Here is a 56,471-nt window from a genome sequence, read left to right as displayed (position 1 = left end):
CAAGCGCGCACACGTGCTCGACTGTGGTGAGATTGACACACCTTTCCCACAATACGGGCGCCATACCGCATGGCGGAACGAGGATTGGTATTAGGGGTAAATTAGTGTCGTACGACTAAAAGTTGCTGGTTCACAAACGTTTAACGCGCTGCTTTCCGTGTTAGATTCTAGTCAGTTTATCAATTAGCGGAGGCATCATGAGGATAGGCATACCGGCCGAAACACGGCCTGGTGAAACGCGGGTGGCAGCCACGCCCGAGACAGTCAAGAAGCTGGCAGCCAAGCATCAGATCGTCGTGCAGTCGGGAGCGGGCCTGCAAGCCTCGATTCCTGACGACGCGTATGCCGCCGCCGGCGCGCAGATCGGCACCGCCCAGGAAGCCTATGGCTGCGCCATCGTGCTCAAGGTGCGCGCGCCCGATGCCGGTGAACGGGCCCTGATGGCCAGCGGCACGGTGCTGATCGGCATGTTGAACCCGTTTGATGCGGACAATATCGCCGCCATGGCCACGGCCGGCCTGTCCGCCTTCGCGCTGGAAGCCGTGCCGCGCATCACGCGCGCGCAGTCGATGGACGTGCTGTCCTCGCAGGCGAACATCGCCGGCTACAAGGCCGTGCTGGTGGCGGCTAACACTTACCAGCGCTTCATGCCGATGCTGATGACGGCGGCCGGCACCGTCAAGGCGGCCCGCGTGCTGATCATGGGCGTGGGCGTGGCAGGGCTGCAGGCGATCGCCACGGCCAAGCGCCTGGGCGCCGTCATCGAGGCGTCCGACGTGCGCCCGCCCGTCAAGGAACAGGTGGAGTCGCTGGGCGCCAAGTTCCTCGACGTGCCTTTCCTCACGGATGAAGAAAAAGAGATTGCCAAGGGTGCGGGCGGCTATGCGCGCGCCATGCCGGCCGACTGGATGCGCCGCCAGGCCGAACTGGTGCATGAACGGGCGAAACTGGCCGACATCATCATCACCACCGCGCTGATCCCCGGCCGCGCCGCGCCCGTGCTCATTTCCGAAGAAACGGTGAAAGCCATGAAACCCGGCTCCGTCATCGTCGATCTGGCCGTGGAGCAGGGCGGCAACTGCCCGCTCTCGGAACTGGGCAAGACGGTGCTGAAGCACGGCGTCTACATCGTGGGCGAACCGAATCTGGCGACCCTGGTGGCGGCCGATGCGTCGGCCCTGTATGCGCGCAACGTGCTGGACTTTTTAAAGCTCATCATCGACAAGGACGACCAATTGCTGATCGATCGCGAGGATGAAATCATCAAGGCCAGCCTGGTTTGCGCGGGCAATGACATCCTCAGAAAATAACGCGGCGCCCGGAGAGAACAACATCATGGAAATCAGTCACACCATCATTAACCTGATCATCTTCGTGCTGGCCATTTATGTCGGCTACCACGTCGTCTGGACCGTCACACCGGCGCTGCATACGCCGCTGATGGCCGTCACCAATGCCATTTCCGCCATCATCATCGTCGGCGCCATGCTGGCGGCCGGCCTGACGCAAGGCCCGCTGGCGCAGGCGGCCGGCACCCTGGCCGTGGCGCTGGCCGCCGTCAACGTGTTTGGCGGCTTCCTCGTCACGCAGCGCATGCTCGAGATGTTCCGTAAAAAAGAACCGAAAGCCAAGCAAGGAGCAAAAGAATGAGTCACGCCATGAGCTTCGTCACCATGAACCTGGTGACGATGATGTACCTGATCGCCTCGGTGTGCTTCATCCAGGCCTTGAAAGGCCTGTCGTCGCCCTCGACGGCGCGCCGCGGCAATGCCTTCGGCATGAGCGGCATGGCCATTGCCGCCGTCACCACCGTGGCGCTGATCCTGAAACTGAAGGAACAGCAGACGGGCGGCATGGGCCTGACCCTCGTCATCATCGGCATCGTCACGGGCGGCGCCATCGGCGCCTACCTGGCGAAAACCGTGGAAATGACGAAGATGCCGGAACTGGTGGCGGCCATGCATTCGCTGATCGGTCTGGCGGCCGTGTGCATCGCCGTGGCGGCCGTGTCGGAACCGTGGGCCTTCAATATTGCCAAGAACGGCGAGGCGCTGCCCATCGGTAATCGCTTCGAGCTGTTCATCGGCACCTTTGTCGGCGCCATCACGTTCTCCGGTTCCGTGATCGCCTTCGGCAAGCTGTCGGGCAAATACAAGTTCCGCCTGTTCCAGGGCGCACCCGTCAGCTTCAAGGGCCAGCACATGCTCAACCTGGTGCTGGCGCTGGTGATGATCGCGCTGGGCCTGGTGTTCTGCTTCGCCGACGGCGTCGAACCGGCGTGGACGCCGTTCATCGTCATGGCCGTCATCGCCTTTGCGCTGGGCGTGCTGATCATCATTCCCATCGGCGGCGCCGACATGCCGGTGGTGGTGTCGATGCTCAACAGCTACTCGGGTTGGGCCGCGGCCGGCATCGGTTTTTCGCTGAATAATTCGATGCTGATCATCGCCGGTTCGCTCGTTGGTTCGTCCGGCGCGATCCTGTCGTACATCATGTGCAAGGCCATGAACCGTTCGTTCTTCAACGTCATCCTGGGCGGCTTCGGCGGCGATGCGCCGGCCGCAGGCGCGGCGGGCGCGCAGGAACAGCGTCCCGTGAAATCGGGTTCGGCCGACGACGCCGCCTTCATCATGGGCAATGCGGAAACCGTCATCATCGTGCCCGGCTACGGCCTGGCCGTGGCGCGCGCGCAGCATTCGTTGAAAGAACTGGTGGAAAAGCTCACGCACAAGGGCATCACCGTCAAGTATGCGATCCATCCGGTGGCAGGGCGCATGCCGGGCCACATGAACGTGCTGCTGGCCGAGGCGGAAGTGCCGTACGACCAGGTCTTCGAGATGGAAGACATCAACGGCGAATTCGGCCAGACGGACGTGGTGCTGGTGCTGGGTGCGAACGACGTGGTCAACCCGGCGGCGAAAGACCCGAAATCGCCGATCGCCGGCATGCCGATCCTGGAAGCGTATAAAGCCAAGAGTATCATCGTCAACAAGCGTTCGATGGCGTCCGGCTATGCGGGCCTGGACAACGACCTGTTCTACCAGCCGAACACGATGATGGTGTTTGGCGACGCCAAGAAGGTGATCGAGGATATGGTCAAGGCAATCGAGTAAAGTCTCTCGGTGCAAGACGAGCGGCCCGCCTTGCGCGGGCCGTTTTTATTGGCCGGCCGCTGCCGCGACGACCTGGTTGCGTCCCTGGTGCTTGGCGACATACAGCGCCTTGTCGGCGTCCGAGATGGCCGCGTCCAGGCTGGCGCCTTGTACCAGCGGCGCCACGCCGATGCTGATGGTGACGTGCAGCGGGCCGCCGTCGGGCAGCACGGTGACCGCCGCTGCCACGGCCGCGCGGATGCGCTCGGCCACCTGGTGTGCCTGCTGCAGGCTGGCGTCGGGGAAGAGCAGGCCGAACTCCTCGCCACCGAGGCGCGCCGCCACGTCGGTGATGCGCCCCGTGTCGCGCAGCGCCTGCGCCACCGTGCGCAGCACGGCGTCGCCCACGGCATGACCATAGCGGTCGTTGATTTTTTTGAAATGGTCGAGATCGGCCACGCCCACGCTCAGGGCGGCGCCGCTGCGCGCCGCGCGCGCCATCGCCTGCTCGGCCTGCGCTTCATAGGCGCGCCGGTTGGGCAGCGACGTCAGCGCATCGTGCAGCGCCTGCTGTTCCAACTGCGCCAGCAGGCTGGCGTTTTTTGCCGCCAGTTCGCGCCGTTCGCGCACGTCGAGCAAGAAGGCGCCGAAATAGCGCATGCCGTCGACCACGCCCAGGTCCAGCGCCTTCATTTCGATGGGGATCATTTGCGTGTCGCGGTGGCGGATGGCGAATTCGCGTATCTTGCCCAGCACGCTGGAGGTGCGCGAGCTGCGGATGTAGTTGATCACGTGGTTGTCGTGCTGGGCGCCGACGGCGTCGGGCAGCAGGCCGTTCAGGGTCTGCCCCAGCAATTCTCCGCTGGCATAGCCCGACAGCGCCTGCATGGCGCCATTGATATAGCGGATGCGGCACCGCTCGTCGATGATGATGACGGCGTCGAGGGCGTCTTCCAGCAGGCGGGAAAAGAGGACTTCGGGAAGGGCGGCAGGCGGTGCTGCGGGCAATGCATCTGTCATGGAACGGTCGCCAAAAGCCAGGTGACAGCCATTGTCGCATCCGCGGGCCGTTTACTCCATGCCGGATCGCCCGCCTGTTTCTTTTTCGCCCCAGCTATTTCCTTATTGTCAAGATTCAGCGGCGACCGTACATCATCAATCCGGCCAGTGCCTTGCGTGCCGGCGGGAATGCGTCCAGCAAGCCCAGCGACAGGCCCAGCAAGCCTTGCGTGGGCGCGCTGCCCGTGAAGATGCGCGCCATGGTGTCGGTCACGCGCACGGTCAGCCCCCGGTCTGCCTGGCGCAGGCTGGCGTAGCGTTCCAGCCCGGCCGGGCTGCTGTCCTGCGCCAGCACGCGGGCCAGCACGGCGGCGTCGCGCAAGCCCAGGTTCAGGCCCTGTCCCGCCACCGGATGCAGGGTTTGCGCCGCATTGCCGATGGCGACCGTGCGCGCCGTGCCACCCGTCTGCGCGTTCAGGCCCAGCGGATAGGCCAGGCGCGCCGTCGTGTGGCTAAAGCGTCCCAGGCGGCTGCCGAAGGCGGCGCCCAGGCGCGCCAGGAAGGCCGCGTCGTCGAGGGCCAGCAATTGTTCGGCGCGCGTGGGCGGCACGCACCACACCAGCGCGTAGCCGTCGTCCTGCGGCAGCAGGGCCAGCGGGCCTTCATCGGTGAAGCGCTCGTACGCGCGGTGGGCGGCGGGATCGCTGGTGCGCACATGGGCAATGATGGCGCTTTGGCCATAATCGCGGCTGACGGCGCGTTCCTGCTGCTGGCCGAACAGGCCTCCCTCGGCTTGCACCAGCAGGCTGGCGCGCAAGCTCGACGCGGCGCCATCCTGTTCCAGCTGCACGCAGACGCCGTCGGCGTCTTCCACGCTGCCCGTCACCAGGGCCGGGCGCAGGCTGGCCACGCCCAGGCGTTCGCACACGTCGGCCAGCGCGCTGACGACGGCGCCGTAACGGGCTACATAGCCGAGGGCCTCGACGCCATGCTCGCTGCGGTCCATCAGGCTGCGCCCGAACTGGCCGCGGCGCGAGACGTGAATCTGGTGGATAGGTGTCGCCTCCACGGGCCAGGCGCCCGCTTCCTCGAGAATCTGGCGGCTGCCGTGCGACAGGGCGATGGTGCGCGGGTCGCGCCTGGCTTGCTCGAGCGATTTGGCGTCGAGCAGGGCGATGCCGGCGGCGCGGCTGCCCCGCTGCACCAGCAGGGCGGCCAGCGCCATGCCGACGGGGCCGGCGCCGCAGACGGCGAGATCGAAAGGGGACGGTGTATGCATGCGACGGCGTTAATCCTGTGACATCAGTTGTTCGATTTCAGCGACGCTTTTGGGCGCCGTGCTGAAGACTTCATGGCCTTGCGGCGTGACCAGCACGTCGTCTTCGATGCGGATGCCGGTATGCCAGAACTGCTCCGGCACGCCCGCGCCGGGGCGCACATAGATGCCCGGTTCCACCGTCAGCACCATGCCAGCTTCCAGCGCGCGCCACGGCTTGCCTGGCGCACCCGTGTCTCGGTAGGCGCCCACGTCGTGCACGTCCATGCCCAGCCAGTGGCTGGTGCCGTGCATGTAGAAGGGCATATAGGCCTTGTCGGCGATGACGTCCTGCACGCCGCCGCTTTTTTGCCGGTCCAGCAAACCCAGGTCCAGCATGCCCTGCGCCAGCACCTGCACGGCCGCCTCGTGGATGGCGCTGTGCGGCAAGCCGGGGCGCAGCATGTCCAGCGCTGCCTGTTGCGCGGCCAGCACCAGCTCATACAGCGCCCGCTGCGGGCCGCTGAAGCGGCCGTTGACGGGCCAGGTGCGCGTGATGTCGGAGGCGTAGCCATCGAGTTCGCAGCCGGCGTCGATCAGCACCAGCTCGCCGTCCTGCAGCACGGCGTTGTTGGCGCTGTAATGCAGGATGCAGGCGTTGCCGCCGCCGGCCACGATGGAGGAATACGCGGGGAATTGCGCGCCGCTGCGGCGAAATTCGTACAGCAGCTCCGCTTCCAGCGCGTATTCGTGCATGCCGGGCCGCGTGGCGCGCATGGCGCGCACGTGGGCGGCGCTGGAAATGGCGGCCGCGCGGCGCATCAGGCCCTGTTCTTCCGTATCTTTCAGCAGGCGCATGGCGTCGAGCATGCCGTTGATGTCATGCGCGATGGCGGGCGCCGTGACGCCGCTGCGGGCCTTTTGCCGCACGTTGTGCAGCCAGACCTTGACCTGCGCATCGAGGCTGCCGCCCAGCGCATAGTAAATGGCGGGGGCGTCGGCCAGCAGGCGCGTCATTTCCACGTCGAGTTCCTCGATGGGGAAGGCGCCGTCGAAGCCGAACGTCGTGCGCGCCGCCTCGGGGCCGTGGCGGAAACCGTCCCAGATTTCGCGCTCCGTGTTCTTGGCGCGGCAAAACAGGATGGCGCGCGCGGGCGCCGTGGCGCTGGCGGCCACGAGGGCCACGGCGCTGTCGGGTTCCGTAAAGCCGCTCAGGTAATAGAAATAGCTGTCGTGGCGGTATGGATAATCGCAATCGCTGTTGCGCGGCACTTCGGGCGCCGTGGCGAGGATGGCCACGCTGCCCGGCAGCATCTGCGCCAGCAGCGCCGCGCGCCGGGCCGCGTAGTTGGCCATCATGTTGCGCTGGCCTTGGCCGTGACGCCGTTGAGTACGTCGAGCTGCGCTGGCGTGCCGACATTCGTCCACTCGCCGGGATAGACTTCGCCGCCCACGCGGCCCTGGTCCGCGTACCGGCGCAGCAAATCGCCCAGCTTGGCGTGGCTGCCTGGCGTAATGCCGTCGAACATCTCGGGACGGTACACGCCGATGTTGGCGAAGGTCCACTTGGTATCGTCCGTATTGTTGATCGCGAACAAGGTCAGGCCGAAGTCGCCCTGTGGGTGGAAGTCGGGATTGGGCACCAGGTAAGTCCAGGCGATGTCGCGCTGGTCGGCCGGATACGGCGTGCCCAGCACGTCCTTGTCGGCCAGCACGTCGAGTACCTGCTTGAAGTCGAAATACGGGCAATAGATGTCGCCGGAAATGGCGAGAAAGGGTTCATCGCCCAGCAGGTGGCGCGCCTGGGCGATGCCGCCTGCCGTTTCCAGCGGCGTGGTCTCGGGCGAATACGCGATGCGCGCGCCGTACGCGCTGCCATCGCCCAGGGTTGCCTCGATCTGGTGGCCCAGGTGCGAATGGTTGATGACAATGTCCGTGATGCCGGCGCGCACCAGGTTCAGCACGTGCCAGACGATCAGCGGACGGCCGCGCACTTTCAGCAGCGGTTTGGGACAGGTATCGGTAAGCGGACGCATCCGTTCACCGCGGCCTGCGGCAAAGATCATGGCTTTCATGGAATACTCGTTTTCTGATTCATTGTAAATTGCTCTGAAGTGATCAGAAGGTGTAGCCAACTTGCGGCGTTTTATTCTCCAGGGCATCGAGCAAACGCACCAGCGGCTTGAGTTCCGTGTAGCGGTTGGCCGTCTTGCGCACGTAGTCGAGCACGGTTGGCAGGTCGCCCATGTACAGATCCTTGCCGTCGCGGTAATTCAGGCGCGCGAACAGGCCGAGAATTTTCAAATGGCGTTGCAGGGCCGTGAATTCGAAATCGCGGTAGAAGGCGTCGATGTCGGGATTGACTGGCAAGCCCAGCTGCTTGGCGCGCTGCCAGTAGCGGATCACCCAGTCGAGCACCAGTTCTTCATCCCACTGGATATACGCGTCGCGCAGCAGCGAGGCGATGTCGTAGGTGACGGGGCCGAAGACGGCGTCCTGGAAGTCGAGGATGCCGGGATTGGGGAGTGAACCATCGTTGATGTGCATCAAATTGCGAGAATGGTAGTCGCGGTGCATGAAAACTTGCTGCTGCGACAAGATATTCGCCGTGATGGCTTCGAAGACCTTGTCCAGCTGGGTTTGTTGCACATCCGTCAAGGTGGCGCCCAGGTGCTTGCCGATAAACCATTCCGGGAACAGATTCATTTCGCGCAGGATGAAGGCGCGGTCGAATTCGGGCAAGACGTCCGGCTGGCTGGCCAGCTGGATTTTCATCAGCGACTCGAGCGCTTCGGCGTACAGCACGCTGGCGTTGTCGTGGTTCAGGGCATCGAGGTAGGTGGTCGTGCCCAGGTCGGAGAGCAGCAGGAAGCCCTGCTCCAGGTCTTGCGCGATGATCTCGGGCACGGACACGCCGGCGCCTTTCAGCAAGCCGGCCACCTTGACAAAGGCGGGCACGTTTTCGCGCTCGGGCGGCGCATCCATGGCGATCAGTGTCTTTCCTGGCAAGGTTGTATTGCCGGGCAAGACATCGAGGCGGTAGTAGCGGCGGAAGCTCGCATCGCTGGAAGCGGGGCGGGCGGAATCGGGCGCGACGAGGTTCAGGGGGGCCAACCAGGCTTTCAACAGGGTCAGGCGAGCGTCGGCGGAGGCCGGCGCGGCAGGGGAATTGGGGGAGAATGACATTAAGCGGCCTGTGGAATCGGGTTGATGGTGCAGATTCCCATATAATAAGGGATTCAAATCAAAAAATCGCCTGTCAATGGTGCTTGCCCCTTCCAATTCATGAGCTGGTTTTCGGCCTCCCCCCCTTCGCAGCGCTGGGCTTTCGCCATCAGCGCGCTCGTCGCCGCCACGACGGTGCCTGTCCACGCCCAGAAAGCGCCGCGTCCGGTTCATGTGGAAGATCCCGACGCGCCCACCGTCATGACGGCAAACAGCATGAAGGGACGCCCCGAAAGGGAGCTCAATCTCGATCAAAATGTCGTGATCGAGCGCGGAAAAACCACAAAAATGACGGCCGATACAGCTTGTTACAAACAAGTTGAAGATGAGTTCGACGCCGAGGGCCATATCAAGATGTGGCGTTTCGGCGATTACTACACGGGCGACGTCCTGAAGCTGAACATGGAGACCGGCAAGGGTTTCCTGCTCAACCCGACGTACCGCTTCGAAGTGGGCGGCGGCCAGGGCAAGGCCGAGCGCGTCGACTTCATCAACCCCGATGAAGCCAATGTCATCGATGGTACTTACAGTACCTGCGAAGGGCCGAATCCGGACTGGTACCTGAAATCGAGCACCTTGAACCTCGATACGGGCCGCGACGTGGGTACCGGCAGCAAGACCATCATCTATTTCAAGGACGTGCCGATCCTGGGCACGCCGGGCATCTCGTTTTCGCTGTCCGGTGCGCGCCGCTCGGGCTGGCTGGCGCCCACGCCGGGCTTTGCCTCGAAGAACGGTTTCGAGCTGCTGATGCCGTATTACCTGAACATCGCGCCGAACCGCGACCTCACCCTGTACCCGCGTTACATCCAGCGGCGCGGCATCCAGCTCGGTGCGACGGGCCGCTACATGGGCGAGACGGATGCCGGCCTGTACCAGGGCGAGACGTCGTTCGAGTTCTTGCCTAACGACAAGCAGACCAAGACCAACCGCTACATGATCAAGTCCAAGCATGAGCAGGCGCTGGCCAAGGGCTGGAGCTACAGCTGGGATTTGCGCGAGGCGTCCGACAATAATTACCCGAACGATTTCTCGAAAACCGTTGCCACCGCCACCGAGCGCCAGTTGCTGCGCGAATTGCGCACCGATTACCGCACCGAGGACTGGAGCCTGACGGCGCGCGTGCAGAATTACCAGGTGCTGCAGGATCCCGATCCCACGGTGACCGTGCCGCGCCCGTATGACCGCTTGCCGGCGGTGAACTTCCACGCTGGCAAATATGACGTCTGGGGCGGTTTCGACTGGACCTTCGACGCGGAAGCGACGCGCTTTGCGCACCCGACCCTGGTGCAAGGGTCGCGCCTGGTGGCCGTGCCGCAAGTGAGTTTCCCCATCATGCGCCCTGGCTACTTCATCACGCCCAAGCTGATGCTCAATGCCAGTGCGTATCAGCTCGACAATGACGCCAGGACCAAGGCGCTGTTTCCGGATACCTCGTTTACGCGCGCCGTGCCGACTTTCTCGGTCGACAGCGGCCTGGTGTTTGAGCGCGACACGAATCTGTTTGGCGCCAAGGGCGGCACGCAAACGCTGGAGCCGCGCCTGTTCTATGTCTACACGCCGTACCGCGACCAGTCGCAGTTTCCGAAATTCGATACGGCCGACGGCACCTTCAACCTGACGCAGATATTCACGGAAAACCGTTTTGTCGGTAGCGACCGCATCGGCGATGCCAACCAGGTCACGGCCGCCGTCGTCTCGCGCTTCCTGCAGACGGACGGCACGGAGCGCATGCGCCTGACCTTCGGCCAGCGTTTCTATTTTGCCGACCAGCGCGTGCAGCTCAATTCGACCACGCCCGTCAACCAGTCGCGTTCGGATATCCTGCTGGCGGCAACGGGCCGCGTGTCCGAGACTTGGACCGTCGACAGCCTGGTACAGTACAATCCCAGCGATCGCCAGTTGATGAGCTACAACTACACCTTGCAATATCAGCCCGGTGTCAAGAAAGTATTGAATTTCAGTAATCGTTTCCAGCGTGGCAGTTTGCGCAATGCGGAAGTGTCGACGCAATGGCCGTTGACGGACCGCCTGTATGGCGTGGGACGCATCAGTTACTCCCTGAAGGATCGCAGCATGCTGGAAAGCCTGGTCGGCCTGGAATACAAGGGCGATTGCTGGGTGTTCCGCATGGGAGCGCAGCGTTTCGTGACGACGGCCAATACTGTTTCGACGCCGATCTTCTTCCAGTTGGAATTGACGGGCTTGTCGAATGGCCTGGGCCTGGGCGCGAATGGCCTGGAAACTTTTACAAAAACCATCCCTGGTTACCAGACACTGAGCCAGCCACTCCGTTAAGATAGGCACCGTTGCCGCCGCCGGTGTTCCCGGCGCTGGCACAAACCGGTTTTTTTATTCACCTGAACTCATGAGCGCTCTACACATTATGCGTAATGCCAGTATGCACCAACTCAAAATTGCAACGGTTTTGTTGTGCGCCATTTCCGGCGCCACGACCAGTAGTGTCTGGGCGCAACAGGCTGCGCCAGCGCCTGTCGCCACGCCCGCTGCCGCGGCACCGGCCAAGGGGTTCACGCCACCTGCCTCGAGCAGTGGCCAGACCATCGACTCCATCGCCGTCGTCGTCAATGACGAGGTGATTACGCGCAATGAAGTGGCGGCCCGCATCAAGAGCGTGGAGCAGCGCATGAAGTCGCAGAACGTGCCCTTGCCCGATCCTGCCGACCTGCGTCGTCAATTGCTGGAGCGCATGATTGTTGAACGCGCCCAAATGCAGCTGGCCAAGGAAATGGGCGTGCGCGTGGACGACCTGACCCTGGACCGCGCGATTGGCCGTATTGCTGAACAGCAAAAAATGACGGTGCAGGAACTGCGCAACCAGATGGAAAAGGAAGGCACGCCGTTTGCGACTTTCCGCGAAGAAATCCGTGATGAAATCATCATGCAGCGCCTGCGCGAGCATGAAGTCGACGCCAAGATCCAGATTTCCGATTCCGAAGTGGATAACTTCCTGGAAGCGGAAAAAGCGGCCGCCAGCGAACAGGTGGAACTGAACCTGGCGCAGATTCTCGTGCGCATTCCGGAAAACTCCAGCCCTGAACAGATCGCCGCGCGCCGCGCGCGCGCCGAAGAAGTCAGCCGCCAGCTGCGCACGGGCGCCGATTTCGCCAAGATGGCCGCCACCTATTCCGACGCCAGCGATGCGCTGAGCGGCGGCGATATCGGCTGGCGCCATAGCGACCGCGTGCCGCCCCTGTTCACGGAGCAACTGCTGAAACTGAAGCCTGGGCAGATCACGCCTATCATCAAGAGCAACACGGGTTTCCACATCCTCAAGCTGGTGGACCGCCGCAGCGCTGCCGAGGCGCAAGCCGTTGCTGCCGTGCAGCAGACGCATGCCCGCCATATCTTGCTGAAAATAACGCCGACCTTGTCGGCTGCCGAAGCCAAGCGCAAATTGCTGGAATTGAAAGAGCGCCTCGATAACAAGGCTGCCAAATTCGAAGACCTGGCCCGCTTGTTCTCGAACGACGGTTCCGCTGCCAAGGGCGGCGACCTGGGCTGGCTGTATCCAGGCGACACCGTGCCGGAATTTGAAACGGCGATGAATGCGCTGAAACCGGGCGAAGTGAGCGAGCCGATCGAATCGAGCTTCGGCTTCCACCTGATCGAAGTGCTGGAACGCAAGAGCGACGACGTCTCGAAAGAGAAACAGCGCGCCGCTGCACGCAATGCCTTGCGCGAACGCAAGCTGGAAGAAGCGACGGAAAACTGGGCGCGCGAAGTGCGCGACCGTGCCTACGTCGAATTCCGCGCGGACGACCAATAATGCCGTTGATTCATTGCGCATGAGTAACTTGCCCCCTGCACGGCGCCCGGCCATCGCCATCACTTGTGGCGAACCGGCCGGTGTCGGCCCGGAAATCTCCATACGCGCGGCTTGGGCCATGCGCAATGACGTCAACTGCATCCTGCTGGGCGACGCCGCCTTCCTGGCGCTGACGGCCAGCCTGATCGATCCGGATATCCGCCTGGCGGCGCTGTCGCTGCAAGCCGTGCGCAACAGTGGCCTGCCCCAGTTCGGACTGGGCCGCCTGGCCGTGATCGATATTCCCACCGTGAACAATGTCATTCCTGGCGTGCTCGACAAGGAAAACGGGCGTTCCGTGCTCGCGACCCTGGACGCGGCCGTGGAAGGTATAGCAGCCGGCTGGTTTGGTGCCATGGTCACGGCGCCCTTGCAAAAGAGCACGATCAACGACGCCGGCGTGGCCTTTTCCGGCCATACGGAATACCTGGCAGAAAAAACCGGCACGCCGCAAGTGGTGATGATGCTGGCCGGCGAACCCGGCCATGGCGAACCGACCCTGCGCGTGGCGCTGGCCACCACGCATCTGCCATTGAAGGACGTGTCCGCTGCCATCACCATGGACAGTCTTGCCATCACCCTGGATATCCTCCAGACGGACTTGCAACAGAAATTCGGCATCGCCGCGCCGCGCATCCTGATTACCGGCCTGAATCCGCACGCGGGCGAGGGGGGATATCTGGGACGCGAGGAAATCGACGTCATCGCCCCGGCGATTGCCGCGGCGCAAGCGCGCGGCATCGATGCGCGCGGACCGTATCCGGCCGACACCTTGTTCCAGCACAAATACCTGGCCGATGCCGATTGCGTGCTGGCCATGTACCACGACCAGGGCTTGCCCGTGCTGAAATACGCGACCTTCGGGCGCGGCATCAATATCACCCTGGGCTTGCCGCTGATCCGCACCTCGGTCGACCACGGTACGGCGCTGGACCTGGCCGCGCAGGGCCTCGGCCTGGCCGATTGCCACAGCATGGAGCAAGCCCTGCAAACGGCGCTCGACATGCTGCGCGCCAGCACCCCGACCAGAGCATAGAGCGTAGGTCGGGTTAGCCGGCACGGCGTAACCCGACGCTGACTGCTCAACCGATTCCGCCGGCCTGTGCCGGCTTTACCGCATTAATAGAAAACACATTATGAAACACGTTGCCCGCAAACGCTTTGGCCAGAATTTCCTGCATGATCGCTTCGTCCTCGACGACATCACGGCCGCCATCGCACCGCAGCCGGACGATGCCATGGTCGAGATCGGCCCCGGCCTGGGTGCCATGACGGAGCAGTTGCTGCGCCATTTGAAACAGATGCATGTGGTCGAACTGGACCGCGACCTGATCGTGCGCCTGGAAAAGACCTTCAATCCGGCCAAGCTGACGATCCATTCGGGCGACGCGCTGAAGTTTGATTTCGCGAAAATCCCCGTGCCGGCCGGCCAGAAGCTGCGCATTGTGGGCAACTTGCCGTACAACATTTCCAGCCCGTTGCTGTTCCACCTGGCGGATTTCGCGCCGCTGGTGCTGGACCAGCATTTCATGCTGCAAAAGGAAGTCGTCGAACGCATGGTAGCCGAGCCGGGCAGCAAGGCGTATGGCCGCCTGTCCGTGATGCTGCAATGGCGCTATGACATGTCCTTGCTGTTCATCGTGCCGCCGACAGCGTTTGACCCACCGCCGAAAGTGGAATCGGCCATCGTGCGCATGATCCCCGTGGCCGAGCGCCTGGCGTGCGACCAGGCCACCCTGGAAGCGGTGGTCATGAAGGCCTTCTCGCAACGCCGCAAGGTGATCCGCAACTGCCTGGCCGGCATGTTTACGGAAGAGCAGATCAAGGCGGCCGGCATCGATCCGACCCTGCGTCCGGAGACTGTCGGGCTGGAGCAGTATGTTGCTTTGGCGAATCTGCTCAAAGCACCGCAGTAATGGCAAGGGCTGGGGTCAGACCCTCTCCACCATCGGCGTCTGAGCAGACGCCGACGTGAGCGGGGGTCTGACCCCGGTAGTGCTGGCTTAACTTAAAACCATTGGTCGACTTGCTGCAAATCTTGCCGCAGGGCGGAAAAACAGTCGTCCACATGGTGGTTGCGGCTGATTTCATTGCGCCGCATCAAGGCGATCTTGCGCTTGCAGGTGGGCTGGCGCAGCGGCGCCACATGCAAGTCCTCGTCGTTGAGGAAGGTCGTGTACAGGCTGGGCATGATGCCCACGGCGATGCCGGCGCGCACCACGCCGTACAGCGATTCGCTGTGGATCATCTGGTACAGGCTCGACGGGCTCAAGCCATGCTGGCGCAGCGCGCTCGAGGCGAACTCCCAGATGCTGCCCTTGGTGAACACGACGATTTCCTGGCCCGCCAATTGCTCCCAGCGCACTTCCTTGAGCGGCGCCAGCGCATGGCGTCCCGCTGTCACCAGCACCAGCTCGTCTTCGAACAGGCCCACGCTTTCCAGCGACACGGAGCCGGGCACCTCGATGCCCACGCAAAAGTCCAGCTGGCCCGAATGCAGCGCGTGCAGCAAGCCGTCGTTGGGCATGTCCGACAGGACGATTTCCACCTCATCGCCATGCTGCTCGCAGTAGCGCGCCACCACCACGGCCGTCATCGCCATGGCGGACGGTATCGCGCCGATACGGATGCGGTGGCGGCCGCTGCCGATGGCACGCTGGATATCGGCAAACGTGTTGCTCGCCGTATTCAATAAATGCGTGGCGTAATCGAGCGCCAGCTTGCCTTCGCGCGTCAGTTCCAGCTGGTGGGTTGTGCGGTTAAACAACTTTTTTCCCAGTTGATTTTCCAGCAGCTTGATCGACGCGCTGAGGGCCGGCTGGGTCACGCACAATTCCTGTGCAGCCTTGCTGAAGCTGTTTACCCGGGCTAGGGTGGCAAACGCTTGCAAATGTCGTAAGGAAATCTTCTTGCTCAACTCATGCATGGGTTTGCTTATTAGAAAAAGTAATGGATTTATAAAAATAAACAAATTTTCTTATCCCGCAATTTACCATATTCTGGACTGGTCTTTACTTGTCTTGAAGGCAACAATCTTCAGAGAAGCGCTTGCCAGGCGGCACCGGTACTCGCGGTGGCACGCCATGCAAGGGACGCATCAATACAATAATTCCAAAAAAACTCAGGGTTTATTCTTTTTAGGGTGGCGGCGATGAACAAATGGATGACGGGAACGATGGTAGTGGGTGGCTTGCTGGCGGCGCAGGGCGCGGCGCAGGCGCAAAGCAGCGTGCAAGTGTATGGCTTGCTGTCGGCCGGTATCGGCTATGTGTCGGATGAGGGTAACGGCAGCCGCACGCATGCGCTGAGCGGTACGAATCAGAATCCCCGCATCGGTTTCCGCGGCCAGGAAGACCTGGGAAACGGCACCAAGGCTCTCTTCGTGCTGGAAAACGGTTTTAACGTGATGACGGGCACGGCCTCGCAAAGCGGTCGCCTGTTCGGCCGCCAGTCGTATGTGGGTTTGTCCAGCAATGACAAGGGTACCCTGACTCTGGGCCGTCAGTACGAAGCCGTCAAGGATCTGCTGGGCCCGGTGGTCATCGCCAGTAACGGCGTGCATATCGGAGACAACGACAATGGCTACAACAACTTGCGCGTGCAAAACGCCGTCAAGTACGTCAGCCCGAACATCAGCAACCTGTCGTTTACGGGCTTGTACGGTTTCAGCGAGAACCCGGAAGACTCCAACCGCAACCGCGTCTACAGCATGGGCGCCGGTTACAAGGTCGATGCCTTCAGCTGGGCCGTCGCCTATACCAAGATGGATCGCCCGAACAGCCCGGATGCGCCGAATGGCGCCATCGGCAATGACTATGGCAGCTCCCTGTTGATTTTCAACAAGAGCGCCGTCAAGGGTGCGGGCGTGGACAGCCAGGCCATCGCCGGCACGGGGGGCTTTTATAATGTGGGCAAGACCAAGTTTGGTGCGCTGTACACCAACGTGCGCTACCACTACCTGGACCAAAGCAACCTGACCCTGCAAAACGTGGACTTGAACGTGAACCACAAGCTGACGGAAGCGTTGAACCTGGGCGCGTCGTATTTCTTTACCACGGGTAAATATGACGTGATCAACAAGACGCCGAAATGGCATCAGGTCAACTTCCAGGCCGATTACTTCCTGTCCAAGCGCACCGATGTCGCCATCACCTGGAGCTACCAGAAAGCGGCCGGCGATGCGACATTCGCGCGCGTGTTCGGCTTTGGCGCCTCGGGCGGCAAGACGCAAAGCGTCCTGATCGTCGGCATGCGACATTATTTCTGACACTGATTCATCTTTACAGGCGCTGTCCCGCAGCGCCGTCCCCTGAAAGGAAGCATCTTGAAAAAGCACCTCATGTTGGCGTTGAGCCTAGGCTTGCTGGCTAACGCCGCCCACGCGGAAAAACGCGAGCTGGTCATTTCGGCCTATCCGATTGCCCAGCCCTTGTTCATGAAGTATGTGTACGAGCCGTTCAAGGCCAAATGCGGGTGCGATATCAAGGTGGAAACGGGGAATAACGCGGACCGCATCGCCAAGCTGGTGGTGCACGCCAAGAATCCGGTGATCGATCTGGTGCTGCTGTCCGATTCCGGCATGCTGGAAGCGGCGCAAAAGGGCGTCATCCAGCCCATGGATTACTCCAAGCTGAGCAATTACAAAGCCCTGTACGACGTGGCGAAAAACCCCATCGGCGGCAATTTCGCCGTCGGCTACACCTTGTACTCGGTCGGCCTGGTGTACCGCAGCGACAAGATCGCCCCGCTGACGTCCTGGAAAGACCTGTGGCGCCCTGAACTGAAGGGCCGCGTGGCCTTCCCTGACGTGAGCACCACGCAGGGCCCCTTGATGCTGCGCATGGCCGATGCAGCCTGGGGCGGCAAGACGGACGACTACGCCACCGGTTTTGCGAAGATCGTCGGCATGAAGGGCAACGTCGTCACGTTCTCGAAGAACAGCGCGCAGCTGGCCGCCCTGTTTGCGCAAGATGAAATCTGGGCCGCGCCAGTGGCGCGCTTTACCTGGTCGCAAATGCTCAAGACGGGCCTGCCCCTGAAGTGGAGCATCCCGGCAGAAGGCCAGGCGGCCGGCATGAACGTGATGGGCATCGTTGCCGGCTCGAAGAATGCGGACCTGGCGTACCAGTTGATGGATTTCTGGCTGTCCAAGGAAGTGCAGACGCAGCTGGCGACCAACCTGGTCGACTCGCCCGTCAACAAGGACGTGCGCCTGTCCGTGGCGGCCGCGCAATTCAATACCTATGGCGCCGACCAGATCAGCTCGCTGAAATTCGTCAAGCCGGAAACCATCCTCAAGCAGCGCAGCAACTGGATGACGCAGTGGAACAAGGCCATGAGCAAATAGTGGTGACGAGGAGAAAACACCATGTTTGCTGATCCAAAAAAGCGCCTGGGACTGCTGCTGGTCCTGCCGGCGCTGATCTTTATCGTTGTCTGCTTCCTGCTGCCCGTGCTGGCTTTGCTGGTCGACGCCTTCCGCGTCGGCGACGGCATGCAGTGGGGCGTCGACCGCTTCATTGAATTCTTCTCGCAGGAATTCAACCGCACCATCTTCTGGCGCACCCTGCGCATTGCCGCGCTGGTGACCCTGGCGTCCATCATCCTCGGCTACCCGGCCGCGCAAGCCGTGGCGCGCGTGTCGCCGAAGTGGCGCGGCCTGGTGGTGGGCATGATGATCCTGCCGCTGATGGTCTCGCCGATCGCGCGGACCTACGCCTGGATCGTGTTGCTGGGCCGCAATGGCGCCGTCAACGCGGCGCTCGTCAACATGGGCTTGACGGAAGAGCCGCTGCGTTTGCTGTTCAGCGAGTTCGCCGTGTTTGTCGGCCTGCTGCAACTGCTGCTGCCGCTGATGCTGATGTCGCTGGCGGGCGCGCTGGAAAACCTGCCGCGCGACGTGGAACCGGCCGCCGCCACCCTGGGCGCCAATCCATGGCAAGTGTTTTGCAAGGTCACCCTGCCGCTGACGCAGGAAGGCCTGGTGGTCGGCGGCACCCTGGTGTTTACCGGCTGCGTGACGGCCTATGTGACGCCGGCCCTGCTGGGCGGCACCAAGGTGCTGATGCTGGAAACCCTGCTGTACCAGAAGGTCAGCGTGGAGAGCGACTTCGGCGCGGCGAATGTCATCGCCGTCATCCTCGTCTGCATGACCCTGCTGGTGAATGCCGGCCTTAAACGTATTTCATCGAGCCGGAGTTCCGTATGAAAGAAAGCTTGTTTTCGCGCGCCGTCCTTTGGCTGGTGTTTTTGTTCCTGCTGGGGCCTTTCGCCATCGTCGTGCTGGCAGGTTTTTCCGGCGGCGAAACCCTGGCGTTCCCGCCCGAGTCGTATTCGCTGCGCTGGATCCTCGAAGTGTGGTCGGCGCCCGAGTTCCGCCGCGCCTTCCAGACCAGCCTGGAAATCGGCTTGATCGCCACCGTTATCGCGCTGTTGCTGGGCATACCCGTCGCGTATGCGTTTTCGCGCATGCCGCCGCCCGGCATCGGCGCCATCCGCCAGATCCTGACGTCGCCGCTGATCATTCCCGCCATCCTCGTCGGCCTGGGCTTGCTGCACCACCTGGTCCTGACCATCAACGCGCCCGTGTATGTGGGCCTGTTGATCGGCCATATCGCGCTGCTGATTCCGTATTCGGTGCGCGTGGTGTATGCCAGCCTGGTGAATTTGCGCGTGGATATCGAGGATGCCGCCATCACCCTGGGCGCATCGCGTTTGCGCGCGTTCTTCATGATCGTGCTGCCGAATATCCGCAACGCCGTGATCGCCGCCTTCTTCCTCGCCTTCGTCACCTCGTTCAACCAGGTGCCCGTCTCGCTGTTCCTGACAGGACCCGGCATCAGCACCTTGCCGATCGAGATGCTGGGGCATATGGAAAACAGCTTCGACCCGTCGATCGCTGCCCTGTCGACCTTGCTGGTCTTGTTCACCATGGCCTTCGTGATGGTGACCGAGAAGGTGCTGGGCATTTCTAAATACATGTAAGAGGCAACACACCATGAGTTATCTGGAACTGCACAAGCTGAACCTCGGCTACGCCAAGAACACGACGTCCGTGAAAGACCTGGACCTGCACGTCGAGCAGGGCGAATTGATTTCCCTGCTGGGCCCCAGCGGCTGCGGCAAGACCACCACCATGCGCGCCATCGCCGGCCTGATGCCGCTGCAGTCGGGCCGCATCATTTTGGATGGCCGCGAAATCGGCAAGCTGGCGCCGAACAAACGCAATATCGGCATGGTGTTCCAGTCGTATGCGCTGTTCCCGCACTTGAATGTATACGACAACATCGCTTTTGGTTTGCGTCTGCGCAAGGTCGCGCCAGCTTTGCTGAAAACCAAAGTGGAAGCCGTGATCGCGGCCGTCGGCCTGACGGGTTTTGAAACGCGCCTGCCGGCGCAAATGTCCGGCGGCCAGCAGCAGCGCGTGGCGCTGGCGCGCGCCATCGTCGTCGAGCCGGCCCTGCTGCTGCTCGATGAACCGCTGTCGAACCTGGACGCCAAGCTGCGCGTGCAGATGCGCGCGGAACTGCGCCGCATCCAGCGCGAGCTGGGCATCACCATGCTGTACGTGACGCATGACCAGGAAGAAGCGCTGGCCCTGTCCGATCGCATCGTCGTCATGAACGGCGGGCGCATCGAGCAGCTGGCCGCGCCGGAAGCCGTCTTCAATACGCCGTCGACGCGTTTTGTCGCCAACTTCATGGGTTTTGAAAACCTGTTCGACTACCGCGACGGCGCGCTGCACCACGCGGGCGCCAGCCTGCCGTACACGTCGCCCGTCGCTGCCGGCACCACGGTGCTGGGCTGGCGTCCGGACAAGGTGCGCGTGTGCGCGGCCGACGACGCGGCGGGGCAATATCCAGGCACCGTGCTGGCGCGTGGCTTCCTGGGAGACACCGTCGAATACCTGCTGCAAACGCCGCTGGGCCAGGTCAAGGGCATTTGCGCAGCCGGCGGCGCCACCTGGCGCGAAGGCACGGCCGTGTCGTTCGTGCTGCCGTCCGACAGCGCCCTGTGGCTGAGCGCGTAATTTCTTAATGGAAAGCATCATGACCCAAGCCTTGAAAAAGATCTGGCTCGACACCGATCCCGGTTTCGACGACTGGCTGACGATGTTGCTGTTGGGCAGTAATCCCGACATCGAGTGGCTGGGCGTGAGCGTGGTGGCGGGCAATGCGCCCGTCGACATCACCTACGACAATGCCTTGCGCATCAAGGCCCATGATGGCTTGACGGTGCCGATCTACCGGGGCTGCGAAGAACCGCTGTCCGGCGTCATCGAAACGGCGCAGCGCATCCTCGGCGACAGCGGCATGCCGACCACGGGCGAGATCCTGCCGCCGGGCGCCGCCACGGATGCTCCCGGCCACGCCGTCGACGCGCTGATCGCCGCCGTGCGCAAGTATCCTGGCCAGATCACCATCATGGCGATTGCGCCGATGACCAATATCGCAACCGCGCTGGCCAAGGCGCCCGATATCGCGGAAAAAATCGTCGAAATCATTTTGATGGGCGGCTCGACCGACCAGGGCAACCATACGGCGGCGGCTGAATTCAATATCTATGCGGACCCGGAAGCGGCCTCCCAGGTCTTCCAGGCCGGCATCCCGCTGCGCATGTTCGGCTTGAACCTGTGCCGTCAGCTGCTGGTCACTAAACTGGAAGTGGAACGCCTGCGCGCCATCGGCACGCCGCGCGCGCAGCGTCTGGCCGGCTACCTGGAAGCGTATGTGCGCATCCGCAGCAGTGACGGTTCCGTGCCGATGCCCATGTACGACCCCGTGGTGGCCTTGTACCTGGAAGCGCCGCAGCTGTTCCAGTTCCAGCCGGCTCACGTGGCCATCGAATTGACGGGCGAACTGACGCGCGGCATGACGGTGTGCGAATTCCGCGTGCCGCGCCGCGCCGCCATCAACACGCAAGTGGCGATGCTGGCCGACGGCCCGGCCGCCATCGAGCGCCTGATGCGCCGCCTGGCCGCCATTCTCGTCTGACCCACTTCACTACGAAACGAGCTTCATGTCTAATTCACCCCTGAGCATCGAACAGTTTTTACGCGCCATGCCGAAAGTGGAGCTGCATTGCCACCTGTTTGGCACGGTGCGCCAGGCGACTTTCCGCGCGCTGGCCGCCAAGACGGGCAATGTCGTCACCCCAGAGGAAATCGACGCGTTTTACACGCGCGGCGACAAGCCCGTCGGCGTGCTGCGCGTGCTGCGCGCGCTCGACGCGCACCTGATCGTCTCGCCGACGGACCTGTACTGCCTCGCCTACGAATACCTGGAAGACGTGCATGGCCACGGCGTGCGCTACGCGGAGTTCTTCTGGAACCCCACCGGCACCGTGCGCGTGTCGGGCATCCGCTATGACGCAGCGCAAGACGCCATTGTGGCCGCCATCCGCGACGCGCAGCGCGACTTTGGCGTGATCGGCCGCTTGATCCCCAGCATTGACCGCGAAGCGGCTCCCGCCGAAGCCGTGCAGATGGTGGAATGGATGAAGGCGCACCGCGCGCCGGAAGTCATCGGCATCGGCATCGACTACCGTGAAAACGACCGTCCGCCCGAACTGTTCATCGAAGCCTACCGCGCCGCGCGCGCAGCCGGATTCAAATGCACGGCGCATGCGGGCGAATTCGGCATGCCGTGGATGAACGTGGAGACGGCCATCGAGCAACTGCAGGTGGACCGGGTCGACCATGGCTACACGATTGTCGACAACCCGGAGCTGGCGCAGCGCTGTGTGGAGCGCGGCCTCGTGTTTACCGTGGTGCCGACCAATTCGTATTACCTGCGCACGCTGGCGCCCGAGCGCTGGGCCCTCGACCACCCGATCCGCGCCATGGCCAAGCTGGGCCTGAAACTGCATCCGAACACGGACGATCCGACCCTGCACCATGTGACGCCGACGGGCGCCTGGATGATGATGCGCGAATTCGGCTTCGGCCTCGATGACATGCGCGGCTTCATGTTGAATGGCCTTGATGCAGCCTGGATAGACGAGAGCACGCGGCGCGACTGGCGCGCGGAATTTACGCGTGAATTCGACGCGCTGCGTGCCAGGGTCGTCGAAGCGTCTTAAGCCGATACGGGCGGCGGTGCCAGCAGCAGCGACGGAAACGCCCGCTGCGGGCAGCTTTGGCGCTCGCATACCTTGCAGCCCGTGCCGATCGGCGTGGCGCTGCTCGGGTCGTGCAAATCGAGTCCCTTCGAATAGATCAGCCGGTGCGCCTGCGAGATATCGCAGCCCAGCGCCACGGCAAAGGTTTTACCTGGCGCGCGGAAGCCCGGCGAGGCCGTGCTGACCTGGCGCGCGATCCATAAATATGTGCAGCCGTCCGGCATGCTGGCCACCTGCGTGAGCACCTGGCCCGGATGGCTGAAGGCGTCGTACACGATCCACAGCGGACACGTGCCGCCCACTCTTGAAAAGTGAAAGTCCGTGGCCGACTGGCGCTTCGAGACGTTGCCCGCGCGGTCGACGCGCACGAAGAAGAAGGGCAGTCCCGCCGCCTCGGGGCGCTGCATGGTGCTCAAACGGTGGCACACGGCTTCGAACCCCACGCCGAACTGGTGCGCCAGGCGCTCGATATCGTAGGCGCGCGTTTCCGCCGCCTGCAGGAAGCGCTGGTACGGCATCAAGAGGGCGCCAGCAAAATAATTGGAAAATGCCAGGCGCGCGCTCGTTTGCGCGGCCGCGCCGGACAATCCCGCCGCCAGCACGAGGGCGTCGATCAGGTCGCTATGTTCGAGCAGGCTGATTTGCGCCGCCATCTGGAAGGCGCGCTGGCCGCCCGTCAGGGTGTCGGGCAACCACAATATCTGTTGCTGGGCATCGTAGCGGTGCTTGCGCACCATGCCCGCGTCGCCATCGGACAGTTGCACCTGGATGCTGTGGCGCTCCAGCAAGCGGCTTTGCAGCGCGTCGAGCGTGCGCAGGGATGGGTCAAGTTCACCCGCCACCAGTTCCGCCGCCCGGTCCAGCTCATCGATGTAGTTTTGCCGCCGGTTCAGGTATTCGCGCACTTCCTCATCCGTGGACGGGGCCGCCGAGCTGGCGCCGCGGCTGCCATCGTCGAGGCGCGCGGCCAACGTGTCGGCCCGCTCCGCCATCACCCGGTAGCGCCGCTGCAGCAGCAAAATCGAGCGTGCCAGTTCCGGCATGTTTTCCACCAGCATTTTCAATTCCGCCATCGAGGTGGGCGGCGCGTCCGGCAATTCGCCGAACACGTCGCGCACGTCGGCCACGAGGCTGGCGCTGTCGTGCTCGGAAAAGATTTGCGGATCGACCCCCAGCACGGTGCCGATGCGCAACAAGATCGGCACCGTCAGCGGGCGCTGGTTGCGCTCCATCTGGTTCAAATAGCTGGGTGAAATGCCCAGGGCCTTGGCCAGCGCCACCTGCGTCATGCGCCGTTCCTCGCGCAGGCGCTGCAGGCGTACGCCCATGAAAACCTTTGCCATCGCGCTCTCCTTTCCCGGTTTGTGGAATCTGCAAATTTACAACATTTGCAGATTAACAGATTCAGCTTTGCATTATCTCGCATTTTCACGCCTTGTTTGCGGCCCGTATTATGCGAATAATGCAAACAGACCACTACCCATACAAGGAGACACCGAGTGACCACGCAGACTACAATTCCGACCGTTCCTTTATTGATTAATGGCGAATGGGTTGAATCCCGCACCACCGTCTGGCGCGACGTCGTCAACCCGGCCACGCAGGAAGTATTGGCCAAGGTACCGTTCGCCACGCCGGATGAAGTCAACGCGGCCATCGCCTCGGCCCAGCGCGCCTTCAAGACATGGCGCAAGACGCCGATCGGCGCGCGCGCCCGCATCTTCCTCAAACTCCAGCAGCTGATCCGCGAAAACATGGCCGACCTGGCCGCCACCCTGACGATGGAACAGGGCAAGACCCTGCTCGACGCGGAAGGCGACGTCTTCCGCGGTCTGGAAGTGGTCGAACATGCCGCCAACATCGGCACCCTGCAAATGGGCGAATACGCGCAAAACGTGGCCGGCGGCGTCGATACCTACAGCGTGATGCAGCCGCTGGGTGTGTGCGCCGGCATTACCCCGTTCAATTTCCCCGCCATGATCCCGTTGTGGATGTTCCCGATGGCGATAGCCTGCGGCAACACTTTCGTGCTGAAACCATCGGAGCAAGACCCGCTGGTGACGGAAAAACTCGTGCGCCTGGCCTTGCAGGCGGGCATCCCGGCCGGCGTGCTGAACGTCATTCACGGCGGCGAAGACGTCGTCAATGCCCTGTGCGACCACCCGGACATCAAGGCGATCTCGTTTGTGGGATCGAGCAAGGTGGGCACGCATGTGTACCAGCGCGCCAGCCTGAACGGCAAGCGCGCGCAATGCATGATGGGTGCCAAGAACCACGCCGTCGTGCTGCCGGATGCCAATAAAGAACAGACCTTGAACCAGTTGCTGGGCGCAGGCTTCGGCGCCGCCGGCCAGCGCTGCATGGCCGCCTCCGTCGCCGTGCTGGTGGGCGAAGCGCGCGACTGGCTGCCGGAATTGTCCGCCAAGGCGCAAACCTTGACGGTCGGCGCGGGCAAGGACAATCCCGACCTGGGCCCCGTGATTTCCTGCGCGGCGAAAGAGCGCGTGCACAGCCTGGTCGCCAAGGGCATCGAACAGGGCGCCGTGCTGACCCTCGATGGCCGCGACGTGAAGGTCGATGGCTATCCGAACGGCAACTTTGTCGGACCGACGATTCTGTCTGGCGTGAAACCCGGCATGGTCGTGTATGACCAGGAAATCTTTGGCCCCGTGCTGATCGTCGTCGAAGTCGATACCCTCGATGAAGCGATTGCACTGGTCAACGCGAATCCGAATGGCAATGGCACGGCCCTGTTCACGCAAAGCGGCGCGGCCGCGCGCTATTTCCAGGAAGAAATCGACGTGGGACAAGTCGGCATCAACGTGCCCATTCCCGTGCCCGTTCCCCTGTTCAGCTTTACGGGTTCGCGCGGCTCCAAGCTGGGCGATTTGGGTCCGTTCGGCAAGCAAGTCGTGCTGTTCTACACGCAGACGCAGACGATTACCCAGCGCTGGTTCACGGACGCGGCCTCGGTGGGCAAGGTCAACACCACCATCAGCCTCAAGTAAGGAGCCGGACCATGGACTTTGAACTGAGCGACGAGCAGCGCGAGTTCCAGCAGGCGGCGCGCGCGTTTGCCGAAGGCGAACTGGCGCCGCACGCGGCGCATTGGGATGCGGAATCGATTTTCCCAGTGGAAACGATTGCCAAGGCGGGTGAGATGGGCTTTTGCGGCCTCTACACGCCGCAACGCTGGGGCGGCCTGGGCTTGAGCCGCCAGGACGCGGCCATCGTCTTCGAGGAGCTGGCCGGCGGCTGCACCTCGACCACGGCCTACATCACTATCCACAACATGGCCACCTGGATGCTGTCGCGCTGGGGGCAGGAAGCCCTGTGCGACGAATGGGTGCCGGCCCTGGCCGCCGGCCAGAAGCTGGCCAGTTATTGCCTGACGGAACCGCAATCGGGTTCCGACGCGGCATCGCTGCGCACCAAGGCCGTCAGGGATGGCGACTTTTATGTTCTCGACGGTACGAAAGCCTTCATTTCCGGCGCGGGCCAGACGGACATGCTGATCGTCATGGCCAGGACCGGCGGCGAAGGCGCGGCCGGTATTTCCGCGTTTGCCGTACCGGCCAACTTGCCTGGCATCGTGTATGGCAAGAAAGAAGAAAAGATGGGCTGGAACAGCCAGCCCACGCGCATCATCAGCTTTGACCAGGTGAAAGTGCCGGTTGGCAACTTGCTGGGCGCGGAAGGCGAAGGTTTTGCCATTGCCATGAAGGGCATCGATGGCGGGCGCATCAATATCGCCGTGTGCTCGGTGGGCACGGCGCAGGCTGCCCTCACGCGGGCACAGGTGTACATGAAGGAGCGCACGCAGTTCGGCCGCGAACTGGCGCAGTTCCAGGCCCTGCAATTCAAGCTGGCCGACATGCTGACGGAACTGGTGGCGGCGCGCCAGATGGTGCGCCTGGCCGCCTGGAAACTGGACCAGGAAAGCCCGGACGCCACGGCGTATTGCGCCATGGCAAAACGTTTCGCCACGGATGTGGGTTTCAATGTCGCCAACGATGCGCTGCAATTGCACGGCGGCTATGGCTACATCCGCGAGTATCCGCTCGAGCGCCACGTGCGCGATACGCGGGTGCACCAGATCCTGGAAGGGACGAATGAAATCATGCGCCTGATCGTCGCGCGAGCGATTTTGAAAGATGGCGCCACGGAGAACTTGCGATGACCAAAGTGTATACAAATTTACTGCTGGAACGCCATGGCCACACGGCCCTGGTGACGCTCGACAACCCGCCCGCCCACACGTGGACCCTGGCCAGCCTGAACGCGCTGACGCAGCTGGTGGCCGACCTGAATGCCGACCCGGACGTGTACGCACTGGTGATCACGGGCGGCGGCGCCAAGTTCTTCTCGGCTGGCGCTGATCTGAAAGTGTTTGCCGATGGAGACAAGGACATGGCTTTCAATATGGCCGCCGCCTTTGGCGAAGCGTTCGAGGCGCTGTCCGCGTTTCGCGGCGTCAGCATCGCCGCCATCAATGGCTATGCCATGGGGGGCGGGCTCGAATGCGCACTGGCTTGCGATATCCGTATTGCCGAGGAACATGCGCAGATGGCCTTGCCGGAAGCGTCCGTCGGCTTGCTGCCGTGCGCGGGCGGCACGCAGCACCTGCCATGGCTGGTGGGCGAAGGCTGGGCCAAGCGCATGATTTTATGTGGCGAACGCGTCGATGCGGCCAAGGCCCTGGCCATCGGCCTCGTCGAGGAAGTCGTGCCAACCGGCAAGGCTGCCGCCACGGCCCTGGCCCTGGCCGCCAAGGTGGCCCGTCAAAGCCCCAGCAGCGTGACGGCGTGCAAGACCCTGATCCAGGGCGCGCGCAGCCATCCGCTGGTCAATTCCTTGCCCGATGAGCGCACCTTGTTCCTCGGCCTGTTCGATACGCAAGACCAGAAAGAGGGCGTGCAAGCGTTCCTGGAAAAACGTCCGGCGGAGTGGAAGAATGGTTGAGACTTTGCTTGAAACCGTGAAGATCGAGGAACGCGACTGTCCTGGCGGCATGAAGCTGGGCGTCATCACCCTGGACGCGCCAAAGTCCTTGCATGCCCTGACCCTGGAGATGATACGCGCCATCGATGGCGCCCTCGTGCGCTGGGCCAGTGACTCTGCCATCGCCTGCGTCGTGTTGCAATCGTCAACCGACAAGGCCTTTTGCGCCGGTGGCGACGTGCGCAGCCTGCGCACGGCCGTCGTCGAGCAGCCGGGTGTCGTGCCGAACCCGCAGGCGCTGGCTTTCTTTGCCGAGGAATACAGGCTCGACCACCGCATCCATACGTACGTGAAACCGCTGCTGGTGTGGGGCGGCGGTATCGTCATGGGCGGCGGCCTGGGCCTGATGGCCGGGGCCAGCCACCGTGTCGTGACGGAAAGCACACGCATCGCCATGCCGGAAATCACGATTGGCCTGTTCCCGGACGTGGGCGGCAGCTGGTTCCTGGGCCGCATGCCGGGGCGCAGCGGCCTGTTCCTGGGGCTGACGGGGGCGCCGATGAACGCGGCCGACGCCCTGTTCACCGGTCTGGGCGACTATTTCCTGCGCCAGGAAGAGCGTGCCATGGTGCTCGACGCGCTGGCGCTGGCGCAATGGCAAGCCAGCCCGCAGGCGAACAGCGAGCAGCTGGACCGCCTGCTGCGCGGCTTCTCGGCCCCGGTGTCCATGCTGCCCGTCTCCGAAGTGCGCGCCAACTTCGACGCCATCGCCGTGCTGACGCAAGCGCCCACCTTGCCTGAAGTGGTGGCCGCCATTGCCGCGTATGACGGTGATTCGGCGTGGCTGCAAAAGGCGGCCCACTCGCTCGACAAGGGTGCGCCCACTTCGGCCGCCTTGGTGTGGGCCATGCGCGTACGCACACGCCACATGAGTCTGGCGCAAGTGTTCCAGCTGGAATTGATCGTGGCCGTGCAATGCTGCGCCCATGCCGATTTCCGGGAAGGCGTGCGCGCCTTGCTGATCGACAAGGACAACGCGCCGCAATGGCAGCCGGCCAGCCTGGCCGAGGTCAGCGAGACGTATCTCAATGAATATTTCGCGGCGCCATGGGATAGCCATCCTTTGCGCGACCTGCATTAAAAGAACAACAGGAGATTTTTACCATGCAACATATCGCTTTCATCGGCTTGGGCAACATGGGTGCGCCGATGGCCCGCAACCTGGTGGCCGCAGGCTTCCACGTGTCCGTGTTCGACCTGGCGCCGGCGGCAGTGGCGTCCCTGGTCGAGGCGGGCGCCACGGCGGCTGCGTCCGCCAGCGCGGCCGTGCAGACGGCCGACGCCGTCATCACCATGTTGCCAGCCAACAAGCACGTGCAGGAACTGTACCTGGCGGCCGGTGGCGTGCTCGATTCGGCCAAGCCCGGTGCCTTGTTCATCGATTGCAGCACCATCGCCGCCGATGTGGCGCGGCAAGTGGCGCAGGCGGCCAGCGAGCGCGGCTTTGCCATGATCGATGCGCCCGTCTCGGGCGGCACGGCGGGCGCGGCGGCCGGCACCCTGACTTTCATCGTTGGCGGTAGTGTAGCGGCCTTGCAGCAGGCGCGGCCTTTGCTGGAAAAGATGGGCAAGAACATCTTCCATGCGGGCGAGGCGGGCGCGGGCCAGGTGGCGAAGATTTGCAACAACATGCTGCTGGGGATCTTGATGGCGGGGACGGCCGAGGCGCTGAACCTGGGCGTGGCGCATGGCCTGGATCCGAAAGTGCTGTCCGACATTATGGCCAAGAGTTCGGGCCGCAACTGGACCCTGGAAGTGTACAACCCGTGGCCCGGTGTCATGGACGGCACGCCCGCGTCGCGCAATTACACGGGCGGCTTCGGCACGGCGCTGATGCTGAAGGATCTGGGCCTGGCACAGCAGTCGGCCTTGTCGGCGAACGCGCCCACGCCCTTGGGCGGCCTGGTGCGCCAGTTGTACCAGATGCATGCGCAAGCCGGTTATGCGCAGCAGGATTTCTCCAGCATCGTGCAGATGCTGCAGCCGGGCTTGAATAAGCCCGCGTGAGGAATTTTGGGCAAAAAAAAGCCCGCTGGTAAAAGCGGGCTAAATCCAATTCTTGGAAGAGTTGGAGGAGACAGATGCATTATGCTGCATCGCCACATATAACTCCAATTTATCTTTTGAATATCAACTATAGATTTCCATGATATCTCTTCCTGGTAGCCGCGCAGCGGCTACCGTTCCTGCAGCTTAGGCCGGATTGCAGGCGATCTTCACCGTCGTCACGTTCGCTTCGCCCATGGTGCCTTTTTCGGTCCCTGGCTGTACGACGCACTGCAGACCCTTAGGCTGAACGGAGACGCTGACGCCATAGGTGTCGCCATAGGCGACAGAGCCCATGGTAAAGGTCGTGGCGTCCTTGGCCACCGTTGTTGTTGCACTACCGTTAATCAGTACCAGGCCGTCCACCGTCAGGCCGGAAACCGTGCCGCCCAAGGTATAAGTGTTTTGAAAACAAGAAACAGCGGCGCTGATGTTGATGTAATGGCCTGCCGAACCGGAACCACCGCTGATGCTGCAAGTCATGTGGGCAGGCTGGGTTTGCACAGTGATGTTGTAGTCGGTGCCATAGTCGATGCGCTTGGCAAAGGTAAACCCTGTTTTCCCCGCAGGAACCGGCAGGGGATCGCCGCCATTGACCAGGATCAGCCCTTCATTGTTCAAGCCTGAGATCGTGCCGCTGACCTCATACGAGGCCTTGCCGCCGCAAGCGGCCAGTCCCAAGGTCAGCAGCAGTGCGGCGAGTGGGCGCAAGCAGGATAACTTCATGTATTTCTCCAAAAATAGGTGACGGATCGCAAGGATTACTGCGGCTTGCAGTCGAGTGTGGCTGCGGTCGTGGCGGCAGATCCCATCGTGCCGACCGTATCGCTGCCGTCGGCGCTGCTGGAACCCTGGAAGCGGCACTTCTGGCCCGTTGGCTGCGTCAGTATGGAAATGCCGTACGCGGCGCCGTCAGCAACGCTGAATTCGTAGCCGGTTGCGCCAAGCAGCAGGGAGGTGTTGATGGAGCCCATCACCAGGCGCAAGCCATCCGCGGCCAGGCCCGTGACCGTGCCGCTCAGCGGATAGGTGTTGGTCTTGCAGGTCACGGATGCCATGTTCACGGAGTAGCTCGATGCCTTGCCGACACCATTGGTCAGCGTGCAAACGGCGCCCTTGGGCTGTTGCGCAATGGTGATGTCGTAGCGGTCATCGGTCTTGACCAGCTTGGTGAAAACAACGTTGGTCTGGCCCACCGTAACGGGCAAGCGTTCCCCGTCATTCAAGAGAATCAGGCCATCCTTGGCCAGGCCGCCGACTTGGACTTGCAGATACAGGTTGCCGCCGCTGCCGCCGCAGGCTGCCAGTGTGGCGGCGCAAGCCGCCGCCAGCATCGAGCGCAGGTACAAATTTTTCATACAGTCTCCAAAACGAATTAGGTTGGGTAGCGCAACGCGGACGCTGGCGCCGCATTGGAATGGCGCCTATTTTAGTCTATCTGGCAAGCTGGATGATCTTGCCTTGTATCACCCTGTAACAATTTTTCGCCGGGGAGCGCTGGCCCGGCCCCATTTCACGGGGGCGCAGCTATGCCGGCGGCGGCGATCGGTGCGACAATAGCTATACCCTGCGCACTGTGACGCAGCATCTCATTGTGAGTCCCATGTCCCTTGCTCCTGTAAAACCCGCCGTGCCGCCCAAGGCCATCCTCTTCGACCTCGACGATACCTTGTGGCCTATCGCGCCCGTGATTGCTGCCGCCGAAACCCTGCTGCACGACTGGCTGGCCACGCATGCACCCAAGGTGGCGCAGCAGTTTTCCATCGAGGTGCTGCGCCAGCATCGCCTGGCCATGCTCAATGCGCAGCCGCATTTCCATGGCAACCTGATCGAGTTGCGCCGCGCAGGCCTGCTGGCCGCCTTCGAGGCTGCCGGCGAGGATCCCGCCCTGGTCGACGGGGCTATCCTGCAATTCCTGGCCGCGCGCAACCGCGTCCAGCCGTATGACGATGTCTTGCCTGGCCTGGTCTGGATGCGCCAGCGCATGCTGGTCGGCTCAATCTCGAACGGCAATGCGGACCTTGACATTATCGGCCTGGCGCAGCATTTCAAGGTATCGATCGCCGCCAGCGACTTTGGCGTGGCCAAGCCCGACGCCAGCATCTTCCTGGCCGCTTGCGCCGCGCTGGACGTGGCGCCTCATGAAGCCGTGTATGTCGGCGACGATCTGTATTTCGACGTGACGGGAGCGCAGGGGGCGGGCATGCGTGCCGTGTGGATGAACCGCAAGGGCAGCGATGCCCATCTGGCCGCCGGCGTGCAGCCCGATGCCATCTGCGCCAACTTTGACGAGTTGCTGCGATGGCTGCAGCAGCAATTGGAAGATTGATCGCCGCGGGCCGGGCGAACGTGCATAATAGGCGCTGTTGCTGCACGTTCGGCCGCTTTCGTTGCCGCTTGCTTAACAAAATACTTGCCTAAATAAGACACCATGCAACTCGATACACGTGCCCAAACACTGCTGAAAGCCCTGGTCGAGCGATATATCGCCGACGGCCTGCCGGTCGGTTCGCGCGCCTTGTCGAAAATTTCCGGCCTCGACCTGTCGCCGGCCACGATCCGCAATATCATGGCCGACCTGGAAGAGCTCGGTTATGTGTCCAGTCCGCACACCTCGGCCGGACGCATCCCCACGCCGCGGGGCTACCGCATCTTTGTCGACACCTTGCTGACGGTCCGGCACCTGGACGAGCATGTGGTGGAATCGCGCATGCGCCTGCAGACGCCGCAACCGCAAAAAACCATCGCCAACGCGGCGCAGATGCTGTCGTCGCTGTCGCAGTTTGCCGGCGTCGTGCTCAGTCCGCGCCGCGAATCCGTATTCCAGCAAATCGAATTCCTGCGCCTGTCCGAAAAGCGCATCCTGCTCGTCATCGTCGCCCCGGGCGGCGACGTGCAGAACCGTTTATTGCTGACGGAAGCCGACTATACGCCGGCGCAACTTGTGCAATCGGCCAATTACATCAACCAGAATTATGGCGGCCTGTCCTTCGATGCCGTGCGCGTGCGCCTGCAGGGCGAATTGCGCCAGTTGCGCGACGACATGGGCAGCCTGATGCAGGCGGCCGTGGAGGCGGGCAGTGAAGCGATGGCCGACCATAGCGACGACATGGTGATTTCCGGCGAGCGTAACTTGCTCAGCGTGAGCGATCTGTCATCGAATATGCATTCGCTGCGTCAGATGTTCGACATGTTCGAGCAAAAGACGGGCTTGATGCAGCTGCTTGACGTATCGAGCAAGGCGACGGGTGTGCAGATTTTTATCGGCGGCGAATCGAACCTGGTGCCGATGGATGAGATGAGCGTGGTGACGGCGCCGTATGAAGTCAACGGCAAGATCGTGGGAACGTTGGGAGTGATCGGACCGACGCGCATGGCTTACGAGCGCGTCATCCCGATCGTCGATATTACGGCCAAATTACTGTCCAGTGCGCTCAGCCATCACTGATCGTTAGCCGTACAGCGCCGGCCGCCCCCTTGCGGGAACGGCCGGCAGACGTCAGGCTGTTTTGTGCGGGCAGGCTACCTTGATGCAGTTGCCGTAGATGGCCAAAGCGTGTTCGGCGATCTTGAAGCCGCGCTCTTCGGCCACTTTTTGCTGGCGGATTTCGATGTCTTCGTCGAAGAATTCTTCGACCCGGCCACAGTCGAGGCACACCAGGTGGTCGTGGTGGGAGCCTTCGTTGAGCTCGAAAATTGCCTTGCCGGTTTCAAAATGGTTGCGATTGAGCAAGCCGGCCTGTTCGAATTGCGTCAGGACGCGGTAGACAGTTGCTAAACCGACATCCATATTGTCGGCCAGCAGAATCTTGTAGACGTCTTCCGCGGTCAGGTGGCGTACCGGGCTACTCTGGAAGATATCGAGTATCTTCAGCCGTGGCAGGGTGGCTTTCAGGCCGCTTGCCTTGAGATCACTAGGATTGTTACTCATGTTTGTTGCTCGTATGTGGGTCAGGTGCTTTATCATATAGCGTTTTAGCGGGGAGTGCCAAAATATGCATTTTTTTGGCAGGCCGGCCACTCCTGGCGTTTTGTTCATCAAATTGAGGTCATTTATGCGCGTAACACCGGCTGTATTGCCATCTCTCTGGCACCGTATTTCATTTCGAGCACCAGTCGTGGCAGGCATGGTCTGTGTCGCGTTGACGCTGTCTGGCTGTGCCAGCCGCGGCATCCTGGGTGAAAAGCCGGCCATCACGTTGAAAGAAGGCAAGGAAGTCGTGCCCGAGCAGGGCGCGCAGACGACGACCGTCACGCCGCTGCAAAAATTCATGTGGTTTTTCTCGCCGTATCGTCCTGACATTCAGCAAGGCAACTTTGTCTCCGAAGAGATGCTGGCCCAGTTGAAAGTGGGCATGACGCGCGACCAGGTGCGTTTCGTCCTCGGCACCTCGTTGCTGACCGACATCTTCCATGCCGACCGCTGGGATTATCCATTCCGCCTGGCCCGGGGCAGTGGCGAAACCACCACCAGCCGCGTGGTTGTGTATTTCGGCAAGGATGGCAAGGTTGAACGTTTCGAAGGCGGCAACTTGCCGACGGAGAAAGAATACATCGACCGCATCGCCGGCCCGTCGCCATTCGCCAAGGTCGCCAAGGCCGACGTGCCTGCCGCCGCCGTGCCATCGCCCGTGGCGCCAAGCGCCGTGCCGGTACCAGCCGATGCCGCTCCTGCCATTCCTGTGAGCAAGCCTGACGTTGCGCCAGCACCTGCAACGGTGCCTGCCGCTGAGCCTGCACCTGCACCTGCTGCCGAACCCACCAAATAAGTTGTTGTAAGAGAATAAAATGACTGAACTGAAAATTGCCATCGCTGGCGCCAGCGGCCGCATGGGCCATATCCTGATCGAAGCGGTCAGCAATGCACCCGACGCCGTGCTGGCCGGCGCGCTCGACCGCGCTGGTTCGCCTTCCGTCGGCCAGGATGCCGCCGCCTTTCTCGGCAAGCCTGCCGGCGTGCTGATCGAATCCGACTTGGCCAGCGGCCTGGCTGGCGCCGATTACCTGATCGACTTCACGCGTCCAGAAGGCACTTTGCAGCACCTCGCGTATTGCGCCGAGCACGGCATCAAGATGATCATCGGCACCACCGGTTTCGATGACGCGGGCAAGGCTGCGATTGCCGCCGCCGCCGAAAAGACGGCCATCATGTTCGCACCGAACATGAGCGTGGGCGTGAATGTCACCATGAAGCTGCTGGAACTGGCCGCGAAAAGCCTGTCCGAAGGCTACGATATCGAGATCATCGAAGCCCATCACCGCCACAAGGTCGATGCGCCATCGGGCACGGCCCTGCAAATGGGTGAAGTGGTGGCCGGCGCCCTGGGCCGCGACTTGAAGGAATGCGCCGTGTACGGCCGCGAAGGCGTGACGGGCGAACGCGACCCGTCGACCATCGGCTTTGCCACCATCCGCGGTGGCGATATCGTCGGCGACCATACGGTGTTGTTTGCCGGTATCGGCGAGCGTATCGAGATCAGCCACAAGTCGAGCAGCCGCATCACCTACGCCCACGGCGCCCTGCGCGCCGCGCGTTTCCTGGCCGACAAGCCTACCGGCCTGTTCGACATGCAGGATGTGCTGTCGCTGAAGAACTGAGGAAGATCATGGCCACTGCCATCCTGAATGGAAAAGATATCACCGACGCAGCGAGCTTCCACGCGCAATGCGTGCAAGCCTTCGGTTTCCCCGAGTTCTACGGCAACAGCATGGATGCCTGGGTCGATTGCCTCAGCTATCTGCGCGACGAGGACGGCATGAGCAAGTTCCGTCTGAAGCCGAATGAACTGCTGGACATCGTCGTGCAAGACGCGGAGGCAATGAAAGCGCAAGTGCCTGATTTACTGGAAGAAATCACGTTCTGTATCGCCGGCATCAATGAACGCTATGAAGATTATGGCGAAAAACCGGCGCTGAAATTGACGCTGAAGTAACGCTGAAGATAAAAAAACGCCGGACAGTTTTACAACTGGCCGGCGTTTTTCTTTAGACGATCTTGCGCTCGCGCAAGCCGTCAATCTCTCCACTGTCCAACCCCAGCCATTGCTGCAGCACTTCCTGCGTATGCTGGCCCAGCAGCGGCGGCGGCAGCCGGTATTGCACTGGCGAGCTTGAGAGGCGCACGGGATTGGCCACCAGCGCCACCGTGCCCGCCGTCGGATGCGGCATTTCCACTTTCAAGCCACGCGCCACCACTTGCGGGTCGGCAAAGACCTGGTCGATGCGGTTGACGGGACCGCACGGCACGGCTTGCGCCTCGAAGGCGCTGATCCACTCGGCCGTCGTGCGCATGACCGTGGTCTGGCGCATCAAGGGGATCAAGATCGCCCGGTGCGCCACGCGCTGCGGATTGGTGGCGAAGCGTTCATCCTGCGCCCATTCCGGATGGCCGGCGACGGCGCAAAAGCGGGAGAACTGCCCATCGTTGCCGATCGCCAGAATCATGTCGCCATCGGCCGTGGGAAAGTCTTGATATGGGACAATGTTCGGATGCGCATTGCCCATGCGCTGCGGCACTTTTCCCCCGCACAGGTAGTTGGCTGCCTGGTTGCCCAGCGCCGCTACTTGCACGTCGAGCAAGGCCAGGTCGATGTGCTGGCCCAGTCCCGAGCGTTCCCGTTCGGCCAGCGCAGCCTGCACGGCGATGGTGGCGTACAGGCCCGTCAGGATATCCGTCTGCGCCACGCCCACTTTTTGCGGCCCGGCGCCCGGCTGGCCATCGGGCACGCCCGTGATGCTCATCAGGCCGCCCATGCCCTGGATCAAAAAGTCATAGCCGGCGCGCGCCGCGTACGGTCCATCCTGGCCAAAGCCGGTGATCGAGCAATACACGAGGCGCGGGTTGAGTGCCAGCAAGCTGGCCGCATCGAGGCCGTATTGCTTCAAGCCATCGAGCTTGAAATTTTCCAGCAAGACATCTGATTCGGCCGCCAGCTGGCGCACCAACGCTTGGCCTTCGGGAGCAGCCAGATCGATGCATAGCGAGCGCTTGTTGCGGTTGGCGCACTGGAAATAGGCAGCCTCGGCAGTATCACGGCCGTCCTCGTTTTTCAGGTAGGGCGGGCCCCAGGAGCGCGTGTCGTCGCCGCGGCCCGGCTGTTCAACCTTGACGACGTCGGCGCCCAGGTCGGCCAGCATTTGCCCGGCCCAGGGGCCAGCCAGCACGCGCGACAGGTCGAGCACGCGCAAGCCGACCAGCGGCGCGGGCCGCAGGGTGGAAGCCAAGGCATCCATTAGTTGAAGGCGGCGATGCCGGTGATGGCGCGGCCGATGATCAGCGCGTGCACATCGTGCGTGCCTTCATAGGTGTTGACCACTTCCAGGTTGACCAGGTGGCGGATGACGCCGAACTCGTCGGAAATGCCGTTGCCGCCCATCATGTCGCGCGCCACGCGGGCAATATCGAGGGCCTTGCCGCAGCTGTTGCGTTTCATGATCGAGGTGATTTCCACGGCGGGCGAACCTTCATCCTTCATGCGGCCCAGGCGCAAGCAGCCTTGCAAGCCCATGGTGATTTCCGTCAGCATGTCGGCCAGTTTCTTTTGCACCAGCTGGTTCGCGGCCAATGGGCGGCCGAATTGCTGGCGGTCCATCGTGTACTGGCGAGCCTTCAGGTAGCAGTCTTCGGCCGCGCCCAGCGCGCCCCAGGCGATGCCGTAACGGGCGCTGTTCAGGCAAGTGAACGGGCCTTTCAGGCCGCGCACGTCGGGGAAGGCGTTTTCTTCCGGGCAAAATACTTCATCCATGACGATTTCACCGGTGATGCTGGTGCGCAAGCCGACCTTGCCGTGGATTTCCGGCGCCGACAGGCCTTTCCAGCCTTTTTCCAGCACGAAGCCGCGGATCGCGCCTTCATCGTCCTTGGCCCAGACGACGAACACGTCGGCAATCGGGCTGTTGGTGATCCACATCTTCGCGCCGGACAAGCTGTAGCCGCCCGGCACCTTGCGCGCGCGCGTGACCATGCTGCCCGGGTCGGAGCCGTGGTTCGGTTCCGTCAGGCCGAAGCAGCCGATGAATTCGCCCGTCGCCAGTTTCGGCAGGTATTTTTGCTTGGTTTCTTCGTTGCCGAAAGCGTTGATCGGCACCATCACCAAGGAGGATTGCACGCTCATCATCGAGCGGTAGCCCGAATCGACGCGCTCGACTTCGCGTGCGGCCAGGCCGTAGCAAACATAGTTCAGCCCGGCGCCGCCGTATTCTTCGGGTATGGTGGTGCCCAGCAAGCCCAGCTCGCCCATTTCGCGGAAGATGGCCGCGTCCGTGCGGCCATGGCGGAACGATTCGAGTACGCGCGGTACCAGGCTGCCCTGGCAATAGTCGCGGGCCGCTTCCAGCACGGCGCGTTCGTCGCCCGTCAGTTGTTCTTCCAGCAGCAGGGGGGAATTCCAGTCGAATACGGTTTTGCTCATCACAGGCCTCGCAGGTGAGCGCCGGTGATCGGCGCAAGATTGAATATGGCTCATGGTAGGTTTTTGCCTAGCCTTGCGCAAACGATTTTTTCGCACCCAGACATGCGTGCTACGCATATCTTGCGGCATACTAGGGGTCTTTCACCGGCCGGATACCTCCATGTCACGCAAAATTCCCATGCTGCAAGCCCTGAACTGCTTCGAGGCGGCTGCGCGGCACCAGAGCTACACACATGCGGCGCGCGAATTGTCGCTGACGCAAAGCGCCGTGTCGCGCCAGATTTCATCTCTGGAAAGCTTTCTTGGCGTGCAACTGTTCCAGCGCACGCGCCATGGCGTGCTGCTGACCAGCGCCGGCGCCGCGTATGCGCGGCAGATCGCCGCCCGCCTCGATGGCCTGGAGCGCGACACGCTCGACACCATGGCGCGCCAGGGCGGCGGCGGCGCCTTGCAGCTCGCTTCCGTTCCCACGTTTGCCACGCGCTGGCTGATGCCGCGGCTGTCGTCGCTGGCGGGCTTGCACCCGGACATCGTCGTGCATATCGACGCCTACACAAAACCGTTCATGTTTGCCGATACGGAATACGACGGCGCGCTGTATGCGGGCACGCCCGAGCAGCTGGCGCGCTGGCCCGGCACGCGCGCCACCTTGCTCATGCATGAAGAAATCGTGCCCGTCGCCAGCCCGCGCCTGCTGGCGGCGCGCAGCGAGTGGCAGCCGCAGGATTTACTGGAACTGACCTTGTTGCAGCAAAGTACGCGCCCAGGCGCCTGGCGCCAGTGGTTTGACGCCATGCAGGTCGAGGGAGAAGGACGCGATGGGGCGCACTATGGCGCCCGCTACGAACTGTTTTCCATGCTGGCCATGGCGGCCGTGCAAGGGCAGGGCGTGGTCTTGCTGCCACGCATGCTGGTCGAGGCGGAACTGGCGCGTGGCGAGTTGCGCATCGCATGCGAGCGCCCACTGCGCGGCCAGCGCGCGTATTACCTGATCACGCCCGAAACGACGCATGAAAAGACGGCCCTGCAGCAATTTCGCGCATGGCTGCAGGGCGAAGCGGCTTAGAGCCTATCCCAGTAGATGAATACATCCCCTGCTGGCGCCCCTCAGAAGCGGGGACTGCGTTGATCGTCGTCGCGTGGCTCGCCACGCGTCCTCCTCACGCCTTGTCCGCGCTCCTGATGAACTGCCAGCAGAAGACGCTCCCTACTGGGATAGGCTCTTAAACGACTTTGCCGGTCTCGAAATGGGGATTGTCGATCAGGCCGATCTGGTTGCCGAACGGGTCGAGCAATTCCACCGTGCGGATGCCGTCGCCCACGTCCGTGATCGGGTGGTGCAGGCTGCCGCCCAGCGCAACGATGCGCTCGACTTCCTGCTCGATGCCGTCCACGCCCCAGTACGTCACACTGCCCTGCGCGCCAGGCTGGCCATCTGGCAGCAAGCCCAGCTCGAAGCCGCCGATATTAAAACCGACATAGAACGGCTGGTCGAAATACGGCGCGGTACCAAATACCTGGCTGTACCAGGCTTTGGCCTTGTCCAGGTCGGGGACGGGATAAGTGACGGTGCGTAAACCCTTGATCATGTTCTGCTCCTGGTGAATGAAGAATGGCGCCATCATGCCATCGGCGTGCGGCGCGCGATTGTAAAAATGGAAGGTCTCAATGCTGGCGGCGCATGAACCACGCCTCGGGCGAACTGCGGGCGAAATCCTGGAAGTCGTGGATCAGGTGCGACTGGTCGAAATAACCATATTGCAAGGCCACTTGCGCCCAGTCCGGCTGTCCCGCGAGGCTTGTCAACGCCTGGCTGGCCGCGCGAAAGCGGCAGATGCGGGCAAACAGCTTCGGGCTGATGCCGACTTGCTGGCGAAATTGCAGCGCCAGGTGCTGGCGTGACACGCCCAGCTGGCGCGCCAGGCCGTCCACGCGCACTTGCCCCGCTGCCGCCTCGATGGCGGCGATGGCATGCTCGGCCGCGCCCGCCTGACGCCGTGGCGGCGCGGTGCGCAGGCGCAGCAATAGATACTCTTGCAAAATAGAAACTCTTTGCGCGTTGGACAAGGGTTCGCTCCACAGGGCGTCACCGAGGCGCGCCGCCAGTTCGCGGCCCCACAGCTGCTGCAAGCCCGTGCGGCCATCGCTGAGTTCGCACAAGGGCAGCTGGAAGAAGCGGGCGGCCGCGCCCGGCTTGAAGCGGGCCGCCACCGTTTGCACGAGACCCTGGCTGACGACTGCAATCGGCGCCGTCATCATGCCCACGGCAAAGCTGGCGTCCTGCTGGTCCTGGCACAGGATGTCGATGCAATTGTCGGGCAAGACCTGGTGCGTCTGGGGCATGGCGCCCGTCTGCACGCGGCAGGTCCAGACGCAATCGAGCCAGGGCCGCAGGGCGGGGATGGGCGGATATTCCTGGTAGACGATCATGGCCGGCTTTGATGCAAAGAACAAGATTGTGCATATATTACACAGCATAATTGCGCGCCGGCCAAAATATGCGCGCCCGGGCCGCCAGCGCGCCGCGCTATCGGGCGGCGACAACCAGTATAATGCTCGGTTCATATCCACTATTGGCCGGGCCACGCTGGTCGCACATCATCATGCAAGATAAATATAGTCCCGCCGACGTCGAACAAGCCGCCCAATCGCACTGGAAGGCGATCGACGCCTATAAAGCGGTCGAACACGACCCACGTTTCCCTAAAGGCAAGTATTTTGCCTGCTCGATGCTGCCTTACCCTTCGGGCAAGCTGCACATGGGTCACGTACGCAACTATACGATCAATGATGTGATGTACCGCTACCTGCGCATGAACGGCTACAACGTGCTCATGCCGATGGGCTGGGATGCGTTCGGCATGCCGGCGGAAAACGCGGCCATGGCCAACAACGTGCCGCCCGCCCAATGGACGTATTCGAACATCGCCCACATGAAGCAGCAGATGGAATCGATGGGCCTGGCCATCGACTGGTCGCGCGAAATGACCGCCTGCAAGCCCGAATACTACAAATGGAACCAGTGGATGTTCCTCAAGATGCTGGAAAAAGGCATCATCTACAAGAAGACCGGTACCGTGAACTGGGATCCGATCGACCAGACCGTACTGGCCAACGAACAAGTCGTCGATGGCCGCGGCTGGCGTTCGGGCGCACTGATCGAAAAGCGCGAAATCCCCATGTACTACGCGCGCATCACCGACTATGCGGAAGAATTGCTGGCGTATGTGGACGACAAGCTGCCGGGTTGGCCCGAGCGCGTGCGCATCATGCAGACCAACTGGATCGGCAAGTCGACGGGCGTGCGCTTCGCCTTCCCGCACCAGATCAAGGATGCCGAAGGCGCCCTGATCGGCGACGGCAAACTGTATGTCTTTACCACCCGTCCGGACACCGTCATGGGCGTGACCTTCTGCGCCGTGGCCGCCGAGCACCCGCTGGCCATCCACGCCGCGCAAAGCAATCCTGCGCTGGCCGCCTTCAACGCCGAATGCAAGCTCGGTTCCGTGATCGAAGCGGACATGGCAACGATGGAGAAGAAGGGCATGCCGACGGGCCTGTTCGTCACCCATCCGCTGACGGGCGCGCAGGTGGAAGTCTGGGTCGGCAACTACGTGCTGATCACCTACGGCGATGGCGCCGTGATGGGCGTGCCGGCGCATGACGAACGCGATTTCGGCTTTGCCAAGAAATATGACCTGCCGATCAAGCAAGTGATCGAAGTCAAGGGCCAGGAATTCTCCACCGATGCGTGGCAAGAATCGTATGGCAGCAAGGATGGCGTCTGCGTCGCTTCCGGCAAATACGACGGCCTGCATTTCGCGTCCGCCGTCGATGCGGTGGCCGCCGACCTGGCTGAACTGGGCCTGGGCGAAAAGAAAACCACGTTCCGTTTGCGCGACTGGGGCATTTCGCGCCAGCGCTACTGGGGCACGCCGATCCCGATGATCCATTGCCTTGACTGCGGCGTGGTGCCGGTGCCGGAAAAAGATTTGCCGGTGGTGCTGCCGGAAGATTGCGTGCCGGACGGCACGGGCAACCCGCTGAACAAATACGAAGCCTTTTTGCAGTGCGACTGCCCGCAGTGCGGCAAGCCGGCGCGCCGCGAGACGGACACCATGGATACTTTCGTCGATTCGTCGTGGTACTACATGCGCTATACCTCGCCAGGCTCGAACGACGCCATGGTCGACGCGCGCAACGATTACTGGATGCCGATGGACCAGTACATCGGCGGCATCGAACACGCCGTCATGCACTTGCTGTACGCGCGCTTCTGGACCAAGATCATGCGCGACTTCGGCCTGGTCAAGTTCGACGAGCCGTTCGTCAACCTGCTGACGCAAGGCATGGTGCTCAACGAAACGTATTTCCGCAAGGACGCGGTGGGCAAGACCACCTGGTTCAACCCGGACGACGTGCGCCTGTCGCTCGATGACAAGGGCCGTCCGCAAAGCGCCGTCCTGGTGGCCGATGGCCAGCCGGTGGAAATCGGCGGCACGGAAAAAATGTCGAAGTCGAAGAACAACGGCATCGACCCGCAAGCGCAGATCGAGCAGTACGGCGCCGACACGGCCCGTTTGTTCACCATGTTCGCCTCGCCGCCGGAACAGACGCTGGAATGGTCGGGCAGCGGCGTCGAAGGCGCGAACCGCTTCCTGCGCCGCGTGTGGAACTTCGGTTACGCGCAGTCGGCAACGATCCAGGCAGCACTGGCTGGCGGCGCCGCACCGGCCACGGGCGACGCGCAGAAAAACCTGCGCCGCGAATTGCACAAGCTGCTGCAGCAAGCCGATTACGACTTGAAGCGCATCCAGTACAACACCGTGGTGTCGGCCTGCATGAAGATGCTCAACACGCTGGAATCGGCCAAGCTGGACGACAGCGCGCAGTCGAAGGCGCTGATCGCCGAAGGCTTCTCCATCTTCCTGCGTCTGTTGAACCCTGTCGCGCCGCACATCACCCACGTGCTGTGGCAGGAACTGGGCTACGCTGGCGTGCACGGCGACCTGCTCAACGTCGCCTGGCCGCAGGTCGACCCGCAAGCATTGGAACAGTCCGAGATCGAGATGATGATCCAGGTGAACGGCAAGCTGCGCGGCTCGATCACGGTGTCCAAGGATGCGGACAAGGCCAGCATCGAAGCGGCTGCGCTGGCGTGCGAAAGTGTGCAGAAGTACGTCGAGACCACGCCGAAGAAGATCATCGTCGTGCCAGGCAAGTTAATCAGCATCGTGGTGTAATCATGACGACTTCCTCTCAAGTATCGCTGTTGGGCCGCCGTGCCGTGCTGGCATTGGGCCTGACTGTTTTGCTGTCGGCCTGCGGCTTTCATTTGCGCGGTTCGAACGGCAGTTTCATGCTGCCGTTCGCGACGATGTACATCGGCTTGCCCGACACGTCGCCGCTGGCGATCGGCCTGAAGCGCTATATCCGCGCCATTGGCAGCACGGAGGTGGTGAGTACCAAGGATGGCGCCGACGCCGTCCTTGAAGTGCTCAACGACCCGGAGAGGAATCGTACCAAGACCATTTTGTCGCTGAACAAAAATGGCCGCGTGCAAGAGTACCAACTTGGCTATTCGATCAATTTCCGCGTGGTGGACAAGGCCGGCAACCAGTTGCTGGCACCGACGACCATCAGCCTGGTGCGTCCGATTACCTTCGACGAATCGCAGGTACTGGCCAAGGAAACGGAAGAAGCGGCGCTGTACCGCGACATGCGCAACGACCTGGTGCAGCAGATCATGCGCCGTCTGGCCGCCATCAAGCCGGTGCTGCCGGCCATGTCGGTGGCGCCAGTGGCTCCCGTGACGCCGGTCGCGCCGGCAGCCCCGCAGCAGTAACGGGGACGCCATGCAATTGCGGATAGACGCGCTCGATGGGCATGTGGCCAAGCCGCTGGCGCAGCTGTATGTGATCACCAGCGACGAACACTTGCTGGCGCTGGAAGCGGCCGACAAGATCCGCCGCGCGGCGCGCGCGCAGGGTTACTCCGAGCGCGACGTGCTGACGGTGGAGCGCAGCTTCAAGTGGGGCGAGCTGCTGGCGGCGAACCAGGAGCTGTCGCTGTTCGGCGATAAAAAACTGATCGAGCTGCGCATCCCCACCGGCAAGCCGGGCAAGGATGGCGGCGCGGCGCTGCAAAGCTACGCGAAAAACCTCAGCCCCGACAATCTGACCCTGATCACCTTGCCCAAGCTGGACTGGGCCACGCAGAAGGCGGTCTGGGTCGCCAGCCTGCAGCAGGCGGCCGTGTATATCGACATCCCGAACGTGGAACGGGCGCAGTTGCCGGCCTGGATATCGCAGCGCCTGGCCGCGCAGGGGCAAAGCGCCGAACGGGCCAGCATCGACTTCATCGCCGAACGGGTGGAAGGCAATTTGCTGGCGGCGCACCAGGAAATCCAGAAACTGGGCCTGCTGCATGCCGCGGGCAAGCTGACGTACGAACAAGTGCAGGACGCGGTGCTGAACGTGGCCCGCTATGATGTCTTCAAGCTGTCCGAAGCCATGCTGGCTGGCGACCCGGCGCGCCTGGTGCGCATGCTCGAAGGCTTGAAGGGCGAGGGCGAGGCGCTGCCGCTGGTCTTGTGGGCCGTCTCCGAAGAAATCCGCACGCTGTTAAAATTAAAGGCCGGCATGGCGCAAGGGCGTCCATTGGGCGCGCTGCTGAAGGAATACCGCATCTGGGGGCCGCGCGAGCGGATGATGGAACCGGCCCTGCGGCGCATTTCGCTGCCGGTGCTGGAAGCGGCGCTGCAGCAGGCAGCGCAGGTGGACAAGATGATCAAGGGCTTGCGCGCCAAGGGCTACGCGGGCGACGCTTGGGACGCCATGCTGCAGCTGGGCCTGAAGATCGCCAAGGGTTAACTTTTATGGATACGAGCATGGACATCACAGAATATATGCAGGACGTGGGCACGCGCGCGCGCGCCGCCTCGCGCGCCATGGCGCGTGCCGACAGCGCCACGCGCAACCGCGCCTTGAGCCTGATCGCCGCCGCCATCGTGCGCGATGCCGACCTGCTGCGCGCGGCGAACCAGCGCGATCTCGATGCGGCTGCCGCCGCCGGTCTGGCGCCGGCCATGCTCGACCGCCTGACCCTGTCCGACGCCGCCATTGCCACCATGGTCGAAGGCTTGACGCAGATCGTCTCGCTGGCCGATCCGATCGGCGAAATCTCGAACATGAAGTTCCGCCCGACGGGTATCCAGGTGGGCCAGATGCGCGTGCCGCTGGGCGTCATCGGCATCATCTATGAAGCGCGTCCGAACGTGACGGTGGACGCGGCCGGCCTGTGCATCAAGAGCGGCAACGCGACGATCTTGCGCGGCGGCTCGGAAGCGATACACTGCAACCGCGCGCTGGCCAAGCTGGTGGCGGAGGGTTTGCAGGGAGCAGGCCTGCCGGCCGATGCCGTGCAAGTCATCGACACCACCGACCGTGCCGCCGTCGGCGCCCTCATCACCATGCCGCAATTCGTCGACGTCATCGTGCCGCGCGGCGGCAAGGGCCTGATCGCACGCCTGATGGCCGAGGCCACCGTGCCGATGATCAAGCACCTCGATGGCATCTGCCATGTGTATATCGACGCCAAGGCCGATATCAAAAAAGCGATCGATATCGGCTTCAACGCGAAGTGCCACCGCTACGGCACCTGCAACACCATGGAAACCCTGCTGGTGTCGCGCGCCGTCGCCGCCACCGTGCTGCCGCAACTGGCCGAACTGTATTTGACCAAGCAGGTGGAACTGCGCGCCGATCCGGAAAGCCATGCGATCCTGGCTGCCGCTGCTTATCCGCACCTGGTGCCCGCCACCGAGGAAGACTGGTCCACCGAATACCTGGCGGCCATCCTGTCGGTGAAAGTGGTCGACGGCATCGACGAAGCGATGGACCACATCAACCGGTATTCATCGAAGCACACGGAATCGATCATCACGGAAGACTACAGCGATGCGCTGCGCTTCCTGCGCGAAGTCGATTCCGCCTCGGTGATGGTGAACGCGTCGACGCGTTTCGCCGACGGTTTCGAATATGGCCTAGGCGCCGAAATCGGCATCTCGAACGACAAGCTGCATGCGCGCGGCCCGGTGGGACTGGAAGGCCTGACCTCGCTCAAGTACGTGGTCTTTGGCCACGGCGAAGTACGTAAATAGTCTCTTTCGCGGGCTGCCCACGAGGCGGCCCGTGCTCTCGTTTTTCTCCACCTCCGACACTGGAAACCCCATGCTCTTTCTCTGGACCAAAGCCTTCCACATCATCTTCGTCATGTCCTGGTTCGCCGGCCTGTTTTACTTGCCGCGCATCTTCGTGAACCTGGCGATGGAGACGGAAACGGTCGCCACCGAGCGCCTGCTGCTGATGGCGCGCAAGCTGTACCGCTTCATGTCGCTGCTGGCGCTGCCGGCCATGGTGCTGGGGCTGGCGTTGATGTGGATGCTGTATGGCGGGGGCGAAGGCCGCATGAAGATGCCGGGCTGGATGCACGCCAAGCTGACGTTCGTGGTGCTGCTGCTCGGCTATCACCACGCCTGCGGTTCCATCCTACGCAAGTTTGAAAAAGGCCTGAATAAACGCAGCCACAAGTGGTTCCGCTATTTTAACGAAGTGCCGGTGGTGATGCTGCTGGCCGTCGTCGTGCTGGTCGTGGTCAAGCCTTTCTAAGGGAGTCGAGATGAGTGCAAGTCAGAACAAAGTCGTGCAGTATTTCTTCGCGCCCCACTCGCCATGGACTTACCTGGGCCACGCGCGCCTGATGGCCATCGCCGCGAAGACGGGCGCGCAGATCGACGTGCGTCCTTTCGACCTGGGCAAGGTCTTCAGCGTGTCGGGCGGCCTGCCGCTGGCCAAGCGCGCACCGCAGCGCCAGGCATATCGCCTGGCCGAACTGGCGCGCTGGTCGGCCTTTTTGCAAGTGCCATTGACCCTGCAGCCGAAGTTCTTCCCCGTGTCGCCGGAAGCTTCGGCCAAGCTGATCATCGCCACGCGCCTGGCACACGGCGTGGAGGCATCGCTGAACCTGGCACACGCCATCATGCGCGGCCTGTGGGCCGAAGAGCGCAACATCGGCGACGAGGAAACGCTGGTGCAGATCGCGTTTGACGCCGGTTTCGATGGCCGCCAGTTGCTGAAAACGTCGGAAACGGCCAGCGTGCAGGCCGAATACGATGCCAACACGGAAGCGGCTACCGCCGCCAGCGTCTTTGGCTCGCCGTGGTACATCGTTGATGGCGACGGGTACTGGGGCCAGGATCGCCTCGATTTTGTCGAGCGGGCGCTGGCAGGGTAGTCAGGCAAAAGCAGTTTTTAAACGTAGTATTTTTTAACGTAGTAAGCAGCGCCTGTAATTTAGCGGGCGTTCAACACAATGGAATAAGGGTACACCAACCATGGCTTCATATTTTTGCCCATGCCCGCGCGGCATGGAAGCGGCGCTGGCCGAGGAACTGGGCGAGATCGCCCAGGATAGTTCGACCATGAAGGTCCACAACCAGGTGCCGGGCGGCGTACACTGCTCGGGCGACCTGCTGGACTCCTACCGTATCAACCTGCATTCGCGCATCGCTTCGCGCGTGCTGATGCGCATGGCCCATTCCGGCTACAAGACGGAAAACGATATCTATGACCTGACCCTGGCGCAATCCTGGGAAGACTGGTTCGGCGTGCACCACACGATCCGCGTCGACGTCACGGCCGTCAAATCGCCGCTGCGCAGCCTGGAATTCACGACACTGAAAATCAAGGATGCGATCTGCGACCGCTTCCGCGACCAGTTCAACGAGCGTCCATCGGTCAACACCAAGACGCCGGACATGCGCATCGTCGGCTTCCTCGATGCGCACACGTTTACCGTCTACCTCGATACGTCGGGCGAAGCCCTGTTCAAGCGCGGCTGGCGCGAAGAGACGGGCGACGCGCCGCTGCGTGAAAACCTGGCCGCTGGCCTGCTGCGCGTGTCGGGCTGGAAGCCCGGCATGGTGCTGTTCGACCCGATGTGCGGTTCCGGCACCATCCTGGCCGAAGCGGCGCAGATGCTGCAGGGGATTCCGCCAGGTGCCTCGCGCCAGTTCGCGTTTGAAAACTTCCACGACTTTGATCCGGCACCGTGGAATGCCATGAAAAACGCCATCAAGGTCAATCCGTTGCCGGCCGAACCGACCATTTTCGGCAGCGACATCTCGGGTGACATGGTCGCCATGACGCGCCATAACCTGCGCTGTGCCGGCGTGCGTTTCGACGTGCCCCTGAAACAGATCGAGGCGCAGGAAGTCAAGCCGCCAAGCGGCGTGCCGGGCATCATGCTGACCAATCCGCCGTACGGCGAGCGTATCGGCGTGCGCGGCGACAGCACCATCCCGGAAGATGAACTGTCGACGTCCTTCTATTCGGCCATGGGCACGACCCTGAAGCAGCGTTTCGCCGGCTGGACCGTGTTCCTGTTCACGGCCGACCTGGGCTTGCCCAAGCTGCTGCGTTTGAAAGAAGCGCGCAAGACGCCATTCTTCAACGGCGCGCTGGAATGCCGTCTGTTCCGCTTTGACATGGTGGCCGGTTACAACCGCCGTGAAGAGGCGAAGCCGAAACCACAGCAGTAAGCGTTCACCGCAAGACCCCCGCAGTAACCCCGCGCGCGGACCGCAACCGGTCCGCGCGCCACTTTGGATCCGCCATGTTTCCCACCCCTCCGGCCGATGTGCCGCCCGACCCGGTCACCCCCGTTCCGCCTCCCACGCCGAGCCACATGGCGCCGCTGAGCCGCGGTGCGCTGGCCATGATGCTGGCCGGGCTGTCGATGCTGGGTCCCCTGTCGATCGACACCTATCTGCCCGCGTTTGGCGCGATCCAGGGTTCGCTGCAGGCGTCGCCGCTGGAAGTGCAGCAGTCGCTGACGTTCTACATGCTGGCCTTTGCCGGCATGGTGCTGTGGCATGGCGCGATCTCGGATACCTTCGGCCGGCGCAACGTCATTCTCGTGTCCTTGCTGATGTTTGCCATCGGCTCGCTCGGCTGCGCATCGGCGCACACGGTGCACTACCTGTGGTTCTTCCGCATCATGCAGGGCGTGTCGGCCGGCGCCGGCGTGGTGATCAGCCGCGCCATCATCCGCGACCTGTACGCCGATGCGGCGGCGGCGCGGCTGCTGTCGCTGGTGACGATGATCTTTTCCATCGCCCCGGCCGTGGCGCCGATTCTCGGTGGCTGGATCGTCATCTGGTTTGACTGGCGCTCGATCTTCCTGTTCCTCGCCTTTTACACAGTGGTGCTGCTGGCGTTCTGCTACTGGCGCCTGCCAGAAACCCTGCCGATGGAAAAGCGCCAGCCGTTCAATCCCCGCTTCCTCGCGTCGAGCTATGGCCAGATCCTGCGCTCGCCCCTGTTCCACATCAAGGCCGGCATCGTCGCCCTCAATTTCGCGGGCCTGTTCCTGTTCATCACGGCCGCGCCGGAAATGCTGCCCAAGCAGCTGGGCCTGGGGCCATCGCAATTCGCCTGGCTGTTCATTCCTTGCGTGAGCGGTATCTTCATGGGCGCCGCAGCGGCCAACCGCATCGCCGGCAGAATCACGTTCGCGCGCCAGATCGGCATCGGCTTCGCCTTCCTGCTGTGCGCCGCCAGCGTCAACGTCGTGTATCACCTGTTCCTGCCGCCATCGTTGCCCTGGTCGGTGCTGCCCCTGTTCTTCTACACTTTCGGCATGTCGCTGGTGGGGCCGGGCGCGACCCTGCTGGCGCTCGACCTGTTCCCGCATATCCGCGGCACGGTCGCTTCCTGCCAGTCGTTTGCCAGCACCTTGCTGGGCGCCGTGGTGGCCGGCGTGATCTCGCCGCTGCTGTCCGGCTCCGTACTGTGGCTGGCATCGGGCCAGCTGGCGTTTACGGGCCTGGCGCTGGCCCTGTGGCTGATATCGCGGCGCTTCCGCCACCGTTTGCTGGGTTCCTTCAAGGCATAAGTTTCCACTGCAGAACGCTAGATTTATTTCAACTTAATTTTCTATATTGCAAGTAATATCCGGCGCTTATGATAAGATGACTTCTTTCCCGGCATCCTCTCAGGCAATAGTTTTTTTGGTTACAGGAGTGGAGGATTCCTCTGAACGTGGCCGCGCTTCGCTGCTAAGCGCTCATCCTTTTCGAACCGGCAATGCCTGATACGATGCATCAATCTGATCAAGATATTCGCAATCGCCTGCTGATTGCCCGCCTGCCGGCCATGCCGCAGATCCTCATCAAGCTGATCGCCCACCTGCAGGCCGACGATGCCGGCATGCCGGAGCTGGCCGCGCTGATCGCCAAGGATGCGGGCATGACCAGCAAGATCCTCGGCGTGGCCAACAGCTCGGCCTACCATCGCCAGAGCAAGGTCGTCAGCCTGGAGCAATCGCTCGTGTCGCTGGGCACGGACATGATCAAGACCCTGGTCATCAGCGAATCCGTCTTCCAGACCTTCAACAGCTTCCCCCATTCCGGCAGCACGGATTTGCGCGCTTTCTGGAAAAGTTCGCTGTCGGCCGCCGTCATGGCGCGCGCGCTGGCCAAGGCCATGGGGTATCCGCACGTCGAGGAAGCGTATCTGGCCGGCTTGCTGCACAATGTGGGCCGTCTGGCCTTGCTGGCCACGGCGCCGAAGGAATACGCATTCAATTTCACGGCGCGCGACGATGCCGCCCTGTGCGCGGTGGAGCAGCGCACCTTGCAGATCACGCATGCCGAAGCGGGCGCCTGGCTGATCGAGCGCTGGCATCTCGATTCCTTCCTGGCCGACAGCGTGCTGTATCACCATGAACCGCTGGCGCGCCTGGAAGCGAGCCATCCCCTGATCCGCATCGTGCGCCTGGCGCACCTGCTGTGCTGCCATGCCGACGATGCGGACGAGGCCGAGTCCATTGCGCAGGCGGCAAGCCTGTGCGCGCTGGACGCCGAGGTACTGGAAGACCTGGCCGGCAGCGTCGCGCGCCAGGTGGCGCAGGCCGCGCAGCACCTGGGCATCGACCTGGCCGGCGCGGACGATATCGCCACGCCGCCCGCGTATGCGCCGCCAGCCGTCGATCCGGTGCAGCAGCGCCTGTCCGATGAAGTACGCAACATGGTGCTGGTGTCCGAAGTGGGCCAGACCTTCGCCCGGCAACAGGGCGAGAGCAGCCTGCTCGAAGCCATCACGCGCTCGGCGCGCATCCTGTTCGATTTCGACACCGCCGTCATCCTGCTGCAAAACCCGACCGGCCATGCGCTGGTGGGCGTGGCGGCGGGCGAACATCAGCATCGCCTGGCCGGCTTCTCGATCCCGCTGGCCAAGGGTGGCCCCCTGGCCGCCTCGGCGCTGGAGTGCCAGCTGGCGTTCCTGAAACGCGACATGCCGGCGCTGGGCATCGTCGAGGAGCAGCTGTTCCGCATTCTCGGCACGGACAGCCTGGTCTGCGTGCCGCTGGTGGCGGGCCAGCGCAGTCTGGGCGTGCTGATTGGCGGCGTGGCCGCGTGGCAGATTCCTTCTTGCCAGAAGCGCGAGGGTTTCCTGCGCGCCTATGCCAACCAGGCAGCCACGGCGCTGGAAACGGCTCTCAGCGCGCGCGGCCTGGCACGGCGCCAGCTCGATCACGTGGCCGAGGAATACCGCGCCGCGTCGCGCCGCGTCGTGCATGAGGTGAATAACCCGCTGTCCATCATCAAGAATTACCTGAGCGTGCTCGATCACAAGCTGGAGAAGCAGGAGCCGGTCATCGGCGAGATGGCTATCCTGAACGAGGAAATCGATCGCGTCGGCCAGTTGATCAGCGGCCTGGCCGATCTGCAGCCGGTGCCGGCCAGCGGCGTGACCGATTGCGCGCGCGTGGTCGACGACGTGCTGCGATTGTTCCGCGCCACCGACTTCCTGCCGTCGAAGATCGAAGTGGTCACGCGCATGCAGGATGCGCCATGCGAGGTGGAGGCCGATGCCGACATGCTCAAGCAAATCCTGCTCAACCTGCTGAAAAACGCCGTCGAAGCCTTGCCCGATGGCGGACGCATCGAAGTGGCGAACCGTGGCCACGTCAACCGCGACCGCCGCCTGTACCTGGAACTGTGCGTCAGCGACAATGGCGCCGGCCTGGCACCGGAAGTGCTGGCCAATCTGTTTTCCCCTGTGCGCAGCAGCAAGCAAGGGGCGCATCACGGCCTGGGCTTGTCCATCGTGCATGACCTGGTTACGCGCCTGCATGGCGTGATCGGCTGCCGCAGCAGCAAGTCCGGCACCTCGTTTGAAATTCTACTGCCCATTCCCGTGCCGGCGAGCGCTGCAACCGCGCTGCCCGCGCCCGGCAATACCGCCTTGTCTTCGTAACGTCCATGAACTCCTCCGCCATTCCGTTTGACCTGGAAAACAGCCCGCGCATCCTGCTGGTCGACGACGAGCCCCGTTTGCTCGCCTCCCTCCACGAATTGCTGAAGGACCGCGGTTACCAGCTGTACACGGCGACCTGCGGCAGCGAGGCGCTGGCGCAGTTGTCGAAACTGCGCTTCGACCTGATCCTGCTGGACTTGCGCCTGCCCGACATGAGCGGCCATGAAATCATGGACCACATCAACCGGCGCGGCATCGAGGGCGACGTGATCGTCATGAGCGGCGACGTCGGCATCGAGGCGGCCATCGGCGCCCTGAAGCGTGGCGCCTACGATTATCTGCGCAAGCCGTACAGCCGCGAGGAGCTGCTCAAGACGGTGGAGAACGCGCTGCAAAAGCGCAAGCTGGCGCTGGAAAACGAGCGCATCGCGCTGCAGCTGGAAAACTCGGAAAAGATGTACCGTTACCTGGTCGACAGCTCGCCCGACATCATCTATACCCTGAACCATGAAGGCCGCATCACCTTCATCAACGACCGTGTGCACCAGTTGCTGGGCTTTAGCCGCGAAGAGCTGATCGGCAGCCATTATTCCATCCTCGTGCACGATGAAGACCAGGAGCGGGCGCGCTATGCCTTCAATGAGCGCCGCATCGACGAGCGTGCCTCGCGCAATGTGGAATTGCGCCTGAAGTGCCATAGCGGCAGCGGCAGCGACCGTACCTTCAACAACACCTTGATGACGGTTCCGCTCAATTCGATCGGCATGCACGATCACGAAGCCCGGAAGCAGGAATACTTCGGCACCTACGGCGTGGCGCGCGACATCACCGACCGCAAGCGCGCCGAGGAAGTCATCTCGTACCAGGCCTATCACGACATTCTGACGGACCTGCCGAATCGCATGCTGTTCAAGGACCGCCTGGGGCTGGCCGTGATCCAGGCGCGGCGCAAGCTGACGGAACTGGCCGTGATGTTCATCGATCTCGATCGCTTCAAGCTGGTCAACGATACCCTGGGCCACGTGAAGGGCGACGAGTTGCTGCAGCAGGTGGCGCTGCGCCTGAAGGATTGCCTGCGCCGCGGCGATACGCTGGCGCGCCAGGGCGGCGATGAATTCACCATCGTGCTGCCGGAACTGCGCGACCGCCAGGATGCACGCCTGATCGCCGACAAGTTCCTCGAATGCCTGCACCAGCCCTTCGATCTCGATGGCAACCAGGTGCATATTTCGGCCTCCATCGGCATCGCCATCTATCCGGGCGACGGCGAGACCATCGACGAGCTGCTGCGCCACGCCGACATTGCCATGTACCAGGTCAAGGCGCTGGGCAAGAATGGCCACAGTTTTTATCATGAGTCCATGCTCGACGTGTCGCACCAGAAGATCGCGCTCGAACAAAGCCTGCGCAAGGCGCTGGAACTGAACCAGCTGGAGATGTATTACCAGCCGCAGGTGGATGTCATGACGGGCCGCATCGTCGGCGCCGAAGGCCTGATGCGCTGGAACCACCCGCAGCGGGGCTTGCTGACGGCCGGCGAATTTTTGCCGTTCGCCGAGGAAAACGGCTTGATGCTGCCGATCTCGGACTGGATGCTGGGCGCCCTGTGCCGCGACCTGGTGCAGTGGAATGCGGCCGGCGGCGAAGCCGTGCGCCTGTCGCTCAATTTGTCGCCGCAATACCTGGACCGGGGCGACTTTTTCGAGAAGATGCGCGGCGCCCTGACGCGCTATGGCATCGCGCCGGAAAAGATCGAAGTGGAGATCACGGAAAACATCTGCATCCGCAATCCGCAGTATGCGATCGAGCAGTTGAACAAGCTGTGCCAGCTGGGCGTGTCGGTGGCCATCGACGATTTCGGCACCGGCTATTCCTCGCTGTCGTATTTGCACCGCTTCCCCATCCACACGATCAAGATCGACCAGTCGTTTGTGAAGGAAATCCACGACGAGCACGGACACTATCCCGTCATCCTGGCCATCATCTCGATCGCGCGCGGACTGGGCCTGCACCTGATCGCCGAGGGCGTGGAAACGGAAGGCCAGGCGCGCTACCTGCAGGACAAGGGCTGCACCACGATGCAGGGCTATCTGTACCACCGGCCCATTTCGCTGGGCAGTTTCATCGGCGTGCTGCAGGAGCAGAACCGCCTGATCGCCGATGCCGCCCCCGCGGTGCCCCAGACGCTGGCCATCGAGGCTTGACCGTGCCGCTTGCCGATCCCCGCTCCACGGCTGCTCATTCCACGGCGGCTCATTACACAGCTGATTATCTGCGCCTGAAAGGCCTGGCCGAAAAGGGTAATGCGAACGCCCAGCACAGCCTGGGCTTCATGCATTTCAATGGCCAGGGTATAGAGCAAAGCTATGCGCTGGCGCTGCACTGGTATGGCCTGGCCGCCGCGCAGGGGCTCGAACATGCGCAATACAACCTGGGCGTGATGTGCCAGAAGGGGCAGGGCGTGGCGCAGGATTTTGCGCAGGCGGCGCACTGGTACCAGCAGGCGGCTGAGCAGGGTTACGCGGCGGCGCAATACAACCTGGGCTGGCTGTATGCCAAGGGCCAGGGGCTCGCGCAAGATAGCGGACAAGCCATGCTGTGGTTCAGCCGCGCGGCGGAACAGGGCGACGCCGGTGCACAAAACAACCTGGGCATGATGTATGACAATGGCAAGGGCGTGCCGCAGGACTTCGTGCAAGCCATCGCCTGGTACCGCAAGGCCGCAGAGCAGGGTTATGCGCGCGCGCAGTTCAACCTGGGCCTGCGCTACGACAATGGCCAGGGCGTGCGCCAGGACCGCCAGCAGGCGACGGCCTGGATGCGCAAGGCGGCCGAGCAGGGCTATGCGCCGGCCCAGTTCAACCTGGCGCTGCGCCATGAAAATGGCGACGTGCTGCCGCAAGACAGCAGGCAGGCGATCGCCTGGTACCGGCGCGCCGCCGAGCAGGGCCACGCCAGTTCGCAGTTCAACCTGGGCCTGATCTATGACAATGGCCAGGGCGTGCCCTGCGACAAGCAGGCCGCGCTCGAGTGGTACGTGAAGGCGGCCGGCCAGGGGCATGCGGCGGCCCAGCACAACCTGGGCCTGCACCATGAACATGGCGCCCACGATTACGTGCAGGCGCAAGCGTTTTACCGTCAGGCCGCCGAGCAGGGCTTTCCCGCCGCGCAGTACCAGCTGGGACTGTTGCATGAGCATGGGCAGGGCATGCCGGTCGATGCGCAGGAAGCCATCTTCTGGTACCGCAAGGCGGCCGACCAGGGACATGTGCGGGCCCAGTTCGACCTGGGCCTGCGCTACGAAAACGGCCAGGGCGTGCCGCAGGATCTGTCGCTGGCGCTGGAGTGGTACCGCCGCGCCGCCGAACAGGATTACGCGCCGGCGCAATACATGCAAGGTGTCTTGCACGACCGCGACGACGGTCCCGCGCCCGACAGCCAGCAGGCCTGCGCCTGTTATTGCCGCGCCGCCGCGCAGGGTCACAGCCTGGCCCAGTTCGCGCTGGGCTTGCGGCATGACAACGGCCAGGACGTGCCGCAGGACTATGCCGCCGCCTGGGACTGGTATGCGCTGGCCGCGCGCCAGGGCCATGCGCGGGCGCAGTTCAATCTGGGCCTGATGGCCGCCAGCGGCCAGGGCGGCCCGCTCGATTTGCAGCAGGCGTACATCTGGCTGTCGATGGCGCAGGCGGCCGGCGTAGCCGGCGCGGAAAAATCCCTGCGCCAGACGGCGGCGCGCATGCGCGAGACGGATCTGGCACGGGTGCGTGAACAGCTGGCGGCGATAGCAGGCTGAGCTGCGATGCCCGCGTTAGCGTGCGCGGATACAACAGCCGGTGCTGTATAGTCCTTTCCCTTCGCCATCTGTGGCACCCCTTGTTTCCCCCAAGACGCAAAAAATTACTGCCGTATTTGCGGTTTTGATGTGCTAAGGTTCCAGCAGAAGGTGGTCTGTCTATTCTTTAGAAAAGGAAAACTATGCGCCTGAACCCTTCCACTGGCCGTTCGGCCGCCCTCCTGTGTGCGCTGGTGTTGCTGTCGTCCGGCGCAGGTGCCGGTCCCCTGGATGCCCTCAGCAACCAGGATGCGAGCAATGGCTTGAAAGCGGCGCTGGAAGCCGGATCGGCCGCCGCCGTTGCCAAGTTGGGCATCGAAAATGGTTTCCTCAATAAC

51 protein-coding genes (1 of these 51 running past the window's edge) are annotated in these 56,471 nt (G+C 62.8%); 37 read left to right on the top strand and 14 right to left on the bottom strand.

What is annotated here, in order from left to right; genetic code table 11:
* The first annotated feature begins 197 nt into the window (after positions 1-197).
* Genes AC3IQ7_RS28365 through AC3IQ7_RS28355 form a run of 3 tightly spaced genes read left to right on the top strand, consistent with a single transcriptional unit; the run spans position 198 to position 3,113 of the window.
* Positions 198-1,310, top strand: a complete 1,113-nt coding sequence (locus AC3IQ7_RS28365) for a Re/Si-specific NAD(P)(+) transhydrogenase subunit alpha (protein ID WP_099376259.1) — start codon at positions 198-200, stop codon at positions 1,308-1,310.
* A gap of 25 nt (positions 1,311-1,335) precedes the next feature.
* Positions 1,336-1,650, top strand: a complete 315-nt coding sequence (locus tag AC3IQ7_RS28360; protein ID WP_034778841.1) for an NAD(P) transhydrogenase subunit alpha part 2 — start codon at positions 1,336-1,338, stop codon at positions 1,648-1,650.
* Positions 1,651-1,658: 8 nt separating this feature from the next.
* Positions 1,659-3,113, top strand: coding sequence for an NAD(P)(+) transhydrogenase (Re/Si-specific) subunit beta (locus tag AC3IQ7_RS28355; RefSeq protein WP_099376260.1), 1,455 nt, complete (start codon positions 1,659-1,661; stop codon positions 3,111-3,113).
* Between the two features lie 45 nt (positions 3,114-3,158).
* On the opposite strand, the gene AC3IQ7_RS28350 is transcribed toward AC3IQ7_RS28355, so the two are convergent.
* The 5 genes from AC3IQ7_RS28350 to AC3IQ7_RS28330 form a co-directional block, all read right to left on the bottom strand.
* Positions 3,159-4,112 (bottom strand): GGDEF domain-containing protein, encoded by a 954-nt coding sequence (locus tag AC3IQ7_RS28350; RefSeq protein WP_489207972.1) that lies wholly within the window; start codon positions 4,110-4,112, stop codon positions 3,159-3,161.
* A 115-nt stretch (positions 4,113-4,227) separates the two neighbouring features.
* Positions 4,228-5,370 carry a UbiH/UbiF/VisC/COQ6 family ubiquinone biosynthesis hydroxylase gene (locus tag AC3IQ7_RS28345; RefSeq protein WP_489207971.1) on the bottom strand — a complete coding sequence of 381 codons (1,143 nt, stop codon included), beginning with the start codon at positions 5,368-5,370 and terminating at the stop codon, positions 4,228-4,230.
* Between the two features lie 9 nt (positions 5,371-5,379).
* Positions 5,380-6,702 carry a Xaa-Pro aminopeptidase gene (gene pepP / locus AC3IQ7_RS28340; RefSeq protein ID WP_489210552.1) on the bottom strand — a complete coding sequence of 441 codons (1,323 nt, stop codon included), beginning with the start codon at positions 6,700-6,702 and terminating at the stop codon, positions 5,380-5,382.
* Positions 6,702-7,421, bottom strand: a complete 720-nt coding sequence (gene murU, locus AC3IQ7_RS28335) for an N-acetylmuramate alpha-1-phosphate uridylyltransferase MurU (RefSeq protein ID WP_099376264.1) — start codon at positions 7,419-7,421, stop codon at positions 6,702-6,704. The genes pepP and murU overlap by 1 nt, the downstream gene beginning before the upstream one ends.
* 43 nt (positions 7,422-7,464) lie before the next feature.
* Positions 7,465-8,532, bottom strand: a complete 1,068-nt coding sequence (locus AC3IQ7_RS28330) for an aminoglycoside phosphotransferase family protein (protein WP_099376265.1) — start codon at positions 8,530-8,532, stop codon at positions 7,465-7,467.
* Positions 8,533-8,631: 99 nt separating this feature from the next.
* Here AC3IQ7_RS28330 and AC3IQ7_RS28325 point away from each other — a divergent pair, with 99 nt between their 5' ends.
* The 4 genes from AC3IQ7_RS28325 (at position 8,632) to rsmA (ending at position 14,316) form a co-directional block, all read left to right on the top strand.
* A complete protein-coding gene (locus tag AC3IQ7_RS28325; RefSeq protein WP_099376266.1) occupies positions 8,632-10,869 on the top strand; it encodes an LPS-assembly protein LptD in 2,238 nt (745 codons plus the stop codon).
* A gap of 103 nt (positions 10,870-10,972) precedes the next feature.
* Positions 10,973-12,361 carry a peptidylprolyl isomerase gene (locus AC3IQ7_RS28320; protein WP_233515968.1) on the top strand — a complete coding sequence of 463 codons (1,389 nt, stop codon included), beginning with the start codon at positions 10,973-10,975 and terminating at the stop codon, positions 12,359-12,361.
* A gap of 19 nt (positions 12,362-12,380) precedes the next feature.
* Positions 12,381-13,436: a 4-hydroxythreonine-4-phosphate dehydrogenase PdxA gene (pdxA, locus tag AC3IQ7_RS28315; RefSeq protein WP_489207970.1), complete on the top strand. Its 1,056-nt coding sequence runs from the start codon at positions 12,381-12,383 to the stop codon at positions 13,434-13,436.
* Positions 13,437-13,536: 100 nt separating this feature from the next.
* On the top strand, positions 13,537-14,316 hold the full coding sequence (gene rsmA, locus AC3IQ7_RS28310) for a 16S rRNA (adenine(1518)-N(6)/adenine(1519)-N(6))-dimethyltransferase RsmA (RefSeq protein WP_099376269.1): 780 nt from the start codon (positions 13,537-13,539) through the stop codon (positions 14,314-14,316).
* Positions 14,317-14,408: 92 nt separating this feature from the next.
* Here rsmA and AC3IQ7_RS28305 read toward each other — a convergent pair whose 3' ends face one another.
* Complete coding sequence (locus tag AC3IQ7_RS28305) at positions 14,409-15,326, bottom strand: LysR family transcriptional regulator (protein WP_034778821.1); 918 nt, start codon at positions 15,324-15,326, stop codon at positions 14,409-14,411.
* Positions 15,327-15,551: 225 nt separating this feature from the next.
* Between AC3IQ7_RS28305 and AC3IQ7_RS28300 the strand changes: the two genes are divergently transcribed.
* From AC3IQ7_RS28300 to AC3IQ7_RS28270, 7 genes are read left to right on the top strand one after another with little or no spacing between them, the layout of a single operon-like run.
* A complete protein-coding gene (locus AC3IQ7_RS28300; protein WP_233515969.1) occupies positions 15,552-16,667 on the top strand; it encodes a porin in 1,116 nt (371 codons plus the stop codon).
* Positions 16,668-16,724: 57 nt separating this feature from the next.
* Positions 16,725-17,747, top strand: coding sequence for an ABC transporter substrate-binding protein (locus AC3IQ7_RS28295; RefSeq protein ID WP_233515970.1), 1,023 nt, complete (start codon positions 16,725-16,727; stop codon positions 17,745-17,747).
* Positions 17,748-17,768: 21 nt separating this feature from the next.
* Complete coding sequence (locus AC3IQ7_RS28290; RefSeq protein ID WP_034778816.1) at positions 17,769-18,608, top strand: ABC transporter permease; 840 nt, start codon at positions 17,769-17,771, stop codon at positions 18,606-18,608.
* A complete protein-coding gene (locus AC3IQ7_RS28285) occupies positions 18,605-19,384 on the top strand; it encodes an ABC transporter permease (protein ID WP_035822719.1) in 780 nt (259 codons plus the stop codon). Before AC3IQ7_RS28290 ends, AC3IQ7_RS28285 begins: the two co-directional genes overlap by 4 nt.
* Positions 19,385-19,397: 13 nt before the next feature.
* Positions 19,398-20,429, top strand: a complete 1,032-nt coding sequence (locus AC3IQ7_RS28280; protein ID WP_099376272.1) for an ABC transporter ATP-binding protein — start codon at positions 19,398-19,400, stop codon at positions 20,427-20,429.
* Between the two features lie 19 nt (positions 20,430-20,448).
* A complete protein-coding gene (locus AC3IQ7_RS28275) occupies positions 20,449-21,393 on the top strand; it encodes a nucleoside hydrolase (protein ID WP_489207969.1) in 945 nt (314 codons plus the stop codon).
* 25 nt (positions 21,394-21,418) lie between these two features.
* Entirely contained in the window at positions 21,419-22,480 is a 1,062-nt protein-coding gene (locus AC3IQ7_RS28270) for an adenosine deaminase family protein (protein WP_489207968.1), read from the top strand.
* Here the strand turns inward: AC3IQ7_RS28270 and AC3IQ7_RS28265 are convergent.
* Positions 22,477-23,862: a short-chain fatty acyl-CoA regulator family protein gene (locus AC3IQ7_RS28265; protein ID WP_489207967.1), complete on the bottom strand. Its 1,386-nt coding sequence runs from the start codon at positions 23,860-23,862 to the stop codon at positions 22,477-22,479. The two genes, AC3IQ7_RS28270 and AC3IQ7_RS28265, sit on opposite strands and share 4 nt — an antisense overlap.
* Before the next feature lie 156 nt (positions 23,863-24,018).
* Between AC3IQ7_RS28265 and AC3IQ7_RS28260 the strand changes: the two genes are divergently transcribed.
* The 5 genes from AC3IQ7_RS28260 to mmsB are packed head-to-tail and all read left to right on the top strand — an operon-like array spanning position 24,019 to position 29,527.
* A complete protein-coding gene (locus tag AC3IQ7_RS28260) occupies positions 24,019-25,527 on the top strand; it encodes a CoA-acylating methylmalonate-semialdehyde dehydrogenase (RefSeq protein WP_489207966.1) in 1,509 nt (502 codons plus the stop codon).
* Between the two features lie 11 nt (positions 25,528-25,538).
* Entirely contained in the window at positions 25,539-26,699 is a 1,161-nt protein-coding gene (locus AC3IQ7_RS28255; protein ID WP_322425898.1) for an acyl-CoA dehydrogenase family protein, read from the top strand.
* A complete protein-coding gene (locus tag AC3IQ7_RS28250) occupies positions 26,696-27,481 on the top strand; it encodes an enoyl-CoA hydratase (RefSeq protein WP_099376277.1) in 786 nt (261 codons plus the stop codon). Before AC3IQ7_RS28255 ends, AC3IQ7_RS28250 begins: the two co-directional genes overlap by 4 nt.
* Positions 27,474-28,601: an enoyl-CoA hydratase/isomerase family protein gene (locus AC3IQ7_RS28245; RefSeq protein ID WP_489207965.1), complete on the top strand. Its 1,128-nt coding sequence runs from the start codon at positions 27,474-27,476 to the stop codon at positions 28,599-28,601. The genes AC3IQ7_RS28250 and AC3IQ7_RS28245 overlap by 8 nt, the downstream gene beginning before the upstream one ends.
* A gap of 23 nt (positions 28,602-28,624) precedes the next feature.
* Positions 28,625-29,527 (top strand): 3-hydroxyisobutyrate dehydrogenase, encoded by a 903-nt coding sequence (mmsB, locus tag AC3IQ7_RS28240; RefSeq protein ID WP_099376279.1) that lies wholly within the window; start codon positions 28,625-28,627, stop codon positions 29,525-29,527.
* Between the two features lie 186 nt (positions 29,528-29,713).
* Here the strand turns inward: mmsB and AC3IQ7_RS28235 are convergent, their stop codons facing one another.
* Together AC3IQ7_RS28235 and AC3IQ7_RS28230 are read right to left on the bottom strand one after the other, a co-directional pair.
* On the bottom strand, positions 29,714-30,292 hold the full coding sequence (locus AC3IQ7_RS28235; protein WP_322425900.1) for a hypothetical protein: 579 nt from the start codon (positions 30,290-30,292) through the stop codon (positions 29,714-29,716).
* 35 nt (positions 30,293-30,327) lie between these two features.
* Positions 30,328-30,924 carry a hypothetical protein gene (locus AC3IQ7_RS28230; RefSeq protein ID WP_099376281.1) on the bottom strand — a complete coding sequence of 199 codons (597 nt, stop codon included), beginning with the start codon at positions 30,922-30,924 and terminating at the stop codon, positions 30,328-30,330.
* A 245-nt stretch (positions 30,925-31,169) separates the two neighbouring features.
* Here AC3IQ7_RS28230 and AC3IQ7_RS28225 point away from each other — a divergent pair, with 245 nt between their 5' ends.
* Positions 31,170-31,895, top strand: coding sequence for an HAD family hydrolase (locus tag AC3IQ7_RS28225; protein WP_489207964.1), 726 nt, complete (start codon positions 31,170-31,172; stop codon positions 31,893-31,895).
* A 102-nt stretch (positions 31,896-31,997) separates the two neighbouring features.
* Positions 31,998-33,014 carry a heat-inducible transcriptional repressor HrcA gene (gene hrcA / locus AC3IQ7_RS28220; RefSeq protein ID WP_489207963.1) on the top strand — a complete coding sequence of 339 codons (1,017 nt, stop codon included), beginning with the start codon at positions 31,998-32,000 and terminating at the stop codon, positions 33,012-33,014.
* 51 nt (positions 33,015-33,065) lie between these two features.
* Here hrcA and fur read toward each other — a convergent pair whose 3' ends face one another.
* The gene (gene fur, locus AC3IQ7_RS28215; RefSeq protein WP_099376283.1) at positions 33,066-33,497 is read right to left on the bottom strand and encodes a ferric iron uptake transcriptional regulator; all 432 of its coding nucleotides are present in this window, start codon (positions 33,495-33,497) and stop codon (positions 33,066-33,068) included.
* A gap of 196 nt (positions 33,498-33,693) precedes the next feature.
* Between fur and AC3IQ7_RS28210 the strand changes: the two genes are divergently transcribed.
* From AC3IQ7_RS28210 to AC3IQ7_RS28200, 3 genes are read left to right on the top strand one after another with little or no spacing between them, the layout of a single operon-like run.
* The gene (locus AC3IQ7_RS28210; RefSeq protein WP_442778290.1) at positions 33,694-34,335 is read left to right on the top strand and encodes an outer membrane protein assembly factor BamE; all 642 of its coding nucleotides are present in this window, start codon (positions 33,694-33,696) and stop codon (positions 34,333-34,335) included.
* A 19-nt stretch (positions 34,336-34,354) separates the two neighbouring features.
* A complete protein-coding gene (gene dapB, locus AC3IQ7_RS28205; RefSeq protein ID WP_489207962.1) occupies positions 34,355-35,164 on the top strand; it encodes a 4-hydroxy-tetrahydrodipicolinate reductase in 810 nt (269 codons plus the stop codon).
* A gap of 8 nt (positions 35,165-35,172) precedes the next feature.
* Positions 35,173-35,499, top strand: coding sequence for a barstar family protein (locus AC3IQ7_RS28200; protein ID WP_322425905.1), 327 nt, complete (start codon positions 35,173-35,175; stop codon positions 35,497-35,499).
* Positions 35,500-35,551: 52 nt separating this feature from the next.
* Here the strand turns inward: AC3IQ7_RS28200 and AC3IQ7_RS28195 are convergent, their stop codons facing one another.
* Complete coding sequence (locus AC3IQ7_RS28195) at positions 35,552-36,799, bottom strand: CaiB/BaiF CoA transferase family protein (RefSeq protein WP_489207960.1); 1,248 nt, start codon at positions 36,797-36,799, stop codon at positions 35,552-35,554.
* Positions 36,799-37,977, bottom strand: a complete 1,179-nt coding sequence (locus tag AC3IQ7_RS28190; RefSeq protein WP_035822683.1) for an acyl-CoA dehydrogenase — start codon at positions 37,975-37,977, stop codon at positions 36,799-36,801. Before AC3IQ7_RS28190 ends, AC3IQ7_RS28195 begins: the two co-directional genes overlap by 1 nt.
* 160 nt (positions 37,978-38,137) lie before the next feature.
* On the opposite strand from AC3IQ7_RS28190, the gene AC3IQ7_RS28185 reads away from it, so the two are divergent.
* Positions 38,138-39,043 (top strand): LysR substrate-binding domain-containing protein, encoded by a 906-nt coding sequence (locus tag AC3IQ7_RS28185; RefSeq protein ID WP_489207959.1) that lies wholly within the window; start codon positions 38,138-38,140, stop codon positions 39,041-39,043.
* A 157-nt stretch (positions 39,044-39,200) separates the two neighbouring features.
* Here the strand turns inward: AC3IQ7_RS28185 and AC3IQ7_RS28180 are convergent, their stop codons facing one another.
* The gene (locus AC3IQ7_RS28180; protein ID WP_489207958.1) at positions 39,201-39,566 is read right to left on the bottom strand and encodes a VOC family protein; all 366 of its coding nucleotides are present in this window, start codon (positions 39,564-39,566) and stop codon (positions 39,201-39,203) included.
* 76 nt (positions 39,567-39,642) lie between these two features.
* Positions 39,643-40,431 (bottom strand): DUF6597 domain-containing transcriptional factor, encoded by a 789-nt coding sequence (locus tag AC3IQ7_RS28175; RefSeq protein ID WP_489207957.1) that lies wholly within the window; start codon positions 40,429-40,431, stop codon positions 39,643-39,645.
* 149 nt (positions 40,432-40,580) lie between these two features.
* On the opposite strand from AC3IQ7_RS28175, the gene leuS reads away from it, so the two are divergent.
* From leuS to AC3IQ7_RS28115, 12 genes are all read left to right on the top strand, one after another.
* Positions 40,581-43,220: a leucine--tRNA ligase gene (gene leuS / locus AC3IQ7_RS28170; protein ID WP_489207956.1), complete on the top strand. Its 2,640-nt coding sequence runs from the start codon at positions 40,581-40,583 to the stop codon at positions 43,218-43,220.
* Between the two features lie 2 nt (positions 43,221-43,222).
* Positions 43,223-43,822: an LPS-assembly lipoprotein LptE gene (locus AC3IQ7_RS28165; protein WP_322425911.1), complete on the top strand. Its 600-nt coding sequence runs from the start codon at positions 43,223-43,225 to the stop codon at positions 43,820-43,822.
* 10 nt (positions 43,823-43,832) lie between these two features.
* Positions 43,833-44,849, top strand: coding sequence for a DNA polymerase III subunit delta (holA, locus tag AC3IQ7_RS28160; RefSeq protein WP_489207955.1), 1,017 nt, complete (start codon positions 43,833-43,835; stop codon positions 44,847-44,849).
* Between the two features lie 17 nt (positions 44,850-44,866).
* A complete protein-coding gene (locus AC3IQ7_RS28155; RefSeq protein ID WP_489207954.1) occupies positions 44,867-46,138 on the top strand; it encodes a glutamate-5-semialdehyde dehydrogenase in 1,272 nt (423 codons plus the stop codon).
* Between the two features lie 70 nt (positions 46,139-46,208).
* Positions 46,209-46,646 (top strand): CopD family protein, encoded by a 438-nt coding sequence (locus AC3IQ7_RS28150; RefSeq protein ID WP_099376291.1) that lies wholly within the window; start codon positions 46,209-46,211, stop codon positions 46,644-46,646.
* A 10-nt stretch (positions 46,647-46,656) separates the two neighbouring features.
* Entirely contained in the window at positions 46,657-47,271 is a 615-nt protein-coding gene (locus AC3IQ7_RS28145; protein WP_099376292.1) for a 2-hydroxychromene-2-carboxylate isomerase, read from the top strand.
* A 100-nt stretch (positions 47,272-47,371) separates the two neighbouring features.
* A complete protein-coding gene (locus AC3IQ7_RS28140) occupies positions 47,372-48,577 on the top strand; it encodes a THUMP domain-containing class I SAM-dependent RNA methyltransferase (RefSeq protein ID WP_489207952.1) in 1,206 nt (401 codons plus the stop codon).
* A gap of 74 nt (positions 48,578-48,651) precedes the next feature.
* A complete protein-coding gene (locus AC3IQ7_RS28135) occupies positions 48,652-49,932 on the top strand; it encodes a multidrug effflux MFS transporter (RefSeq protein ID WP_199534204.1) in 1,281 nt (426 codons plus the stop codon).
* A 203-nt stretch (positions 49,933-50,135) separates the two neighbouring features.
* Positions 50,136-52,298 (top strand): HDOD domain-containing protein, encoded by a 2,163-nt coding sequence (locus AC3IQ7_RS28130; RefSeq protein WP_489207951.1) that lies wholly within the window; start codon positions 50,136-50,138, stop codon positions 52,296-52,298.
* Between the two features lie 5 nt (positions 52,299-52,303).
* Positions 52,304-54,502: an EAL domain-containing response regulator gene (locus tag AC3IQ7_RS28125; protein ID WP_099376296.1), complete on the top strand. Its 2,199-nt coding sequence runs from the start codon at positions 52,304-52,306 to the stop codon at positions 54,500-54,502.
* A 2-nt stretch (positions 54,503-54,504) separates the two neighbouring features.
* Positions 54,505-56,094 carry an SEL1-like repeat protein gene (locus tag AC3IQ7_RS28120; RefSeq protein ID WP_489207950.1) on the top strand — a complete coding sequence of 530 codons (1,590 nt, stop codon included), beginning with the start codon at positions 54,505-54,507 and terminating at the stop codon, positions 56,092-56,094.
* A gap of 182 nt (positions 56,095-56,276) precedes the next feature.
* Positions 56,277-56,471 carry the beginning of a DUF4197 domain-containing protein gene (locus AC3IQ7_RS28115; protein ID WP_035822663.1) on the top strand. It continues 507 nt past the right edge of the window, so only the first 195 of its 702 coding nucleotides appear in the window; its start codon is at positions 56,277-56,279; its stop codon lies off the right edge, out of view.

The sequence above is a fragment of the Janthinobacterium sp. GL_088 genome (assembly GCF_057837845.1).
Note: the sequence above shows the minus strand (reverse complement) of the source record. Positions and strands in the feature narration are given on the sequence as shown.

Bases quoted from the DNA above. Each gene is read 5' to 3' on its own strand.
- AC3IQ7_RS28365 (WP_099376259.1), top strand. From the start codon at position 198: ATGAGGATAGGCATACCGGCCGAAACACGGCCTGGTGAAACGCGGGTG.
- AC3IQ7_RS28360 (WP_034778841.1), top strand. From the start codon at position 1,336: ATGGAAATCAGTCACACCATCATTAACCTGATCATCTTCGTGCTGGCC.
- AC3IQ7_RS28355 (WP_099376260.1), top strand. From the start codon at position 1,659: ATGAGCTTCGTCACCATGAACCTGGTGACGATGATGTACCTGATCGCC.
- AC3IQ7_RS28350 (WP_489207972.1), bottom strand. From the start codon at position 4,112: ATGACAGATGCATTGCCCGCAGCACCGCCTGCCGCCCTTCCCGAAGTC.
- AC3IQ7_RS28345 (WP_489207971.1), bottom strand. From the start codon at position 5,370: ATGCATACACCGTCCCCTTTCGATCTCGCCGTCTGCGGCGCCGGCCCC.
- pepP (WP_489210552.1), bottom strand. From the start codon at position 6,702: ATGGCCAACTACGCGGCCCGGCGCGCGGCGCTGCTGGCGCAGATGCTG.
- murU (WP_099376264.1), bottom strand. From the start codon at position 7,421: ATGAAAGCCATGATCTTTGCCGCAGGCCGCGGTGAACGGATGCGTCCG.
- AC3IQ7_RS28330 (WP_099376265.1), bottom strand. From the start codon at position 8,532: ATGTCATTCTCCCCCAATTCCCCTGCCGCGCCGGCCTCCGCCGACGCT.
- AC3IQ7_RS28325 (WP_099376266.1), top strand. From the start codon at position 8,632: ATGAGCTGGTTTTCGGCCTCCCCCCCTTCGCAGCGCTGGGCTTTCGCC.
- AC3IQ7_RS28320 (WP_233515968.1), top strand. From the start codon at position 10,973: ATGCACCAACTCAAAATTGCAACGGTTTTGTTGTGCGCCATTTCCGGC.
- pdxA (WP_489207970.1), top strand. From the start codon at position 12,381: ATGAGTAACTTGCCCCCTGCACGGCGCCCGGCCATCGCCATCACTTGT.
- rsmA (WP_099376269.1), top strand. From the start codon at position 13,537: ATGAAACACGTTGCCCGCAAACGCTTTGGCCAGAATTTCCTGCATGAT.
- AC3IQ7_RS28305 (WP_034778821.1), bottom strand. From the start codon at position 15,326: ATGCATGAGTTGAGCAAGAAGATTTCCTTACGACATTTGCAAGCGTTT.
- AC3IQ7_RS28300 (WP_233515969.1), top strand. From the start codon at position 15,552: ATGAACAAATGGATGACGGGAACGATGGTAGTGGGTGGCTTGCTGGCG.
- AC3IQ7_RS28290 (WP_034778816.1), top strand. From the start codon at position 17,769: ATGTTTGCTGATCCAAAAAAGCGCCTGGGACTGCTGCTGGTCCTGCCG.
- AC3IQ7_RS28285 (WP_035822719.1), top strand. From the start codon at position 18,605: ATGAAAGAAAGCTTGTTTTCGCGCGCCGTCCTTTGGCTGGTGTTTTTG.
- AC3IQ7_RS28280 (WP_099376272.1), top strand. From the start codon at position 19,398: ATGAGTTATCTGGAACTGCACAAGCTGAACCTCGGCTACGCCAAGAAC.
- AC3IQ7_RS28275 (WP_489207969.1), top strand. From the start codon at position 20,449: ATGACCCAAGCCTTGAAAAAGATCTGGCTCGACACCGATCCCGGTTTC.
- AC3IQ7_RS28270 (WP_489207968.1), top strand. From the start codon at position 21,419: ATGTCTAATTCACCCCTGAGCATCGAACAGTTTTTACGCGCCATGCCG.
- AC3IQ7_RS28265 (WP_489207967.1), bottom strand. From the start codon at position 23,862: ATGGCAAAGGTTTTCATGGGCGTACGCCTGCAGCGCCTGCGCGAGGAA.
- AC3IQ7_RS28255 (WP_322425898.1), top strand. From the start codon at position 25,539: ATGGACTTTGAACTGAGCGACGAGCAGCGCGAGTTCCAGCAGGCGGCG.
- AC3IQ7_RS28250 (WP_099376277.1), top strand. From the start codon at position 26,696: ATGACCAAAGTGTATACAAATTTACTGCTGGAACGCCATGGCCACACG.
- AC3IQ7_RS28245 (WP_489207965.1), top strand. From the start codon at position 27,474: ATGGTTGAGACTTTGCTTGAAACCGTGAAGATCGAGGAACGCGACTGT.
- mmsB (WP_099376279.1), top strand. From the start codon at position 28,625: ATGCAACATATCGCTTTCATCGGCTTGGGCAACATGGGTGCGCCGATG.
- AC3IQ7_RS28235 (WP_322425900.1), bottom strand. From the start codon at position 30,292: ATGAAGTTATCCTGCTTGCGCCCACTCGCCGCACTGCTGCTGACCTTG.
- AC3IQ7_RS28230 (WP_099376281.1), bottom strand. From the start codon at position 30,924: ATGAAAAATTTGTACCTGCGCTCGATGCTGGCGGCGGCTTGCGCCGCC.
- AC3IQ7_RS28225 (WP_489207964.1), top strand. From the start codon at position 31,170: ATGTCCCTTGCTCCTGTAAAACCCGCCGTGCCGCCCAAGGCCATCCTC.
- hrcA (WP_489207963.1), top strand. From the start codon at position 31,998: ATGCAACTCGATACACGTGCCCAAACACTGCTGAAAGCCCTGGTCGAG.
- fur (WP_099376283.1), bottom strand. From the start codon at position 33,497: ATGAGTAACAATCCTAGTGATCTCAAGGCAAGCGGCCTGAAAGCCACC.
- AC3IQ7_RS28210 (WP_442778290.1), top strand. From the start codon at position 33,694: ATGGTCTGTGTCGCGTTGACGCTGTCTGGCTGTGCCAGCCGCGGCATC.
- dapB (WP_489207962.1), top strand. From the start codon at position 34,355: ATGACTGAACTGAAAATTGCCATCGCTGGCGCCAGCGGCCGCATGGGC.
- AC3IQ7_RS28200 (WP_322425905.1), top strand. From the start codon at position 35,173: ATGGCCACTGCCATCCTGAATGGAAAAGATATCACCGACGCAGCGAGC.
- AC3IQ7_RS28195 (WP_489207960.1), bottom strand. From the start codon at position 36,799: ATGGATGCCTTGGCTTCCACCCTGCGGCCCGCGCCGCTGGTCGGCTTG.
- AC3IQ7_RS28190 (WP_035822683.1), bottom strand. From the start codon at position 37,977: ATGAGCAAAACCGTATTCGACTGGAATTCCCCCCTGCTGCTGGAAGAA.
- AC3IQ7_RS28185 (WP_489207959.1), top strand. From the start codon at position 38,138: ATGTCACGCAAAATTCCCATGCTGCAAGCCCTGAACTGCTTCGAGGCG.
- AC3IQ7_RS28180 (WP_489207958.1), bottom strand. From the start codon at position 39,566: ATGATCAAGGGTTTACGCACCGTCACTTATCCCGTCCCCGACCTGGAC.
- leuS (WP_489207956.1), top strand. From the start codon at position 40,581: ATGCAAGATAAATATAGTCCCGCCGACGTCGAACAAGCCGCCCAATCG.
- AC3IQ7_RS28165 (WP_322425911.1), top strand. From the start codon at position 43,223: ATGACGACTTCCTCTCAAGTATCGCTGTTGGGCCGCCGTGCCGTGCTG.
- holA (WP_489207955.1), top strand. From the start codon at position 43,833: ATGCAATTGCGGATAGACGCGCTCGATGGGCATGTGGCCAAGCCGCTG.
- AC3IQ7_RS28155 (WP_489207954.1), top strand. From the start codon at position 44,867: ATGGACATCACAGAATATATGCAGGACGTGGGCACGCGCGCGCGCGCC.
- AC3IQ7_RS28150 (WP_099376291.1), top strand. From the start codon at position 46,209: ATGCTCTTTCTCTGGACCAAAGCCTTCCACATCATCTTCGTCATGTCC.
- AC3IQ7_RS28145 (WP_099376292.1), top strand. From the start codon at position 46,657: ATGAGTGCAAGTCAGAACAAAGTCGTGCAGTATTTCTTCGCGCCCCAC.
- AC3IQ7_RS28140 (WP_489207952.1), top strand. From the start codon at position 47,372: ATGGCTTCATATTTTTGCCCATGCCCGCGCGGCATGGAAGCGGCGCTG.
- AC3IQ7_RS28135 (WP_199534204.1), top strand. From the start codon at position 48,652: ATGTTTCCCACCCCTCCGGCCGATGTGCCGCCCGACCCGGTCACCCCC.
- AC3IQ7_RS28130 (WP_489207951.1), top strand. From the start codon at position 50,136: ATGCATCAATCTGATCAAGATATTCGCAATCGCCTGCTGATTGCCCGC.
- AC3IQ7_RS28125 (WP_099376296.1), top strand. From the start codon at position 52,304: ATGAACTCCTCCGCCATTCCGTTTGACCTGGAAAACAGCCCGCGCATC.